Annotated in this window: 49 protein-coding genes and 1 riboswitch (1 of these 50 running past the window's edge); of the genes, 29 read left to right on the top strand and 20 right to left on the bottom strand. The window is 36.5% G+C overall.

Annotation, left to right across the window (positions count from 1 at the left end; all coding sequences use genetic code 11):
- The 4 genes from prfB to C1631_RS13480 all read right to left on the bottom strand — a co-directional run.
- Nucleotides 1-1,109: the 5' portion of a peptide chain release factor 2 gene (prfB, locus tag C1631_RS13495; RefSeq protein ID WP_109712709.1), read on the bottom strand. It extends 4 nt beyond the left edge of the window; only the first 1,109 of its 1,113 coding nucleotides appear in the window; the start codon lies at nucleotides 1,107-1,109; the stop codon falls past the left edge of the window.
- 128 nt (nucleotides 1,110-1,237) lie between these two features.
- The gene (locus C1631_RS13490; protein ID WP_109712707.1) at nucleotides 1,238-2,353 is read right to left on the bottom strand and encodes an NAD(P)/FAD-dependent oxidoreductase; all 1,116 of its coding nucleotides are present in this window, start codon (nucleotides 2,351-2,353) and stop codon (nucleotides 1,238-1,240) included.
- Nucleotides 2,354-2,393: 40 nt separating this feature from the next.
- The gene (locus tag C1631_RS13485) at nucleotides 2,394-3,752 is read right to left on the bottom strand and encodes an AAA family ATPase (protein ID WP_109712705.1); all 1,359 of its coding nucleotides are present in this window, start codon (nucleotides 3,750-3,752) and stop codon (nucleotides 2,394-2,396) included.
- 124 nt (nucleotides 3,753-3,876) lie between these two features.
- A complete protein-coding gene (locus C1631_RS13480) occupies nucleotides 3,877-4,875 on the bottom strand; it encodes an alpha/beta fold hydrolase (protein ID WP_109712703.1) in 999 nt (332 codons plus the stop codon).
- 110 nt (nucleotides 4,876-4,985) lie between these two features.
- On the opposite strand from C1631_RS13480, the gene C1631_RS13475 reads away from it, so the two are divergent.
- Complete coding sequence (locus C1631_RS13475) at nucleotides 4,986-5,630, top strand: hypothetical protein (protein WP_109712701.1); 645 nt, start codon at nucleotides 4,986-4,988, stop codon at nucleotides 5,628-5,630.
- The gene (locus tag C1631_RS13470; protein ID WP_109712699.1) at nucleotides 5,627-6,295 is read left to right on the top strand and encodes a hypothetical protein; all 669 of its coding nucleotides are present in this window, start codon (nucleotides 5,627-5,629) and stop codon (nucleotides 6,293-6,295) included. Before C1631_RS13475 ends, C1631_RS13470 begins: the two co-directional genes overlap by 4 nt.
- A gap of 38 nt (nucleotides 6,296-6,333) precedes the next feature.
- Here the strand turns inward: C1631_RS13470 and msrB are convergent, their stop codons facing one another.
- The 4 genes from msrB to C1631_RS13450 all read right to left on the bottom strand — a co-directional run bounded on the left by msrB (nucleotide 6,334) and on the right by C1631_RS13450 (nucleotide 8,807).
- Nucleotides 6,334-7,428: a peptide-methionine (R)-S-oxide reductase MsrB gene (gene msrB, locus C1631_RS13465; protein WP_109713313.1), complete on the bottom strand. Its 1,095-nt coding sequence runs from the start codon at nucleotides 7,426-7,428 to the stop codon at nucleotides 6,334-6,336.
- A gap of 10 nt (nucleotides 7,429-7,438) precedes the next feature.
- On the bottom strand, nucleotides 7,439-7,891 hold the full coding sequence (locus tag C1631_RS13460; RefSeq protein ID WP_109712697.1) for a DUF417 family protein: 453 nt from the start codon (nucleotides 7,889-7,891) through the stop codon (nucleotides 7,439-7,441).
- Between the two features lie 82 nt (nucleotides 7,892-7,973).
- Nucleotides 7,974-8,243 carry a hypothetical protein gene (locus C1631_RS13455; RefSeq protein WP_109712695.1) on the bottom strand — a complete coding sequence of 90 codons (270 nt, stop codon included), beginning with the start codon at nucleotides 8,241-8,243 and terminating at the stop codon, nucleotides 7,974-7,976.
- A 9-nt stretch (nucleotides 8,244-8,252) separates the two neighbouring features.
- The gene (locus C1631_RS13450) at nucleotides 8,253-8,807 is read right to left on the bottom strand and encodes a sigma-70 family RNA polymerase sigma factor (protein WP_109712693.1); all 555 of its coding nucleotides are present in this window, start codon (nucleotides 8,805-8,807) and stop codon (nucleotides 8,253-8,255) included.
- Between the two features lie 220 nt (nucleotides 8,808-9,027).
- On the opposite strand from C1631_RS13450, the gene alaS reads away from it, so the two are divergent.
- The 6 genes from alaS to C1631_RS13420 all read left to right on the top strand — a co-directional run bounded on the left by alaS (nucleotide 9,028) and on the right by C1631_RS13420 (nucleotide 19,766).
- The gene (gene alaS, locus C1631_RS13445; protein WP_109712690.1) at nucleotides 9,028-11,631 is read left to right on the top strand and encodes an alanine--tRNA ligase; all 2,604 of its coding nucleotides are present in this window, start codon (nucleotides 9,028-9,030) and stop codon (nucleotides 11,629-11,631) included.
- A gap of 417 nt (nucleotides 11,632-12,048) precedes the next feature.
- Nucleotides 12,049-13,527: a hypothetical protein gene (locus C1631_RS13440; protein ID WP_109712688.1), complete on the top strand. Its 1,479-nt coding sequence runs from the start codon at nucleotides 12,049-12,051 to the stop codon at nucleotides 13,525-13,527.
- 64 nt (nucleotides 13,528-13,591) lie between these two features.
- The gene (locus C1631_RS13435; RefSeq protein ID WP_109712686.1) at nucleotides 13,592-15,406 is read left to right on the top strand and encodes a cytochrome-c peroxidase; all 1,815 of its coding nucleotides are present in this window, start codon (nucleotides 13,592-13,594) and stop codon (nucleotides 15,404-15,406) included.
- Nucleotides 15,407-15,609: 203 nt separating this feature from the next.
- Nucleotides 15,610-18,009, top strand: a complete 2,400-nt coding sequence (locus C1631_RS13430; protein ID WP_109712684.1) for a hypothetical protein — start codon at nucleotides 15,610-15,612, stop codon at nucleotides 18,007-18,009.
- A 43-nt stretch (nucleotides 18,010-18,052) separates the two neighbouring features.
- Nucleotides 18,053-18,289: a hypothetical protein gene (locus tag C1631_RS13425; RefSeq protein WP_103247549.1), complete on the top strand. Its 237-nt coding sequence runs from the start codon at nucleotides 18,053-18,055 to the stop codon at nucleotides 18,287-18,289.
- A gap of 7 nt (nucleotides 18,290-18,296) precedes the next feature.
- Entirely contained in the window at nucleotides 18,297-19,766 is a 1,470-nt protein-coding gene (locus C1631_RS13420; RefSeq protein ID WP_109712682.1) for a M20/M25/M40 family metallo-hydrolase, read from the top strand.
- A 439-nt stretch (nucleotides 19,767-20,205) separates the two neighbouring features.
- Here C1631_RS13420 and ilvA read toward each other — a convergent pair whose 3' ends face one another.
- The 7 genes from ilvA to folP form a co-directional block, all read right to left on the bottom strand.
- Nucleotides 20,206-21,468: a threonine ammonia-lyase gene (gene ilvA / locus C1631_RS13415; RefSeq protein WP_109712680.1), complete on the bottom strand. Its 1,263-nt coding sequence runs from the start codon at nucleotides 21,466-21,468 to the stop codon at nucleotides 20,206-20,208.
- Between the two features lie 12 nt (nucleotides 21,469-21,480).
- Nucleotides 21,481-22,527 carry a ketol-acid reductoisomerase gene (ilvC, locus tag C1631_RS13410; RefSeq protein ID WP_103247552.1) on the bottom strand — a complete coding sequence of 349 codons (1,047 nt, stop codon included), beginning with the start codon at nucleotides 22,525-22,527 and terminating at the stop codon, nucleotides 21,481-21,483.
- 42 nt (nucleotides 22,528-22,569) lie between these two features.
- Nucleotides 22,570-22,851 carry an ACT domain-containing protein gene (locus C1631_RS13405; protein ID WP_103247553.1) on the bottom strand — a complete coding sequence of 94 codons (282 nt, stop codon included), beginning with the start codon at nucleotides 22,849-22,851 and terminating at the stop codon, nucleotides 22,570-22,572.
- 10 nt (nucleotides 22,852-22,861) lie between these two features.
- On the bottom strand, nucleotides 22,862-24,586 hold the full coding sequence (gene ilvB, locus C1631_RS13400) for a biosynthetic-type acetolactate synthase large subunit (RefSeq protein WP_109712678.1): 1,725 nt from the start codon (nucleotides 24,584-24,586) through the stop codon (nucleotides 22,862-22,864).
- Nucleotides 24,587-24,593: 7 nt separating this feature from the next.
- Nucleotides 24,594-26,276 carry a dihydroxy-acid dehydratase gene (ilvD, locus tag C1631_RS13395; RefSeq protein WP_109713311.1) on the bottom strand — a complete coding sequence of 561 codons (1,683 nt, stop codon included), beginning with the start codon at nucleotides 26,274-26,276 and terminating at the stop codon, nucleotides 24,594-24,596.
- Nucleotides 26,277-26,611: 335 nt separating this feature from the next.
- Nucleotides 26,612-27,475 carry a branched-chain-amino-acid transaminase gene (ilvE, locus tag C1631_RS13390; RefSeq protein WP_109712677.1) on the bottom strand — a complete coding sequence of 288 codons (864 nt, stop codon included), beginning with the start codon at nucleotides 27,473-27,475 and terminating at the stop codon, nucleotides 26,612-26,614.
- Between the two features lie 366 nt (nucleotides 27,476-27,841).
- Nucleotides 27,842-28,708, bottom strand: coding sequence for a dihydropteroate synthase (gene folP / locus C1631_RS13385; RefSeq protein ID WP_103247556.1), 867 nt, complete (start codon nucleotides 28,706-28,708; stop codon nucleotides 27,842-27,844).
- Between the two features lie 230 nt (nucleotides 28,709-28,938).
- On the opposite strand from folP, the gene C1631_RS13380 reads away from it, so the two are divergent.
- From C1631_RS13380 to C1631_RS13360, 5 genes are all read left to right on the top strand, one after another.
- On the top strand, nucleotides 28,939-29,505 hold the full coding sequence (locus tag C1631_RS13380) for a DUF1599 domain-containing protein (RefSeq protein WP_109712675.1): 567 nt from the start codon (nucleotides 28,939-28,941) through the stop codon (nucleotides 29,503-29,505).
- A gap of 1 nt (nucleotide 29,506) precedes the next feature.
- A complete protein-coding gene (locus C1631_RS13375; RefSeq protein WP_109712674.1) occupies nucleotides 29,507-30,616 on the top strand; it encodes a BT_3928 family protein in 1,110 nt (369 codons plus the stop codon).
- Between the two features lie 47 nt (nucleotides 30,617-30,663).
- Nucleotides 30,664-31,014 (top strand): TerB family tellurite resistance protein, encoded by a 351-nt coding sequence (locus C1631_RS13370; RefSeq protein ID WP_103247559.1) that lies wholly within the window; start codon nucleotides 30,664-30,666, stop codon nucleotides 31,012-31,014.
- 80 nt (nucleotides 31,015-31,094) lie between these two features.
- A complete protein-coding gene (tpiA, locus tag C1631_RS13365; RefSeq protein ID WP_103247560.1) occupies nucleotides 31,095-31,853 on the top strand; it encodes a triose-phosphate isomerase in 759 nt (252 codons plus the stop codon).
- 758 nt (nucleotides 31,854-32,611) lie between these two features.
- Entirely contained in the window at nucleotides 32,612-33,994 is a 1,383-nt protein-coding gene (locus C1631_RS13360; RefSeq protein ID WP_103247561.1) for an RCC1 domain-containing protein, read from the top strand.
- A gap of 88 nt (nucleotides 33,995-34,082) precedes the next feature.
- On the opposite strand, the gene C1631_RS13355 is transcribed toward C1631_RS13360, so the two are convergent.
- Entirely contained in the window at nucleotides 34,083-35,348 is a 1,266-nt protein-coding gene (locus tag C1631_RS13355; protein ID WP_109712672.1) for an esterase-like activity of phytase family protein, read from the bottom strand.
- Between the two features lie 251 nt (nucleotides 35,349-35,599).
- A riboswitch (cobalamin riboswitch) is annotated at nucleotides 35,600-35,789 on the top strand.
- Nucleotides 35,790-35,855: 66 nt separating this feature from the next.
- On the opposite strand from C1631_RS13355, the gene C1631_RS13350 reads away from it, so the two are divergent.
- Nucleotides 35,856-36,968, top strand: a complete 1,113-nt coding sequence (locus tag C1631_RS13350) for a T9SS type A sorting domain-containing protein (protein ID WP_109712670.1) — start codon at nucleotides 35,856-35,858, stop codon at nucleotides 36,966-36,968.
- Between the two features lie 138 nt (nucleotides 36,969-37,106).
- Here C1631_RS13350 and clpP read toward each other — a convergent pair whose 3' ends face one another.
- Nucleotides 37,107-37,793: an ATP-dependent Clp endopeptidase proteolytic subunit ClpP gene (gene clpP, locus C1631_RS13345; protein ID WP_034726592.1), complete on the bottom strand. Its 687-nt coding sequence runs from the start codon at nucleotides 37,791-37,793 to the stop codon at nucleotides 37,107-37,109.
- 109 nt (nucleotides 37,794-37,902) lie between these two features.
- Entirely contained in the window at nucleotides 37,903-39,888 is a 1,986-nt protein-coding gene (gene dnaG, locus C1631_RS13340) for a DNA primase (RefSeq protein WP_109712668.1), read from the bottom strand.
- A 96-nt stretch (nucleotides 39,889-39,984) separates the two neighbouring features.
- Here dnaG and tsaE point away from each other — a divergent pair, with 96 nt between their 5' ends.
- The 12 genes from tsaE to C1631_RS13280 all read left to right on the top strand — a co-directional run bounded on the left by tsaE (nucleotide 39,985) and on the right by C1631_RS13280 (nucleotide 52,441).
- The gene (gene tsaE, locus C1631_RS13335; protein WP_103249124.1) at nucleotides 39,985-40,392 is read left to right on the top strand and encodes a tRNA (adenosine(37)-N6)-threonylcarbamoyltransferase complex ATPase subunit type 1 TsaE; all 408 of its coding nucleotides are present in this window, start codon (nucleotides 39,985-39,987) and stop codon (nucleotides 40,390-40,392) included.
- A 63-nt stretch (nucleotides 40,393-40,455) separates the two neighbouring features.
- A complete protein-coding gene (locus tag C1631_RS13330; protein WP_109712666.1) occupies nucleotides 40,456-41,646 on the top strand; it encodes an alanine dehydrogenase in 1,191 nt (396 codons plus the stop codon).
- Nucleotides 41,646-42,017 (top strand): hypothetical protein, encoded by a 372-nt coding sequence (locus tag C1631_RS13325; RefSeq protein ID WP_103249122.1) that lies wholly within the window; start codon nucleotides 41,646-41,648, stop codon nucleotides 42,015-42,017. Before C1631_RS13330 ends, C1631_RS13325 begins: the two co-directional genes overlap by 1 nt.
- Nucleotides 42,018-42,035: 18 nt before the next feature.
- Nucleotides 42,036-42,809, top strand: coding sequence for a histidine kinase (locus C1631_RS13320; protein ID WP_109712664.1), 774 nt, complete (start codon nucleotides 42,036-42,038; stop codon nucleotides 42,807-42,809).
- Nucleotides 42,784-43,494, top strand: a complete 711-nt coding sequence (locus C1631_RS13315; protein WP_109712662.1) for a LytR/AlgR family response regulator transcription factor — start codon at nucleotides 42,784-42,786, stop codon at nucleotides 43,492-43,494. The genes C1631_RS13320 and C1631_RS13315 overlap by 26 nt, the downstream gene beginning before the upstream one ends.
- Before the next feature lie 118 nt (nucleotides 43,495-43,612).
- Entirely contained in the window at nucleotides 43,613-44,002 is a 390-nt protein-coding gene (locus tag C1631_RS13310) for a hypothetical protein (protein WP_103250103.1), read from the top strand.
- A gap of 98 nt (nucleotides 44,003-44,100) precedes the next feature.
- The gene (locus tag C1631_RS13305; protein ID WP_228441224.1) at nucleotides 44,101-46,389 is read left to right on the top strand and encodes a cation:proton antiporter; all 2,289 of its coding nucleotides are present in this window, start codon (nucleotides 44,101-44,103) and stop codon (nucleotides 46,387-46,389) included.
- Nucleotides 46,390-46,724: 335 nt separating this feature from the next.
- Nucleotides 46,725-47,378: a hypothetical protein gene (locus C1631_RS13300; protein WP_123966683.1), complete on the top strand. Its 654-nt coding sequence runs from the start codon at nucleotides 46,725-46,727 to the stop codon at nucleotides 47,376-47,378.
- A 7-nt stretch (nucleotides 47,379-47,385) separates the two neighbouring features.
- On the top strand, nucleotides 47,386-47,607 hold the full coding sequence (locus tag C1631_RS13295; RefSeq protein ID WP_109712660.1) for a class I lanthipeptide: 222 nt from the start codon (nucleotides 47,386-47,388) through the stop codon (nucleotides 47,605-47,607).
- A 41-nt stretch (nucleotides 47,608-47,648) separates the two neighbouring features.
- Nucleotides 47,649-50,687 carry a lantibiotic dehydratase gene (locus tag C1631_RS13290; RefSeq protein WP_109712658.1) on the top strand — a complete coding sequence of 1,013 codons (3,039 nt, stop codon included), beginning with the start codon at nucleotides 47,649-47,651 and terminating at the stop codon, nucleotides 50,685-50,687.
- Nucleotides 50,662-51,789 carry a lanthionine synthetase LanC family protein gene (locus tag C1631_RS13285; protein ID WP_109712656.1) on the top strand — a complete coding sequence of 376 codons (1,128 nt, stop codon included), beginning with the start codon at nucleotides 50,662-50,664 and terminating at the stop codon, nucleotides 51,787-51,789. The genes C1631_RS13290 and C1631_RS13285 overlap by 26 nt, the downstream gene beginning before the upstream one ends.
- Before the next feature lie 133 nt (nucleotides 51,790-51,922).
- Nucleotides 51,923-52,441, top strand: a complete 519-nt coding sequence (locus C1631_RS13280; protein WP_228441220.1) for a hypothetical protein — start codon at nucleotides 51,923-51,925, stop codon at nucleotides 52,439-52,441.
- Nucleotides 52,442-52,538: 97 nt separating this feature from the next.
- On the opposite strand, the gene C1631_RS13275 is transcribed toward C1631_RS13280, so the two are convergent.
- Nucleotides 52,539-53,186: a hypothetical protein gene (locus C1631_RS13275; protein WP_109712654.1), complete on the bottom strand. Its 648-nt coding sequence runs from the start codon at nucleotides 53,184-53,186 to the stop codon at nucleotides 52,539-52,541.
- A 320-nt stretch (nucleotides 53,187-53,506) separates the two neighbouring features.
- Here C1631_RS13275 and C1631_RS13270 point away from each other — a divergent pair, with 320 nt between their 5' ends.
- Entirely contained in the window at nucleotides 53,507-54,352 is an 846-nt protein-coding gene (locus tag C1631_RS13270; RefSeq protein ID WP_103248911.1) for a prephenate dehydrogenase, read from the top strand.
- Nucleotides 54,353-54,389: 37 nt separating this feature from the next.
- Here C1631_RS13270 and C1631_RS13265 read toward each other — a convergent pair whose 3' ends face one another.
- On the bottom strand, nucleotides 54,390-55,379 hold the full coding sequence (locus C1631_RS13265; protein ID WP_109712652.1) for a helix-turn-helix domain-containing protein: 990 nt from the start codon (nucleotides 55,377-55,379) through the stop codon (nucleotides 54,390-54,392).
- 375 nt (nucleotides 55,380-55,754) lie between these two features.
- Between C1631_RS13265 and C1631_RS13260 the strand changes: the two genes are divergently transcribed.
- Complete coding sequence (locus tag C1631_RS13260) at nucleotides 55,755-57,008, top strand: phage tail-like protein (RefSeq protein ID WP_109712650.1); 1,254 nt, start codon at nucleotides 55,755-55,757, stop codon at nucleotides 57,006-57,008.
- Between the two features lie 283 nt (nucleotides 57,009-57,291).
- Nucleotides 57,292-57,671, top strand: a 380-nt coding sequence (locus C1631_RS24090) for a phage tail-like protein (protein WP_497707250.1), incomplete at its 3' end; no start/stop codon positions are given.

Below are 57,671 nucleotides of genomic sequence, written 5' to 3'. Positions count from 1 at the left end.
AGGTTAAGATCATCATCTGAAACCGCTGTACCATCGGCCATCAGGAAGGCTTTCAGGAAAGGGGTAATATTTCCGTTCATCACTGCATCCACATCCGAAGTCTCATGACCTGAGCGTACATCTTTTACCAGTTTGTAAGGATGCATGACGTAGTTTCTGATCTGACTTCCCCACTCAATTTTCATTTTGTTGGCTTCAATCTCATTTCTGGCTCTCATACGTTCTTCAAGCTCCATTTCATAAAGTCTTGAACGAAGGAGCTGCATTGCTTTTTCTTTATTCTGAAGCTGAGAGCGGGATTCGGAATTTTCAATGATAATTCCGGTTGGAGCGTGACGAAGACGTACCGCTGTTTCTACTTTGTTTACGTTCTGCCCACCTGCTCCGGAAGACCTCATGGTTTCAAAGCTGATATCAGCAGGATTAATATTGATTTCTATGGTATCATCCACCAAGGGATATACATACACAGAAACGAAACTGGTATGGCGTTTTGCATTACTGTCGAAAGGCGAAATTCTCACCAATCTGTGTACCCCGTTTTCTCCTTTCAGATATCCAAAGGCATATTCGCCTTCAATTTCTAACGTAACGGTTTTTACCCCAGCAACCTCCCCTTCCTGGAAGTTGAGTTCACGGATTTTATATCCTTGCTTATCAGCCCACATCGTATACATTCTCATCAGCATGGATGCCCAGTCACAGCTTTCCGTCCCTCCGGCTCCCGCAGTAATCTGAAGAACTGCAGAAAGCTCATCTCCTTCATTGGAAAGCATGTTTTTAAATTCCAGGTCTTCAATTTTTTCAATTAATTGCGGAAAGATTTCATCGAGCTCTTTTTCAGAATCCGGATCTTCTTTGGCAAAATCTGCCAATACCTGAAGGTCTTCAAACTGGGTATTGATTTCTTCATACTCTTCCACCCACTTTTTCTTGGAACGAAGCTGCTTCAGAAATGTTTCTGCTGTTTTAGGGTTATCCCAAAACTCTGGTGCCGCCGTTTTTTCATCATCATTGGCAATTTCTATCTTCTTTTTGTCAATCTGAAGGTATCTGTGTAAATCTTCAATTCTGGATTGAACATCTTTTATCTGGTCGTTGTTGATCACGAATATTTCTTTTATGCAAAAATAAGGATTTCTTTTTGAGTGGAAAGCGGTCGAGTGACAGAGTTGGAGGGTTGGAGCGTGTTAGAGTTTTCGGATCTGTTATTTATCTGTCTATTATCTACTCTTCATCATATACTGTTTATCATCTCAGCAACCATTTCCCCAATCTTAGGTGCCAAAGCTACTCCCATTCCTGAAAGTCGCACAGCGCAGAATTGTCTTTCTGAAACTTGTTTTACAACAGGTGTTTTCTCTGTTCCCATTGCCATTATTCCGGACCAACGCAAAGCAATCGTAAAGTCTGTTTCAGGTATGATCACTTCTTTTAAGAAATTCTCTAAATGATTTTGTAGAAACTCAGTCGTTTCGAATACTGTTGTTTCTTCTGTTTTAAAATCGCGGTTTCTTCCACCTCCTAACAACACCCTGTTTCCAAGATTGCGGAAGTAATAGAAACCTTCGTCGTAATGAAACGTCCCCTTTAATTTTAAATCTTCAATAGGCTCTGTTAAAAGGATCTGCCCACGGGCCGGAATTATCTCTCCTATTTCTAAGAATCTTTCACTAAAGGCATTCGTACAATAGATTACCTGATCAGATTGTACGGAAAGATCTCCTGAAAGATGAACCTCTACTTTATCCGGATTTTCATCAACCTTTTTAACTTCTGTTCCGAATAAAAATTCAACTTTGAGTTCATTACATTTTTCCAGAAGTTTCTGCAATAACTTTCCGGAATGCAGGCTGCCTTCACATTTATTTTCAATCAGAAATTGAGATTTCCCCAATCCAAATTCACTTATTTTATCTTGTTTAAGAGTATAGGTTTGATCAGATCCTGTTATGGCTTTTAATTTTTCATTAACCGAATCGAGATCGTGCAGAGGTTGATCATCATTTAAAATTTCATACCCTCCATTGAGTTCAAAGTCTATTTCATCACTTTTAAAATAGTGTCTGATCTTCTGAAGCCCGTCAAACCTCATCTTCACCAACTCTAATGTTTTATCCCAACCCATTTTCTGAGAATCTGCAATCACTTCCGTCAGACTGCCAAAGCAGGCAAAACCGGCATTTCTTGTTGAGGCGCCAAGTGGAATACAATTTCGTTCAACCACCAGTACTGATTTTCCGGGATATCTTTCTTTAATAGATATCGCCGTCCAGAGCCCGGAAAATCCGGCCCCTATAATGATAATATCTCTCTTTCGGTAAAAAGTTTCAAGTTCCCAGATGCTGTTCATGAGTAATGAGTAATTAGTGATGGAGCAACATGAACATTCTCTATTTCTTTTTCTTTTCCTCTTCTTCGTTGTGTGAAAAACCAATTGCTCTTCTCGGTTCCTCTACAACTTTATAGGTTTCAAGCTCAACTTTAAGTGCTTTGATTCTAAACTGAAATTCATCAAAATTATTGATAATGACATCGGCTAAAAATCGGGCTACCTGATCAAGATATTCTCCGGTAAGCTTTCCTGCAGCATCCCTCAAAGCAGCATTAAGGAGATTCTGATCAATTTTAAGTTTTTCATTTCTGTTTTTTTGATACAGATTTTTAATTCTTTTTTTAAGGCTTTGAGTAAAATCAATCAACATCGTATTGCTAAAAGCCTTCATTTTTGATGCAATTTCCTGCCAGAAAGGGACTTTATCTGCTTTATTATTTTTAAGAATTTTATATAACAATGAATCTTCTTCAAGACCGCGAGTCATCGCATATAAGATAATTTCTGAGCGCTCTGAAGCATTGGGTGGAAAGATAGGAATCATCACATCAAATCTTCCGGGAGCAAGAATCTCTTCATCAATTTCTGACACAGAATTGGCAGATCCCACCATCAACACATTTTCTTTTTCAAATTTTGCGATATAATGAAGAACAAGTTCCTGTGCTTCAAGATTACAGGAAGCAATATCTGTTTCTGCTTTTCTTTCCATCATAATTTCATCAAAATCATCAAGAAAAAGCAGTATTTTATTTTCTTTGAGCATAGACAGGAGAAAGTCGCTGAAGTTAACTTCATTTCCATCAACAAAGGAAGTTCCTAAATAATGTTTTTTAACTTCTTTGAATTGGTAGCCTATAATTTCAGCAATCTTATTGGCCCAGAAAATTTTTCCACTTCCGGGAGGACCGTACAATACAATTCCTGCAGGTTTATTGATCCCCCAATCTTTGATCTGCTGTGGATTTAAAAACGGCTCCAGTACCGCAGAGGTATAGAAAAAAAGGTCTCTGTACCCTATAAAATCTCTTTTTTGCAAGCTTGTTTTATGCCCGAAATAATCGTAGACAAACTGATAATTTCCTCCAAGCTTATTATCAATTCCATAGCTTGAGATGGAGGATTTGAAAAAACCATTATCAAAAATATTGGGACTGTTCTCTTTAATGGCTTTTTCTATTTTCTCTTTAGGTTGATTGATGACTTCAGCGATCTGCTCTACCGTTTTATTTTTATCAAGATCTTTTTCATATAATCTTAAGAAATCCAGGTTCTCACGGGCAAATTTTTCAAAATCTTCTTTCACTTCGAAATTTGTACTGATACAGTCTACCAATTCAAGGTCAAAATCCTGTATAAATTGTTTTATAGCTTCTGCAGAAACATTCAGTTCTTCTGCCAGTTCAATTAACTTCATAAATCCTTATTAGTTCTATCAAATGTAATATTTTAATCTTAAAAATATAACGAAAACCCTATTCTTTTTCGTGACTGTTAATTAAAACTGAGCTTACGCTAAAGCTCCATAATTACCTTTGAAATTATTGTGTAGTCACCTTTTTGTACATTTCGGCAATTGCTTCTTCGATAATTTCAGGCTGATCCTGATTGATATAGTGACCACTTGAACGGGCGATAATCTGTTGACTATCTGTAGACAGTTTCAATAAATCTTTCTGCATCTTATCCCATGCATCAATCATTTCATTTTTTAATTTCGGATCTTTAATAAAAGTATCAAATCTTGTTGTATCACCAGCAGTCATCACATAGAGAGGAATTGAATGGAAAGAATTTATCTGTGCTGCTTCTTTCCGGATTGAGCTCATCTGTTCCTGCTCTTCAAGAACAGCATAAGCGCTTTTATGTATTAATGCAGGCATTATAGAGTTCTGATATTGATATTGTGGTTGTTTTGGAAACATATTCTTAAATATCAATCTGGCCACTCCGAAAGTATTGGCAAATTTCAGCAATCCTCCCGGCAGCCCCTGGTTAACGAGGGTATATAGTTCAGGTGAAAGGTATTTTTTATCATCAGGATATTGACTCTCTACTAACATGACACCAGCTACATCATGTGGATATTTATTAACAAAAAACCTTACCAATGTACCACCAAAAGAATGCCCCACAAGAATGTAAGGTTTGGGAACATTTGCCTGTTCCAATAACAGATGAAGCTCTTCAGCCATCTTTTCACCGGTTTTAGGATGTGTTCCTCTTTCACTCCATATGATTCCTGACCTGTCATAAGAAAAAGTAGTAAAGTTTTGAGGCAGATCCTTTTGAATATGATACCACTGCAGATGTCCTGCGGGGTCAAAAGCAGTTTCAAAAACAATTGCAGGCCCACTTCCTGTTCCTTTTTTCAGATAATGCATTTTGTGGCCTTCAATTTCTGCAAATTGGCCATCTGGTTGAATTTTATCGGCCTTCGAACGTGATATTCTTTCAAAAATAAAACCTGTCAACAGTGCAAGAATCAAAATGGCCAGCACTATTGGGATTATTCTTTTTACCCATTTCAATATTTTCATGATGTATTTGTTTTTTGATGTGTTCGTAAGATGATAAAAATAAATATAATTTGGTTTTCTTCATCTCCTGTTTTTTAGGGATTTTTTTAGTATTTTTATCAAAAAACTAAGTGAGAAGAATATATTATGTACCAGGGCTGATCAGTGCGATTCTGATTCCATTATTATTTTGGTATTATGGAAGCCAAAGAGTTCATCCAGTCTACTCAATCATAGACCTTGGACTTCCCGCAAAAATTATCCCTCGAACCAGCTTAGACAACACTTTTGAACCATATAGAAATTGGAATTACAAAAAAATTATAGTTCAACCAAACACTGCTCTTCAAAACCAAGAATTTTATGTTTCCGAGCTTAAAGAGCTACAAGCCAAAAATGAAAAGGAAACAGGACTTGAATTTGTTATAGAAAATCAAAATACTTATAGAGATTTTATAGCTTTAATTGATGCTATGATTCTGTCTAAGCAACAAGCTTACTGTGTGGATCTTGAAAAAACGGGACATTTTTTTGCAGTACACTTCTATAAAGATCCAAATAAAATAGAAAAAGTACATTCCTCTTCTTGTGGAACTGAAGCCGACACCATCCATTACAAAGAGAAAATTCAATCTAAAGGTTTTGACAAATTGAATTATTTGCGGGAGCTTCCGGAACAGTCTTTTTATATGTTTTTTGGATTTCTATTATTTTTAAATATATCCATGTTGAGTATAAAAGAAAATTTCCAAATTCATAGAAAAAGATCAGTATGAAAAGGGTATATTATTTTCCGGGCTTGATCAGTGCTCTTACTCTACCTGTCTTATTTTGGTACTATGGGCACAGAAAAATTGATGAGATAACAACTTCTGTTATCGACATGGGAATTCCTGCCAAATTAAATAAGGATAAAAGCAACTACGATAACACTCTTGAACCTATAAGAAGTTTAGAGTATAAAAAAATAGAAGTTCCTGCTGGAAAAGCAAAGGAAAACTCAAGCGTGTATGTTTCTGAGGTAAGGGCTATGCAGCAAAGAAATGAACAAAACACTGGCATTGAATTTATTTTGGGGGATAAGAATACTTACGGTGACCTTGTTTCTCTTTTAAACGACATGCATATTTCAAAACATGAAGAATACGGTTTGGATTTGGAAAAGACGGGACACTTTTTAGTTCCTGTCACCTATATTAGACCAACGTCAGAAACTTGCGGTCTTTGTGATGATGTCATAGTTGAAGTTATAGACGGAGGCTTATTGGTTTCCGGAGTTATTCCCGAATCTACTATTTTTACTGATATCAATAATTTCTTCACCCCTCTGACGAAAGAAGCATATTACCTGATGACAGGTTTTCTGATATTATTATACCTTTCAGTATTGAGTCTGAAAGAAACATTCCTATTCTCCAAAAGAAAATATACTTTTCAGTAAAAAATAAAAGGCTGCCATTTGGCAGCCTTCCTTTCAAATTACTTTTTATCTAACAACGGAAGATATTTTCCGTATCCTTTTGATTCCATTTCCGCTTTTGGAATAAATTTCAGCGAGGCGCTGTTGATACAGTAACGCAATCCTCCTTTATCCTGAGGACCATCTGTAAAAACGTGTCCCAAATGGGCATCTCCTGTTTTACTTCTCACTTCTACCCTGTCCATTCCATGGGTGCGATCCAGTTTTTCGTTAATCAAAGTTTTGGTGATTGGCTTTGAAAAACTCGGCCATCCACAACCTGATTCAAATTTATCTGTTGATACAAACAAAGGCTCTCCAGTTGTAATATCCACATAAATTCCTTCACGGGTTTCATTCCAGTATTCATTCTGGAAAGGTCTTTCTGTACCGTTTTCCTGAGTGACATTATATTGTTCAGCAGATAATTTTTCTTTTAAAACTTTTTTATCCTGCTTCTGATAGGTTGTTGCTTTGGGAAGTGGATTGGCTTTTTTCGCCATTTCAAAAAGTCCCGGTTCTATGTGGCAATACCCCCCCGGATTCTTATCCAGATAATCCTGATGATAATCTTCTGCTTTGTAGAAGTTTTTCAACGGAATGGTTTCTACCAGTATAGGTCTGCTATAATTCTTAGATAATTTCTGAACTTCATTTTTTACGACGGCTTCATCTGTTTTATCTGTAAAGTAAATTCCCGTTCTGTATTGATTTCCTCTGTCATTCCCCTGTTGATCCTTGCTTGTGGGATCAATGGTTTTAAAATAAAGATCAATCAGCAGTTTTAAATCCACCTGTTCAGGATCATATTTTACTTTTACCGTTTCAGCAAAGCCGGTGGTATGGCTTACCACTTCTTCATAGGTTGGGTTCTGGGTATTTCCGTTGGCATATCCTACTTCGGTTCCTACTACGCCACGAATTTGTTGAAAGAAATGTTCTGTTCCCCAAAAACATCCACCTGCAAAATAAATTTCTCTAGCATTTTTATTATCCATAATTTCCTGTTTTTCTTCTTTTACCAGTGTAGGCTTATTTTTTTTAAAAAGCCCCGATCCTGCAGCAAAAACTGCTATACCCAGAACAACTCCGAGCACAATTAATATATTTTTCATTTTATCCTTTTTATTCATGACTTTTATTTTGAAATAGCATCAGTCCAAATCCTAAGAGCATTAGGTCTTTTAAAATAAAAAAATCCGTCACCGGAACTCCATCTACCATTTTCCACATACCCGGAGTAGTAAACAGATAGCTCAATGTCACCGTAAATGTCACTACCATTCCTATTCCCGCGTACCTTTTTAATACAGCAAATTTCACACTAAACAGGAGAAGTAAGGCAATGATAATTTCTATCGCTCCGATAAGATTTGACACTGTCTGAACGCTCATAATCTTATATACGAAAAAAGTTAAAAAATGGTTTTCAACCAAAGGTTTTATTCCTGCTGCCTCAGTAGGAGTAAATTTGAAAATACCTATCCATAGTAAGATAAGAGCTGCCCCGAAAAGCGAAATATAGTATCCTAACTGATACGTTGCGTTGTTGTTTGATGTGTTTTGAGTTCCGACCATATTCTTAAGATTTTGAATGAATACTTTTATTGTTTTTCAAAAGTATAGTCGGAGCTGTTTCAAAATCCTGACAAAATTTTTCTTAAAAATCTAATTTCTCAATCATTTTATCCTTAAAATCCTGAATTTCAGACTCATTAATTTCAGTTGTTTTTTGTGAAAAAGTTTTTTTAAATACCTCATCCAACAAGGCTAATTTCCTATTGTACATTTTACACCATTTACAAATCATCAAATGCAGGCTAAGCTTTCTGTTTTCTTTTGCAGAAATTGAATGTGCATTACGTTTTTCCATCAGTAAAGTCGCTTCACTGCATGGTAAGAATAAGATATGTAGAATTCTTCTTATCATTTTAAATCACTATCTTTTTGAGAACCAATTAAATTCAAGACATTCTCTCAGCTGCATCCTGCTTCTCTGCAAGATCTTCCACAGGTTAGTCGTAGAAACATCCAATTCCTGACTCACTTCGGGTGCTTTTTTCTCTTCGATATAATACATTTTGAGCAAAATCTTCCATCTGGACGGCAATTCTTCAATACATTCCTCCAGTGTTTTATTGAAATCCTGATCATCCAGCAGTTCATCTTCTTTTCCTGAAACGTTCCAATCGTTTAAAACATCGTTGTTTTTCCAGGAACCTGTTTCATCAAAAAAATGATCAAGCCTAATATTTGGTTCTGATTTATATTTTTTCCGGTAAAAGTCTGCAATCTTTCTATTTAAAATAGCCGTCAGCCAGGTCAGTGGCTGACTGTTCCTTTCAAAAGAATCATATCCGGAAAATGCGGCCAGAAACACTTCCTGAACTACATCCTGGGCATCTTCTTTGTTTGAAAGCATATACAAGGCTTTTTTCAGTAATGGCCCGGAATATTGTTCGATCCAACTTTTAAGAATCTCATTTTTCATCATCATGAGGAAATTATAAACGAAGATAAGACTTTTAAAATTGTAGAATTTATTGTCATCAACAGATTCAAAACCTAACAGGTTTTGAAAACCTGTTAGGTTTCAATAGAACAAATTAACAGACCCATTTTTGAAAATATCAAATAGTAGAAATTAAATCACCTAAAAATCTTAAATTTGCATCTTATCAAAATCTGATATTTAAAAAAGCAAAAGCAATACTATGACATCACAAGAGATACGTCAAAAATTTTTAGATTATTTTAAAAGTAAGGATCACCTTATTGTTCCTTCGGCTCCTATCGTGCTGAAAGACGATCCTACCCTTATGTTTTCCAACTCAGGAATGACGCAGTTCAAGGATTTTTTCCTGGGCTACAAAACGCCTACCGCCCCTAGAATTGCCGACACACAAAAGTGTCTGAGGGTTTCTGGAAAACACAACGATTTGGATGATGTAGGAAGAGATACCTACCACCACACCATGTTTGAAATGCTGGGTAACTGGTCTTTCGGGGATTACTTCAAAAAAGAGGCTATTGCTTTTGCCTGGGAATTACTGACTGAAGTATACGGAATTCCAAAAGAAAATTTATATGTTACTATTTTTGAAGGTGACGCTTCTGAAAACCTTGACAGAGACCAGGATGCTTTTGATTTCTGGAAATCTCATATTTCAGAAGACAGAATCATCAACGGAAATAAAAAAGATAACTTCTGGGAAATGGGTGCAAGTGGGCCTTGTGGACCTTGTTCGGAAATCCACATCGATTTAAGAACTCCGGAAGAAAAAGCTAAAGTTTCTGGTTTGGAATTGGTGAACAACGATCATCCTCAAGTGGTGGAAGTTTGGAATCTCGTTTTCATGGAATTTAACAGAAAAGCAGATGGTTCTCTGGAAAAATTACCTGCTCAGCATGTAGATACAGGAATGGGCTTCGAGCGTCTTTGTATGGCACTTCAAGGAAAATCTTCCAACTATGACACTGATGTTTTTACTCCGTTAATTGCTAAAGTGGAAGAACTTTCAGGAAAGAAATATACCGGAGTTTTAGAAGATGAAAAAGATATTGCAATTCGTGTCGTTGTCGATCACATCAGAGCGGTTTCTTTTGCCATTGCAGACGGACAATTGCCTTCAAACGGAGGAGCTGGTTACGTTATCAGAAGAATTTTGAGAAGAGGGATTTCTTATTCTTATCGATTTTTAGATATGAAAGAACCTTTCCTTTACAAATTGGTTGCTGTTCTTCAGGAACAAATGGGTACCTTCTTCCCTGAACTTGGAAAACAAGGAAAATTGGTAACAGAAGTAATCAAAAGTGAGGAAGAATCATTCTTAAAAACAATTGAAAACGGACTCATCAGAGTTGAAAAATTAATTCAACAAACAATTGCTGACAATCAGAAAGTATTGCCTAGTGAAGAAGTTTTTGAACTATATGATACCTACGGTTTCCCTGATGACTTAACAAGAATTATTGCTGAGGAAAAAGGATTAACTATCGATGAGGCAGGATTTAAAGCTGAAATGGAAAAACAGAAGCAGCGTTCAAAATCTGATTCTGCTCAAAAAGTATACGACTGGGTTGTGTTGGAAGAAAAGCCTGAAACTTTTGTTGGATACGATCAGATTGAATCTGAAACCTATATTACAAGATACAGAAAAGTAGAAAATAAAGACGGAGAATTCTATCAGGTTGTTCTGAGCAGCTCTCCTTTCTACCCTGAAGGAGGAGGACAGGTTGGTGATAAAGGAGTATTGGAGAATGCTACCGATAGCTTTGAAGTATTGGAAACCAAAAAAGAAAACGGATTAATTGTTTCATTAATCAATGGTCTTCCGAAAGATGCAGGAGCTCTTTTCTATGCTCGCGTCAATGCTACTGAAAGAAAAAATTCGCAGGGAAATCACTCTGTGACTCACCTTTTGCATGAGGTATTAAGAGAAGTTTTAGGAACTCACGTAGAACAGAAAGGATCTTATGTAGGACCTGATTACTTACGTTTTGACTTTTCTCATTTCAATAAAATCACGGAAGAAGATCTTGCTTTAATTGAAGATAAAGTCAATAAAAAAATCAAGGCCAGCATTGCTTTACAGGAATTCAGAAGCATTCCTATTCAGGAAGCTTTAGAGAAGGGAGCAATGGCCTTATTTGGTGAAAAATATGGTGATAGCGTAAGAATGATCCAGTTTGGAAGTTCAAAAGAACTTTGCGGAGGAACTCACGTAAAAAACACCAGCGAAATTGGTCATTTTAAAATCACTTCTGAAGGTTCTGCGGCTGCGGGAATCAGAAGGATTGAGGCAATTTCAGGAGATAAATCTGAAGAGTATTTCAGCAATCTTGAAAAACAGATCATTGAACTTTCTCAATTATTAAAGTCTAAAGATGTTGTAAGATCTATCGAGAAACTGATCGAAGAAAATACGTCATTGAAGGCTGAAGTAGATGCCCTTAAAAAGGAAAAAGCAAAAGAAGAAATTGGAGAATGGAAGAATGCTTATGAGCAGAAAGGCAACAAGCAGCTTCTTGTGAAGAAAACTTCCTTGGATGCAGGTTCTGTAAAAGACATCGTATTCCAGCTGAAGAGAGAAATCCCTGCTTCTGTAACGATCATTCTTTCTGATGCGGACGGAAAACCAATGATTACTGTTGGAGTTTCTGATGATCTGGCTGCTGATTATCAGGCTGGCGCTATCGTAAAGGATCTGGCAAAAGAAATCCAAGGCGGAGGTGGTGGAAACCCTGGTTTTGCAACTGCAGGTGGTAAAAACCTTGAAGGATTAGAAAACGCTTATCAAAAAGCGTTGAACATCTAAAATAGAATACCTATTATAAATATTAGAACAGGCTGTTTCATTTTGGGACAGCCTGTTTTAGTTTTAACTATTGTCTTTTATTTAAGGCTAAGGACGCAAGAAACCCTCATATCATCATAGATATTTTCGTTCGCAAAGGCGTTACACTCAGCCATGAAATGATTGCGCTTTTTGCTAAATAGAATGCCTTGGCGAACGAAAAAACAGATATCTAAAAGCCTTGGCGTCTCTGCGTTATAATATAGCATTCCTTATTATTCAGATATTCATCAAAGTCTCTCTATTTATATCCATTCTAATTATTGACCTTCGCTTAACAAATCATCAGCTAATCTTAAACTAATTGTTTTGTCTTCTTAAAATCCAGTTAACACTAGAATTCTAGTTTTGTCTCAATCGAAATTCAAAAAAACAATTATGAAAATTAACAAAACTATCGGTGCTTTGTTATTCGCAGCTTTTGTATTCCACGGCTGTAATGACGATAACAACGGAGACGGAAACACCCCGGTTAATAACCAGATTAAACTTGAAAATTTTTCTAAAGAATCCGCTTTCGTTTATGCAATGCAGGGTTTTGAAAATTTAAATATCACCACTCTTATTTCAAGCTCTGACATCTTAGGGGGATCTCCAGACTTTGTTTTTGGTGGCCAGCCGGATGGAATGGGAATCATGAAAGACCCTAATTCTGATGGTTACCTGATGATCACCAACCATGAGATCAAACAATCTGTATCGAGAGTATATTTGGATAAAACATTCAAACCTGTAAAAGGAGAATATATCCTTAACGGAACAGGAGGAATGACGAGACTATGCTCTGCTACACTGGCTACTCCTGAGATCCATGGTTTCAGTGCATTCCTTACTGCCGGTGAATCCGGTGAAGAAAGTATGGTTCATGCTTTAAATCCATTAGCTCCAGCTTCTCAGGCGTCAGATAAAACGAGGGTAAAACCGGCTTTAGGGAAGGCTTCTATGGAAAATGCTGTTCCGCTTCCTAAGGATGTTTCCAACGGAAAATCATATATTATTATCGGGGAAGATCAGTCTTATTCTTCTTCTCACCAGTCTGCCGGGCAATTGATCATGTACGTTGCAGATACACAAGGAGATTTGGATAATGGTAAATTATACTCTTTAAAAAGAACGAACAACAACTATACTGAAACGGATATGACGAAAGGAAATAGCTATGATGTAGAGTTTGTTGAAATCCCGAACGCCAAAAATCTTACAGGAGCTCAGATCAATCAGAAAAATATTGATAATAATGCTATTCGTTTTTCAAGAGTCGAAGATGTAGATTATAGAAAAGGGGCCGGAAAAGGAAGAGAAATCTATTTTACCGCTACAGGAGAATCTTCTGACGGTATCAATCCAAAAGCTGGATTAACGATGTGGGGAAGGGTATACAAGCTCGTCTTGAACGCTAATAATATGTTGACCGGAAAACTGGAAGTAGTCGCTGAAGGTGATTCTAACCCTGGTCAAAACCTGATCAACCCTGACAATCTTTGTGTAACTGAAAACTTCGTTTACATCCAGGAAGACGGAGATTCTTACTATAAGTCAGCAGCTCACGATTCATACATCTGGCAGCTTAACATAGCTACCAAACAGTATAAACCATGGTTGAATATGAAACACAACAGAAATGATTCAGCCTGGCAAACTGCTTACAACCAATCCGGAGATCTTCAGAAATTCGGTTCATGGGAATTTGGAGCCATGACAGATATTTCTGATATCATAGGAGTTCCGAATACATTCACCGTAAACATTCACTCTCATACATGGCAGTTGGATAAGTTTAAAAACCCTGACGGATCGGGAGTCAACACGAACAAAGAAGGAGGACAGGTTGTCATCATCAGAAACGTAGAAAAATAGCTTTAATTACTCATAAAACTCCAAAGTATCAATAGAAATTCTTCTGTTGATACTTTTTCATACAATGAAGAAACTTTCAAAATACCCGGTATTCCTGTTTTTATATTGTGCAGCAGCTCTTTTTATTCTTTATTACTGTAAGAATGAAAAGCCTCAGCCTGTATATGAAGATTTAGGTTCTGTAAAACAAGAGATCATTAAAACCAATTCTGCATTTGAAAAACAGATCAATGAACTGATAAATTTAGTTTCTGAAGATGCTGACGAAAAAATCCTTCAGGAAAAATTTCAGGAAATCAGAAAAACCTACAAAAAAATGGAATGGGCTGTTGAATATTTTCTTCCTCATTCTGCAAGATTCATCAATGGTGCTGCTCTTCCGGAAATTGAAATGGATGAACATACCGAAATAGAACCCGAAGGTTTACAGGTTTTGGAAGAAATGTTCTATCCCTATGAAAAGGAGAATAAAGACGAGGTCATACGCTTTCTCAAAAAACTAATCAATAAAAGCAATACCATTGCCACGAATTTTCAGGTTATTACCGTGAGCAAAAATCAGGTTTTTGATGCTGTAAGACAGGAAGTTTTCAGAATTTCCAGTTTAGGTATTTCAGGTTTTGACACTCCTGTTTCCGGCACTTTTTTACAGGAGATCCCTTATTCTCTTGGTGGAGTGCAACAAACATTGCAACAAATTTCTACTGAGCAATCAAAAAATAAAGCATTAAAAGCCATTGTTGCTGAAATCAGTTCTGCTATTGCTGTTTTAAAGAAAAACACAGATAAAAATACTTTCGACTATGCAGGTTTCATTCCTGATCACCTCAACAAAATTGCAGCTCTGCTTCCGGAATTTAAAAATCAGGAGCAGATTCCTGATGTAGAAGTGACAACTGCTCTGAACAAGGATGCGGCCACCTTTTTTGCCAAAAATGCTTTTAATCCTAATGCCTTTACTCCCGGGAAGGAATTTGCCTATTCGGATGAAAAGGTAGGTTTGGGACGCCAGCTTTTTAATGATAAAATTCTCTCCAACAATAACAACAGAAATTGTGCAAGCTGCCACATTCCAGAAAAAGCTTTTACTGACGGGTTGGCCAAATCCATGTCTCTTGAAAATGCCGAACTGGCGAGAAATGCACCTTCTCTTAATTATGCAGGATTTCAACACGGACAGTTTTGGGATATGCGAAAAGATGATCTGGAAGGCCAGAGTGCTGATGTGATTTCCAATAAAGAGGAAATGCATGGCGACCTTAATGTGATTCTTGCTAAAATCAATCAGGATAAAAAATATCAGCAAGCCTTTCAAAAGATTTATCATTCACAGAAAACAGAAGTTTGGCAGCTTCAAAATGTATTGGCCAGCTATATCCGCTCATTGGCTGCATTTAATTCAGATTTTGATGAATATATGAGAGGAAACAAATCTGCAATGACAGCCAATCAAAAACGTGGTTTTAATCTTTTTGTAGGAAAAGCCCAGTGCGCTATATGTCATTTTGTTCCCTTATTCAACGGAACTGTACCTCCTACTTTCAAAAAAACTGAACAGGAAGTCCTTGGAGTAGCAGTCAATGGAGACAATAAAGTTTTTGACAGGGATCTTGGTCGCGGTAAATTTCACGAAACCGTTGCCACGCTACAACATTCATTTAAAACTCCTACCCTCAGAAACATCAATAAAACGGCTCCTTATATGCATAACGGAGGGTACAAAACGTTGAAAGAAGTCATGAATTTCTATAACAAGGGCGGTGGTAAAGGCTTTGGCTTTACAATAGAAAACCAGACACTTTCCGACGCTCCCTTACACCTTACAGATAAGGAAATTGATGATATTATTGATTTTATGAAAGCATTGGATGACAGATAAAGAAACCGGAAGTTATGATGAGTCGGATCATTATCATCTCTGTAAAACAAAAGCCAAACCTAATACATTCACCTGAGAATCTCGTCAGGCAATTTTTCCTGGTTCAATTTTTCCATTGATAAATTAGATTAAATCAATGTTATACTATGTTAAAAACTTTTCCAGCAGAATAAATATGATTATTTTTGACCTAGTTTTTCCCCATGAAAAGAGGTTTATTATTATTTTTTTTCCTGATTTGCTTTTTGGGTTATTCACAATCGAAAATTAAAGTTGTTGATGACACCAATCATAAGCCCGTCTCTAACGTTAAAATATCTTGTGACGGTACTATTCTGGGCTACACCAATGCACAGGGAGTTCTTGAATTTAAGACGACCTGTAAAAACATTGATATTGAAGCAGACGCCTATCAAAAGGAAACAGCTTCAGTGGACAGCAGTATTGAGGTTTCACTGCTTAAAAAATCTGTGAAGAATACCACCGCTATTGAGACGGTAGTTATTGAAGATAAAAGCGATCCAAGGGCTTTAGAGATTCTCAAAAAAGTAAACAGGTTATTCAATCAGAATTCTCCTAAAAGTTTGGGTTCTTATTCTTACAAATCCTACGAGAAAGTATCTTTGGATATTGATCAGGATAGTCTTACCCAATTCAACCAGTATTTTAATGACATGAACCTTTTCAAGAAAAAAAGGGAGAAAGATTCATTAAACAACAGCAATGCCAGAAAGATATTTTCAAAAAGCAAACTCTTCCTTTGGGAAAGGGCTCAGGAGTTTTTATATTCAAAAAAATACGGTGAAAAAATTAATATTCTGGACAACAGAATTTCAGGGCTGAAGCAACCGGTTTATGAAATGATTGCTCTACAGCAAAGCAACAGGGATGTGGTTCCTGAACAGCTTAAGCAAGAAAACAGAGGATTGTACAGATTCTTTCTTTCAGATACGATAGAACTTGACGGAAGGAAAAACTTTGTCATACGCTTCCGCGAAGTGAACTACAAAAAAATGGACAAAAAAAGGAAATACAATGGTGCCATTTACGTAGATACTGAAACGTACGGAGTTAAAAAGATTGAAAATTTCAGTAAAAACAAGAATGACGGTATTATTACCAGTACATGGGTGTTTTACAATAATAAATGGTTCCTGGCCCATGAAACAGCTAAGCTTAAAATGGGTAAAATGGCTATGGGGGATAAGGACCACAACGAAAAGAAAGACAAAAAGAGCTTTGGTACCTATGCTTTTCTGACCTCAAAATATTTTGATTTTCAATCTCCTATCGAAGAAGATCCTAAGGAATTTAAAGGATATACTTTTGATATAAAAAGTATAGACGGGCATTCTCTTGAACATTACAGAACAGATCCTTTGACGGAAAGAGAAAGAAATACCTATAAAACAATTGACAGTTTAGGTAAAAAATATAAAATTGACAGCAAAGCCCAGATTATTTCAGGGCTTCTTAACGGGCAGATCAGAGTGAATTCAGTGGATTTTGCCGTTGATGAGATTGTTAATTACAACTCGTATGAAGGATTCAGATTAGGGTTAAAGGCTAAAATGAATGAAAACTTCAATCCCTATTTCTCTCCTGATTATTATTTTGCCTATGGAGTAAAAGACAGAAGATGGAAATATGGGATGGGACTTGACATAAAGACCACTCTGAAGAAAAATTCATTCTTCAGATTTGAATTTTATGATGATGTAACAGCTTCGGGAGAGTTCTACAGAAGACTCTGGACCTTCAAAATGAGGATGATGAATTTCGGGAATAACCTAAACAATGATAAATATTTTCATTTTAAAGGCGCTTCCCTATCCTACCTTAATGATGTGACCAATGGGCTTACTCTTGCTTTTGCAGCGAGAAGAAATATTGAGGAAGCTGAGTTTGATTACCAGTTTAGAAATGCAGGGTCTTCATTTAAGAACTTTAATACATTATTCACCTTAAAATATTCTCCGAATTCTACCAATATCATGACACCACAGGGTAAATCTCTGATTGATCAGAAATATCCTGAGTTGTATTTTAATTACGAACAAAGTTACAAAGCATTGGGTGGAAATTTCAATTATTCCCGTTTTGATGCCCTTTTTCTTTATAATTTTAAAACACCTATCGGAACAACCGGTTTCAGATTATATGGAGGAATGGTGTTGGGAGAAGCTCCTATCTGGAAGAACTTTACCATGAACGGCCTTGCATCACCGGGTAAAGATTTTAATTTCAACCTTACTTCTTTCCTGGGTTTTGCTACACTGGAAGGCGGAAAGTATTATAACGACAGATTTGTAGCCTATTATTTCACCCACAGACTTCCATTTTACTTCAAAAGTTTCGGACATAACGTTTCCAGCTTTGATTTTGTACTCCGTGGAACCATCGGTGATATGAAACATCCTGAATACCACCAGTTCAAATTCAGAAAACTGGACCATCTGTATCAGGAAGTCGGATTGGAATGGAACAATTTCCTTTCCAGCTATTTCAATCTGGGATTCTTTTACAGAGTGGGATATTACGCAACTCCGAATTTCAAACAGAATTTTGCTATTCAATTTAAGCTTAAATTCTTAGAATTCTAATTGCCCCCTTTTACCCCCATTATTCATTATACAATAACATCTCATGCAAAAAATAGAAATAAAAGCAGAACAGTTTTTTGAATTATTAAAATTAAAAGACACTTCCATGTGGGCAATATTTTCCCAAATGATGGATGGAAACGAGAAGGAAATCATTTTTCTGGATAACGAAGATAAAATCCTTTTTAATTATATTTTGCCTTCTACTCCTGAAAAACTGGAAGAAGACAGAAAAGAATTCTCAAAGCAATTCTCAGATAAACTGACTAATCCGAATTAAAAAGCAAATGAACAAAAACTATATTTTTTCTGTACTGAGCTTATTTTTATTCAGTATCGGAAATGCTCAGAACTACAAAAAGCCGCTGGTTTCTGCTATCAAAGAATCCGATCTCAGAAAGGATATGTATGAATTGGCAGCAGATCAGTTCTGGGGCCGTGAAGCAGGAACTTTAGATGAGCTGAAAGTATCGATGTGGCTGGCAGATAAAGCTAAGGAAGCAGGAATGAAACCAGCCGGTGATCACGGAACCTTTTTCCAGGTTTTTGAAATGTACAGGCATCAGGTTACTCCTCAAAGCAGTCTTAAGATTGGTGATAACAACCTGAAATTATGGAAAGATTTCCTGGTTGCAGAACCGGTCAACATGTCTGTAGAGGCTGAAATTGTGTATGCCGGAAATACTGAACCTGAAAATCTTTCTACATTAAATATTAAAGGGAAAGTGCTTGCCATCAATGCTTCTGATAAAAACATTGATAAGGATATGACTCTTTTTGTAAGAAGGTATCCCGGATTTGTACGAACTAAGTATTATAATAAAGCCTATGAACTGGGAGCAAAAGCCATCATCTTTATTACAGACGATATTTCCGAAAAAAGCTGGGTAGAAGTTCTTCCTCAAATGACAAGAGGTACCTATGGAGTGGAAGGTTTAAGAGAGAAAATAACCAATAATATTCCTGTTCTATGGATCAAAAGGGAAAATGCAAACTGGGTAAAAAATAATCCTAAGATTTCATTGAACCTTATGACGGAGACTTACAAATACCCTTCAGTAAATATCATTGGAAAGATAGAAGGTACGGATCCGGCTCTTAAAGATGAATACGTTTTATTAAGCGGACATCAGGATCATGACGGAATCAGACATCCAGTAAAAAATGATACCATCTACAACGGAGCTGATGACAATGCAAGTACCTGTGTGGCGATGCTTGCTATGGCCAGAGCTTATAAAAAGCAACCTGGAAAAAGAAGTGTTTTGTTTGTTTTCCATGGAGCTGAAGAAAGGGGCTTACTTGGATCAAGATGGCATGCAGCTCATCCTGTTGTTCCGAAAGAAAAAATCGTAGCTGTTCTAAACGGTGATATGATTGGAAGAAATGATAATAATGAAGCGGCTTTACTGGGTGGAAATTCGCCCCATAAAAACTCTGAAGAATTGGTGAAAATGGCTGAAGACGCCAATAATGAAAGTACAAAATTCAAATATTTAAAAGATTGGGATTCTCCAAATCATGCTGAGTATTTTTATTTCAGAAGTGATCATCTTCCGTATGCTAAAATCGGAATTCCTGCCCTATTCTTTACCAGCGTGTTGCATGATCAGTATCATACCCCACAGGATGAATCTGAAAACATCAACTATAAAAAGCTTTATAAAATGACTGAATGGATGTACAGAACATCCTGGAAAGTGGCCAATGAGACCGAACGTCCGAAGGTTATCTCTAACTTTTCGCTTGAACGATAAATAAAAAGCTTCACAAAAATTTGTGAAGCTTTTTTCATCTTTGTGTTTTTAGAATCATGAATTTACCGAATAAACTCCTGAAGAGTAAGTAAATTCAGCAAATGAATGAATTAAAGAGATCTCGTTGATCATACTTATTATTTAAATTGAACAAGTTTCAGAAATAGGAATAAACCTCTCGCTGATTAGCTGATCCGGCAGATGATTGGGTTAAAAAATCTTCTTTCTAACGTCACGATCTCTAAATGGTTTTGTCCGGCACTCAAACATAAGAGCCTTTTTTTAACGTTCACAGAGTTCATTTTCTTTACGCTACAATTTCCGGAGTCATTGAAAGTATTCTTAATTGAGTTCAGACACCTATTTGGTAATTGCGCACATCCAAAGGTCTTACAGCTAACAGTAACTTCCAACTTCTCTCTCCCAGCTTCAAACCTTCTCAAATAAGAAGATTCATCAAAGATGGGTCATTGTTCAAATAATTGACAAAGAAGTCGTACTTTTTCATTTTACGGATCAATGGAGTAAAATCTCCGTTTTGTTTCAAAGCAATTCCTACAACAGCAATTCCTTTTTCTTTTGAATTTTTCTGGGTATATTCAAAATAAGTGATATCATCATCAGGTCCCAGTACATCCATTACAAAAGTTTTCAGTGCTCCGGGACGTTGTGGAAATCTAACCAGAAAATAATGTTTCAATCCTGCATACAAAAGAGCTTTTTCTTTAATCTCTTCCATACGGGTAATGTCATTATTGCTTCCGCTGATCACGCACACTACGTTTTTACCTTTTATTTCATTTTTGTACTTTCCCAGTGCCGCAACAGAAAGTGCTCCTGCCGGCTCAACAACGATAGCATCTTTATTGTATAGGGATAAGATCGTTTCGCAAACCAATCCTTCCTCTACTGTGGCCATTTGGTACAATGCATCCTTGCATCGCTCAAAGGTAAGATTGCCCACCTGCTGTACTGCAGCTCCATCAACAAAACGACTGATCTTCTCCAGCAATACAGGTTTGCCTTTTTCCATTGCCTTTTTCATACTGGCAGCGGCAGCAGGTTCTACTCCAACGATTTTTGTTTTGGGAGACAATTCCTGAAAGACAGAGCAAATTCCTGCCGCCAGTCCTCCCCCGCCAACTGGCACAAACAAATAATCTATCGGTTGCTCCGACTGCTCAAGAATTTCCATCGCTACAGTCGCCTGACCTTCAATAATGGCAGGGTCATCGAAGGGATGAATAAATACACCTTCATGATCTTTACAAAACCTCAGCGCAGCATCTTTAGCCTCATCGAAAGTATCTCCGTAAAGAACAACGTCAATATAATTACCTCCAAACATTCTTACCTGTTCCAGTTTTTGCCCCGGTGTCGGTAAAGGCATGAAAATAGTTCCCTTCACTTTCATCGCATGACAGGCAAATGCTACCCCCTGAGCATGATTCCCTGCACTTGCACAAACAACTCCTTTGACCAGACTTTCAGGAGATATGGTAGCCATTTTATTATAGGCTCCCCTGATTTTATAAGATCTTACCCTTTGCAGGTCCTCCCTTTTAAACATGATATTGGCCTGATACAGAAATGACAGATTATTATTAACTGCCAGCGGTGTTTTTACGATAACATTTTTAAGACGCTCCTCCGCTTTGCAGACCTTCTCCAAAACGGAGGAACTTATTTCTTCCTTCATCATTTTTTTAATAGATTAGTTGTTCTCCGGTCGCAGGCTGCGTACGGTTTTTCCAGCCTGCCACATTTCACTGTCTCTAAGCTCAGTCAACTCGACTTCCAGTTTTTCTCTGTAGTCCGGTTTGCTATTGCTATCAATGGAACGTTGTGCTTCATTTCCCTGCGCTACATTATCATACAATTCTTCAAATAAAGGAGATGTAGCATCTCTGAAGCGTTTCCACCAGTCTAATGCTCCTCTCTGAGCTGTTGTACTGCAGTTCGCATACATCCAATCCATTCCGTTTTCTGCTACCAATGGCATTAAAGACTGGGTAAGCTCCTCCACTGTTTCGTTAAATGCTTCCGAAGGACTGTGCCCATTTTTTCTTAAAACATCATATTGAGCGGCAAATATCCCCTGTACAGCTCCCATCAACGTTCCTCTTTCTCCTGCAAGATCACTGTATACTTCTTTTTTAAAATCAGTTTCAAACAGATATCCGCTTCCGATGGCAATTCCCAGAGCCGTTACCCGTTCTCTTGCTTTTCCTGTAGCATCCTGATATACAGCAAAACTGCTGTTTAAACCTCTGTCCTGAAGAAACATCCTTCTCAATGAAGTTCCTGAACCTTTAGGAGCTACCAGAAAAACATCAACATCAGCAGGAGGAATAATTCCTGTTCGTTCATTAAACGTAATTCCGAAACCGTGGGAGAAATACAGGGCTTTCCCCGGTGTAAGGTGCTGTTTTACTTTTGGCCAATATTCAATTTGTGCTGCATCACTTAAAAGATAGCAGATAATGGTTCCTTTTTGTAAAGCTTCTTCAATTTCGAACAGGGTTTCTCCCGGTACAAATCCGTCTGCTACTGCTTTATCCCATGATTTTGAATTTTTACGTTGTCCTACGATGACATTAATGCCGTTATCTTTTTGATTTAATGCCTGGCCGGGCCCTTGTACTCCATATCCGATTACCGCTACAACTTCGTCTTTTAATGTTTCCTGGGCTTTTTTTAATGGAAATTCTTCTCTTGTTACTACGTTTTCCTCAACTCCTCCAAAATTCAATTTTGCCATTTTTTTTGATTTTAATTATTATATATTATTTTGATTTAGTATTTAGCTGGCATATTCCATTGCCGTGAAATGTGGATTTTTATGATAATGAACCTCAAGCACATCTACTTGTTTTTCCATCTGACGGGTAATCTTCTGAACTGATTCCTCAGTTTCCCTGATTACAATGATGAATTTCTTAACTCTTTCTGTTTCCGAAGGTCCTACATGAAAAGTCTGCATCGAAATTCTCCTTCTCGAAAAAATGGCATTGATGCGACCGATCAACCCTAAATAATCCTCTGTATATGCCGTAATGGTATATTCTTTATGTTCTGTTTTCATCTTTTATTTTTTAAAATTTATTATTCAATACAATTTCTGAAACACTCTTCCCCTGGGGAATCATAGGAAATACATTGTGTTCTTTCCCTGTCATGACTTCAAGGAGAAAAGTTCCATTGTGACGGAGCATTTCACGAAGCCCATTTTCTAAATCTTCTCTCTGAGAAATTCGTCTTCCCTGAATATGGTATCCTTTTGCTACCTGTACAAAATCAGGACTCTGGATGTCCACAGACGAGTACCTTTCTTCATGGAACAATTCCTGCCACTGTCTTACCATACCGAGGTAACAATTATTCAGAATTAATATTTTAACATTCGGATGATATTGCATGATCGTACCCAATTCCTGGATATTCATCTGGGCTCCACCGTCTCCCATGATGGCTATAACCGGATGATTTTTTTCAGCATAAGTGGCTCCAATTGCTGCAGGAAGACAGAACCCCATCGTTCCCAATCCTCCACTTGTGATATTCGTGCGCGAATGCTTAAATCGGGAATAACGACAGGCAGCCATCTGATGTTGTCCTACATCGGTTACAATCACAGCTTCTCCTTCGGTCATTTCATTAAGACAGCGGATCACTTCTCCCATGGTAATCTCTCCTTCTTCAGGATATAATTCATGATGAATCAGATTGATGCTTTCAACTTCATAGCAATCTTTAAACTTTGTGTGCCAATCCTGATGGGCTTTGTTTTGAATCAGCTCAGTAAGAAGAGGTAATGTATGTTTACAGTTTCCAAGAACCGGGACATCAGCTTTTACATTTTTATTAATTTCTGCCTTATCAATATCAAAATGGATAATTTTTGCCTGTTTTGCATACTGATCCAATCTTCCTGTAACCCGATCATCAAAACGCATTCCTACAGCAATCAAAACATCGCATTCATTAGAAAGGACATTAGGACCATAATTTCCATGCATTCCTACCATACCTACTGCCTGAGGATGATCGGTAGGGATAGCACTCATTCCCAAAACTGTCCATGCAACAGGTATTCCTGATTTTTCGACGAACTGAAGGAATTCCTCCTCTGCTTTACCCAACAGGATACCTTGCCCTGCAATCACAAAGGGTTTCTTTGCTGTATTAATCAAGGTTGCCGCTTTTTCAATCCAATCTCTATCAGGATCAGGATCAGGTTTATAACTTCTCAAAGAATCACAGGGAGTATATCCTTGATACGAAACTTTTTGCAGCTGGGCATTTTTAGTGACATCAATCAAAACCGGACCGGGACGTCCTGATTTTGCAATGTAAAATGCTTTGGCCAGGACTTCCGGAAGCTCACGGGCATCAGTAACCTGATAATTCCATTTAGTTACAGGGCTTGTAATATTCATCACGTCTATTTCCTGAAAAGCATCTGTTCCTAAGAGATGTTCGAAAACCTGCCCTGTGATGCATACAAGGGGAGTATTATCGAGTAAAGCATCTGCAAGCCCAGTTACAAGATTCGTTGCACCGGGACCACTGGTTGCCATGACCACCCCCACTTCTCCGGAAACTCTTGCCAATCCCTGTGCAGCATGTACTGCGGCCTGTTCGTGTCGTACAAGAATATGCTTCAGATTATCCTGATAGTCATACAGAGCATCATAAATAGGAATGATAGCTCCTCCAGGATATCCGAAAATGGTTTTCACTCCTTCCTGAAGAAAAGCTTCAAGAATGATCCGACTGCCACTAAGTTCTTTTTCTCGTGATAAGTTCCAATTCGTCATTATTCTTTTATTTAAGTGGTTCGTCTGTTACACAACCTTCAGCAGCAGATGATACCGTCAGTGCATATTTGTACAACAATCCTTTTTTTACTTTAAGTTCAGGCTTTTGCCATCCCTCTTTTCTTTTTGCGATTTCTTCTTCTGAAACTTTCAGCTGTATGGTATTGCTCACCGCATCAATTTCAATAATATCATTATCCTTCACAAAGGCAATAAGTCCTCCTTCCTGGGCTTCAGGAGTAATATGTCCCACTACAAAACCATGAGTTCCACCACTGAATCTGCCATCTGTAATTAAGGCAACACTGTTTCCTAATCCTACTCCGATCAACGCGCTGGTAGGCTTTAGCATTTCCGGCATTCCCGGAGCCCCTTTAGGTCCTTCATGACGAATCACAATAACATCCCCATGCTGTACCGTACCATCTTCAATACCACGGATCAGATTCTTTTCTCCATCAAAAACCCGTGCTTTTCCTGTAAATCGTTCTCCTTCCTTTCCTGTTATTTTGGCTACACTTCCTTGTTCTGCCAGATTTCCATATAAAATTCTAAGATGACCTGTTTCTTTGACAGGTTCAGACAGGGGTTTGATAATTTTTTGTTGCTTAAAATCAAGATCAGGGACATTTTCCAGGTTTTCTGCTATTGTTTTTCCGGTTACCGTAAGACAGTCACCATGTAGTAATCCTTCCTTCAAGAGATATTTCATGACAGCGGGTGTACCTCCATGCTCATGCAAATCCTGCATCAGGTATTTTCCGCTTGGTTTGAGATCTGCCAAAACAGGTGTACAATCGCTCATCTTTTGAAAATCGTCCTGAGTAACAGATACCCCAACACTTTTAGCCATTGCTATAAAATGCAAAACAGCATTGGTACTTCCACCGAGAATAACGATTAAGCGAAGCGCATTTTCAAAGGCTTTCCGGGTCATGATATCAGAAGGTTTGATATCTTTTTCCAATAATATTTTCAGATATCTTCCTGCTTCCAGGCACTCCTCTTTTTTCTCCTTACTTAAGGCCGGATTGGAAGAAGAATATGGAAGACTCATTCCCAATGCTTCTATTGCAGAAGCCATGGTATTCGCAGTATACATTCCTCCGCATGCTCCTGCTCCCGGACAAGAGTTTTTGACCACACCTTCAAAATCTTCATCACTGATTTCTCCGGCAATTTTTTTTCCTAAAGCTTCAAAAGCTGAAACAATATTCAACGCTTCTCCTTTGTAACATCCCGGAGCTATTGTTCCTCCATACACCATTATTGAAGGCCTGTCTAATCTGCCCATGGCGATAATGGTACCAGGCATATTCTTATCACATCCTGGTAGTGTGATAAGACCATCATAGTACTGGGCTCCACAAATTGCTTCAATACTGTCTGCAATTACATCTCTGCTTACCAGCGAATAGCGCATCCCATCTGTTCCATTGCTCATTCCATCACTCACCCCTATGGTATTAAAAATCAATCCGGCAAGTCCGTGGCTCCAGGTCCCTTTTTTTACCACTTTAGCCAGATCATTCAGATGCATATTGCACGTATTCCCATCATACCCCATACTGGCAATACCCACCTGAGCCTTTTGCATGTCTTCTTCTTTAAAGCCTATTCCGTACAACATTGCTTTTGCAGCGGGTTGCTCTCGATTTTGTGTGAATGTTTTTGAATACTTATTTAACATTTTATCCTGCATTTTTCGTTTTTCTTATCTTTTTAAAAAGATTGTCTTTTTATTTGTCAAATCCCTAGCTAACCGTGTATTTATACTATAATCAAATACTTTTATTCTTCTTTCGGGGTTTCTGAAATTTGTTTCTTGTTTTCTCAGTGAAATATTGAAAGTTTTAGTTTTTCGAAACTCATTCCTGAGTCTTTTTTCTAAATTTTGATTCAAAACTACAGTTTGTCATATTTTCCTTACTTCTTATTTTTCTGAAAACTACAATATTCAACTGTTTAAAAAACAGACACATATGCCTAATAACCAAATGATTACACTTTAAAAATTTACAATGACTAAAATCTTACTAATTTTGAATAAGCCTCTTGTACTTTATGACTTGCTGTATCTTCCCAGTTTTTCGTAAAAGGAACATCATCCAGCGAGTCAAGAGCAACAATTTCTGCTGCTGTACCACAAAAAAAACCAGCATCAGCACCACGCATTTCTTCTGGTGTGAAAAATGTTTCTTTTACGGGAATGTTAAGTTCATTACAGATCTCCATCACCGTTTGTCTGGTAATTCCCGGAAGAATGCTTCCTTTGGCAGGAGTGAATAATGTGCCGTCTTTTTCATAGAAAACATTGGCTCCGGAGCTCTCAGCAACATTTCCATTTTCGTCCAGAACCAGAGCTTCATCATAGCCTTTATCTTTGGCATCCTGACAAGCCAGGATAGAGTTTACGTAATGCCCTCCTACTTTGGCTTCAACCTTAAAAGCCTTAGGATTAGGACGCTGAAATTCTGATGTCATGATCTTCATTTTATCTGCCAGATAACCGTTACTCCATTCCCAGGCTAGCAAAGACAAATAAGATTCTTTTCCTTTTGAAAGGGACATATTGGGAGAGCAGGTAACAAGAGGACGAATGTAAGCATCTGAAAATCCATTTTTTTCTAAAAGTTCATAGGTAAGATCTGTAAGTTGTTCCACTGAATAATCAAACGGAATATGCATCAGCTCTGCCGATCTTTTTAATCTTTCGTAATGCTCTTTCGCTTTAAAAATTTTCGTCCCCTGATCGGTACTGTAGGATTTAATACCTTCAAAAACGGAGTACCCGTAATGAAGAGATTGACCGTAAAGATCGGTTCCGGCCTCTTTTGCTTTCCTGAAATTTCCGTTAAAATAGATGACAGTGTTGTCGTTGTAATACATGTTATAAAGGTTTAAAATTAACAAATGGGAATAAAAAAAGCCCTCTCACACTGTGAGAGGGCTTAATATATGTACAGTCATACACTTTCCTTCTCACAGACGCAAGGGAATAATAATGACGATAATAATTACAGTTAGTAAGTGATACATACTTTATACAATAAAAAATTAAAACAAAAAAGCCGTTTCAAATTGAAACGGCTTGTATATATTATAAATTTAAAATCTATTTTTAAAATGCCGTTTCCCTACTGTTGTTAATGACAACAGCAATAATAGAAATGACAATGATATTTTCCTGATTCGTAAAATTCATGTTGCAAATGTATAAACTTTTTAATTACTCACAAGTTTTTTTAACACTTTTTATTTTTTTTGTAAAAACTGATCCAACGTTTCCTTTGCCTGAGCCACATCATGAACTCTTAAAATTTTGGCTCCCTGTTCCAATACGGTCATGTGAAGCTTCTGGGTTTCTTCATTGATATCCAATGATGATTTCCCCAACGGTTTATAAATAAAAGATTTTCTTGAAATCCCTATCAGTAAAGGAAACTTTGCAAATCCAAGATATTCAACTTCATGGATCATTTTCATCTGACCCTCCACTGTTTTTCCGAAACCAAAACCCGGATCAAGAATAATATCTTTCACTCCTTTTTGTAAAAGTTCTGTTGTTTTTTGAGAAAAATACCTGTTGACCTCTAAGGTGATATCATCAAATTTAATTTTCTCATGCATCGACTCATAAGAAGGATTCACATGCATTAAAATATAGGGAAGACCGGTCTCTGCCGCCGCATTAAACATCTGTGTATCATACTGACCACCAGAAATATCATTAATAATATCTACCCCTTCATTAAAGCCAAACCGTACTGTTTCAGCATAAAATGTATCCAGAGAGATCAACACTTCAGGAAATTCTTTTTTTATCAGGGAAATGATATTTCCAATTCTTTGTATTTCTTCCTGGCTGCTCAAAAACTCTGCATTCGGGCGGGTGGACTGTGGTCCAATATCCAGAATTTCGGCACCTTCACTCAGAAGTTTTTCGGCATGTTTCAATGCCAATTTCTCAGTATTGAATTTCCCTCCATCAGAAAAAGAATCCGGGGTAAGATTGAGGATTCCCATGATTTTGGGAATGTCAAGTTGTACCAAACGACCGTTACAATTGATTGAGTAGGTTTGGGCATTGACGGGCTTAAGATTTGAAGGTTTTGAAAGCATAGGATAACTGATAAATGATGAATAATAGAAGATTTATCCACTACAAAATTAATGATTTGTGTATGGAATAGGAAGATAACTATTAAAAATTATGCACATTTTACTCTGGCTGCATTATCCTCCAACATTCCACCCTCCCCCTCTCAGACCCAAAAACTCTCCCACCTTATCCCCTTACTACCAATTCAAAATCTAAAACAATTCGTATATTTGGAAGATTAAGAAAATTTATGCTAAAAACATCAGTACAGTTCGAGAAAATTATCAGTCAGTGTCGTGATCTTTTCAGTAAAAAGCTACAGGATTACGGTGCAGCGTGGAGGGTCTTACGACCGAGTTCCATTACGGATCAGATTTATATCAAAGTCAATAGAATCCGTACGTTACAGATGACTGATAAAAAGATGGTGGATGAAAGTGAGGAAGATGAATTTATTGCAATCGTCAATTACTCTATCATTGGTCTTATCCAGCTTGAAAAAGGATTTTCCAATGATTTCAACGAAAATAAAGAAGAAATAATAAGTCTGTATGACAAATATGCCCGTGAAGCTCAGGCTTTAATGGAGAGAAAAAATCATGATTATGGTGAGGCATGGAGGGATATGAGAATTTCTTCCATTACAGATCTTATTTACCAGAAAGTATTGAGAACAAAGCAGATTGAAGACAATCAGGGACAAACGATCGTTTCTGAAGGTCTTGATGCCAATTATTTTGACATGCTGAACTATGCAGTTTTCTGCCTGATTAAGTTTTCAGAAAAAGAAAATCAATTCGAACCCAAAACTATTTAATATGATCAAAGGTTTATTACGCTTTATTATTGCTGTCATTTTTATCCTTTCCGGCTTTGTGAAAGCTGTGGATCTGGTGGGATTCTCTTTCAAAATGGAGGAATATTTTTCACCTGCTGTGTTCAACATGCCGTTTTTTGAAAAATTTGCGTTGCTGTTTTCAATTATTGTTGTTGTTCTGGAGCTTTTCCTCGGATTTATGTTGTTGCTTAAATTGAAGCTTAAATTTACCTTGTCAGCATTAATAGCACTTTGCGTTTTCTTTGGATTCCTTACGTTCTATTCTGCTTACTTCAATGTAGTAACGGATTGTGGATGTTTTGGAGATGCTATTAAGTTTACACCGTGGCAAAGTTTCTTTAAGGATGTTGCTCTTCTGGCAGGCCTTATTCTTGTGTTTATCCTGTACAGAAAAGATTTCCGTAAGAAAGATGAATATGGAGTAAACAGAAAAGAGTCTTCTGGTAAGTTTAAATATTACTTATTGGGAGTATTTGCCTTGGTGATGATTTACATTATGGCCCAAGGAATTATGCATGAACCGCTTATCGATTTCCGTGATTATAAAATCGGGACGGATATCAAAGGAGAAAAAGAGAAAATCAACAAAAACCCTTCTGAATACAAGACTTTTTATTCTTTGAAAAATCAGAAAACCAATGAAGTGGTGAAGGTTAATCAGGATGATTACATCAAAGAAACGAAATACTGGTCAGAAGGTTCACCATGGAAAATTGAGGAAGGGAAAAATGAATCTGTTCTGATCAAAGAAGGTTACAAGTCTGAGATCGTAAAATTTAAAATTGAAGATCCTGCAGGCATGGAACTTACCGAAGAAATCATTAAAGCTCCTAAAGCAATTTTGGTTTTCTCTTATCATCCGAAAGAAGTTTCAGCTGATCTACTTCGAAAAGTGGAAGCTAAGGTAAACGCGCAGAAAGGAGCTCTTATCTATGGCGTTTCTACCGATCACAATACTTTTAAAACCATCAAAAATGTCATGATGGATGGGACTGCTATTAAAACGATCGCCAGAAGCAACCCGTTTGTGCTGATCCTGGAAAATGGGAAAATTGTAGACAAACAGCCGGCAAAAGATTATGTCAACTAAGGCATAACCGGCAAACTTAAACACTCAACTATAAATTCAAAAAAACAATGCAAAAATCAAATAAATCAATTGCGGGATACCACTTATTAATGATCTTATCTTCTGTAGACGGAGAGTTTGCTCCTGAAGAAGGAATGCTGGTGCAGCAATATTTGGCAGATGAATTTCCCTTCAGAATGAATCTTGACAATGAGCTTGAAACCCTTGCTCTTTTACAACCTGAAGAATGGAAAGATCATTTTGAATTTCATGCGAGATGTTTCCATGAGGATTCTACGGAGGATGAGCGTGTAAAATTTGCTCAATTTGCAAAATCATTGATCAAAGCGGATCATAAAGTAACTGAAGAGGAGCACACCTTTTATATTCTGTTGAAGAATCTTTGGGGGATCGGGTAATATTTTGCTCGCAGATTTTGCAGATGACGCAGATTCATCGGTGAAAAAATAAAAGTAAATAAATCAATATAATAAATCGTATGAGAAGAAAAATAGTTGCAGGCAACTGGAAAATGAACAAAAATGTAATTGATGCTCAACAATTGATGATTCAGTTACTAAGCTATAAAAATAATAATGCAACAAACTGCGAGGTTTGGATTGCCCCCCCTTCATTATACCTGATGATGGCAAAAGACATCTTTGAGAAGGATGAGATTGGAGTATTCTCTCAGGATATGAGTGAGCATGAAAGTGGCGCTTATACAGGAGAAATTTCTGCTGACATGCTAGAGTCTATTGATGCTACCGGTTCATTAATCGGACACTCTGAAAGAAGACAGTATCACGGTGAAACAGATTCTCACTGTAACAGAAAAGTAAAATTGGCTTTAGATAAAGGTCTTACTCCTATCTATTGTAACGGAGAAACTCTTGAGCAAAGAAAGGCAGGGCAACATCTTGAAGTGGTAAAAAAACAGACTGAAGTCGCTCTTTTCACTCTTTCTGCTGATGAGATCAAAAAGGTAGTGATCGCTTACGAACCTGTATGGGCTATCGGAACAGGAGAAACAGCAACACCAGAGCAGGCTCAGGAAATTCATGCTCATATCAGAAGTATCATTGCTGCGAAATACGGACAGGAAGTTGCAGACGAGGTTTCTATCCTTTACGGAGGTTCTGTGAAACCGGATAATGCTAAAGAAATTTTCTCTCAGCCTGATATTGACGGTGGTCTGATTGGAGGAGCAGCTTTAAAACTTGAAGACTTCTCTAAAATTATTGAGGGTTTCAATTAATATTGAAAAGAACAATACGCATAGGTTTGTCATTCTGACGAAGGAAGAATCTCAGCATGGCTATTCAAAAAACATACGGTTTGATTCCTATGGCAATCAAAGATTGACAAAACTATGAAAATATAGTCCTGGAAGTAATCTTTCAGGACTTTTTTATAGGTTTTGGCTCCTATGGAAAAATCGTGATTATCTTTTAAATGGGTAGTATCCAAAGATATTATAATGGAAAGAATCGGTTGCCTTCCTTATTCGTAGTATAGAATTCATATTATTTTTTCATTAACCATTTGATGATCCAAAAGAAAGGTATATTTTTGCAGTTGAAAACATAAATCATAGTTAATGATGCCATTGTTTTTACCATAAAAACTAATTTTGAAAACCAACTAACCATGAAAATCAAGAAACTACACCCTATTTCATTTTATTACTTCATCAATATCAATTGTTTCAAACAATTTAAATAAGTCTTCATTTTTTCAAGTCTTAGACAATATTTCAATAATACAACTTGTACGATTGTTTCTTAAAATCCCCAACAATAACCTTCATGGTACTAAGAAAGTTTGAGATTTTATGATTGATCAGCAATACTTGATTGTCAAAAATACATATCATTAACTTCATATATTAAACACTGATTTTTTGTATGAATTAATTTGATTTTGAAACATTTTCATTGTATGGAGTTCAGCAACCATTCAAACGAAGCGAAACCGAAAAGCTAAACGAGTAGGAAAATATTATAAAACTTATATATGAAAAAACAATTATACTTTCTATTTATCTTCATGATAATAAATAGTTTCTCTTATGGACAATGTTTTAAGGAAATCAGTGCTGGGAATGACTATTCATTGGCAATAAAAAGTGATGGAACATTATGGGCATGGGGATTCAATAGTCTTGGGACATTGGGGGATGGAACTACAACAAGCAGATCGATTCCAGTTCAAGTAGGAACGGCCAGTGATTGGAAAACCATCTGTGCAGGCTCCAGCTATTCAGCAGCAATCAAAACAGATGGAAGCCTTTGGATGTGGGGATTTAATTCTTCCGGGCAATTGGGGGATGGAACCACCATTTCCAAGCTAGCTCCAACACAGATAGGGACATCAACGAACTGGAAAAGCATAAGCACCGGAAATAGTACTTCATTTGCAATCAAAACAGATGGAACACTGTGGGCGTGGGGAAGTAATTATGATGGGACACTGGGAGATGGTACAACAATCCAGAGAAATACACCAACACAAATTGGCACTGCAACGAATTGGAAGAGCATCAGTGTTGGATATAGTCATACACTGGCAATCAAAACAGATGGAACACTATGGGCATGGGGAAGCAATGGGTCTGGGCAAGTAGGCAATGGGTCAACAACAACCAAAACCATCCCGATACAGATAGGAACAGCTACTAATTGGAAAAGCATTGATGCCGGCAATTATTATTCTGTAGCCATAAAAGAAAATGGAACCCTATGGACATGGGGAACCAACTCCTATGGACAACTCGGAGATGGAACACTTGCCGACCAGCATGCTCCAATACAAATTGGAACAGGAAACAATTGGCAAGCCATATCAGCTGGTGGCCGTTCTGTTTTTGCCATAAAAACTGATAAAACATTATGGGCATGGGGTGAAAATGGTTTCGGTCAATTAGGTAATGGTACAATGTATACGAGCGTTCTTGTACCAACACAAAATGGAACGGAAACTAATTGGCTAGATATATCATCCGGTTCGAAACATACTTTCGTTATAAAAACAGATGGAACATCTTGGCTATGTGGAAGCAATGGTAGTGGACAAGTAGGAGATGGTACTACGACCAATAGAAGTACTCTTATTTCTCTGGCTTGCCCTACAGTCAACTTAGCTGTTGATGAGATTCCAACAGTATTCGGTAATTTAAAAATTCATCCAAATCCAGTACATGATGACCTTCATATTTCATTTGACCAAAAAGTCTTAACGGTTACGGTTTACAATATGGCGGGACAGCGAGTACTTACTAAAGTAATCAACGATAATAAAGGAACAGTTGACGTTTCTTCATTACCACCTGGAACATATCTGGTTAAAATAAATTCCGTTAACGATATTGTAAAAACGGTAAAAGTAATCAAAAGATAGGCATCGAGAAAAACTTCTAAGGCAAAAGATGCATTCAATAAAAAACGGCGGAATCTTCGATTCCGCCGTTTTCTTTAAAAAAATCTAATTACTGAATATCGACTACGTACATAGTTCCTTTATCTACTTTACCTGTTTTAGGTAAAATTTTCGCTTTTGGGTTTCCATTTCCGTCATCTACCACTCCAAAGTCATCATCATTGAAAACAGCCAGTTTATTATTCCCTAAATAAACAATTCCCTCAAACTTATCATGTTCATAACCCAGTTTCGCGACAAGATCTACGGCTAAAGTTTTAGAAACTGCCTTTATTCCTGCTGTGCCTAATTCATCCCAGGTACACTCTTCCAGAGCCTTACCATTGACTTTCATTCCATCGACTGCATTCATGTCAGATCCGGTAACCTCTGTCGCCCCGCTTATGTTGATTCTGTATACTTTTTTGATTCCTCCTTGTGATCCGAAGTTTCCGTCTCTCTCAATCACTAAGAATTCAGTATTACTTAATGCAGTGATATCACAAACAGAATCAGAAGCACCTCCATCCTGTTTATATAAAAACTGTTTGGTTTGGCCTGTCATAATATCAAAAGTTACAATTCGTGTTAAAGTTGTATTTTTTGCAGCTGCCTTAGTCGGAACATACATCATAGACTGGATTGTCCCTACTAATGTTCTTCCATCCGGAGTAAGACAAAGTCCTTCCATTCCTCTATTTGCTCTTCTTTTAGCCAATACTGCAGGAAGTTTTCTTGTACCTGTATTAACACCAACCGGACTTATTCTTTCCATTTCTACTCCTTCTGCACTATAATGTACGATGTGGGGACCATATTCATCGGAAACCCAGAACGTACCATCCGGAGCAGCAACGATACTTTCACTGTCCAAACCGTATTTATCGGTTCCTAAAACATTTCCTGATGCGTCATAAGGTACTTCACCCGTACTTCCCATTCCTGCAGGGTTTGGAAGTCCTGTGATCGGTTGTCCGGATGGGTTTTTAAGCTTGATATACTTGATCACTTCAACCTTTCCTTCCGCATTAATCTTAAAATGCATGATGGTTGGGGTAAAATTGGGGGTCAGAAATTTTTTTCCGTTTAAATAATCTGTATTGGGTCCTCTATCAGTAATCACATAGAACTCTCCTTTTCTGGAAGGATGAGCCGCTGCTCCTGAGCCAAATCCACCGTTGATCACGTCTACTCCATTGATTGTAGCCATCGTGGAAAATGCAAATTCCTGAGGAAGTTTTGAATAATTAATATCCTGGTTATTTGAGTTATCATCATCTTTACTACACGATATCGCTACCGTTACTATCAATGCTGATACAAATAGTTTTTTCATATTACTTTTTATGGCGCGAAAATATAAATTGATTATAAACTGATCTTGAATACAATGATAATTATATTTTAACAATATAATATCCAAAAATGAATTCTAGATAAACAATAAAAAGTCAAAGTTACCATCATTAATCAATCTATATTTCGCAATATAAGACTAATCAATCAACTCTGCATCTATTCCTAAAGTGGTATAAAAAGAGGAAAACATAAAATAATTCACAAAACAGTTCCGGGATTTATATGATATATTTGCAGCGTTTTTAGGTTGAACCATCGTTCATTAATAGGGAATCAAGTGAAGATATTATTCAATTCTTGAGCTGTACCCGCAACTGTAAGCTATTTCTTCTATAGTTTTTTATGCCACTGGAATGACAATCCGGGAAGGCAGCTATAGAAAGTGAGCCAGGAGACCTGCCTTCAACACACATTTAATTTCAGGATATAGCATAATGCTTTTCTGGTATAAGTTTCGGGAATAAAACTTTAATTTAATAATATTATGAGAAAAATCTATCTTTTTTTCTTACTGCTTTGTATGCAGTTTTTATGGGCTCAATTTACTGAAAATGACATCAGGTTTTGGATAGGAACAGGTTCGAAAAAAGCTTATTTCATTGCAGATTTCAATGACAACAATACTCCAAAATCTTATGCATGGGGCTATCGTTTTGATTCGAATGATTTGACGGTAGAAGATATGATGAATGACATTGTTGCGGCAGAACCTAAAATGAGCATCGACATTGCCACCGGATTTCTTTACAGCTTTACCTATAACCATCATACTCCAGGCACCGATGACTACTGGATAAGCTGGTCCGGGTCCAATGCCGGAAATATGACATGGAATAATGGTGTAGGATATACTTCTCTGGAGGACGGAAAATGGTATGGTCTTACCTATGGTACCGATGACATCAGTATCAATACTCCGCCATCAACTCCTGTTGCTGCCTATAGCTCACAATGGTACCAACCATCACAGATTACTAACTGGATTGGAACCGGAAACAATAAAAGTCTTGTGGTCATTGATTTTGGGACCGATCAGACTAATACTACAGACTCCTTCGTTTTTGGAATTCAATACGACGGTACTATATCGGCTGAACAGGCGCTACAATTGATCCAAAATCAGGCATCTTATTTTAATGTTGCTTCAGGAAATAATCAGATTTCTTCAATCACGCTGAATAATCTTACGGGATATACTTCCGGATCCAACAGCTGGAAATTGTATAAAGGAAAAGATCTCTCCAGCTGGCAAAAAAAAGCTGATCTTTCACAGATTCAATTAGAAAATAATGAATGGCTCGGTGTAAGCTTTGGAGAAAGAAGACCATCTATTCCTACGGAAGCTACCAATTTGACACTTGGAACAACTACTTCAACTCAAAAAGTATTCAGTATTCATCCCAATCCGGTAAGTGATTTTATTCATATTGAAACTACTGAGAATATCAAAGAAATAAATATTTATTCTGTTACCGGACAAAAGACAATAACTTCTCATGTCACAAGGATTAATCTCCAGTCTTTAAATTCAGGGGTTTATTTTGTTGAGATCAAGGCGAAGAGTGGCTCGACGACACATAAAATTGTGAAGAAATAAATAACTACCCCGTCAATCATCACATCTCCAATTTGATGAATGTAATAATAGGATAAGAATAATTAATAAGGGTAGGAAATATTATTCAACAAAAAAACGCACCGGGTTGGTGCGTTTTTTTGTTGATGTGACCATCAATTATTTTTTCTCTGTAGATCTTTGTAAAACCTCGTCTACCATTCCGTAGCCTTTAGCTTCTTCAGAGGTCATCCAGTAATCTCTGTCAGAAGATTTTTCAACCCACTCATATGTTTGTCCTGAATGGTGACCAATAATTTCATACAGCTCCTGCTTTAATTTCAACATCTCTCTTAAGTTGATTTCCATATCAGAAGCAACACCTTGTGCACCTCCTGAAGGTTGGTGAATCATTACTCTGGAGTGTTTAAGCGCTGAACGTTTTCCTTTTTCACCTGCAACCAATAGAACAGCTCCCATGGAAGCAGCCATACCTGTACAGATTGTCGCAACATCCGGCTTAATGATCTGCATTGTGTCATAAATTCCAAGACCTGCATATACACTACCACCCGGAGAATTGATATAAATCTGGATATCTTTAGAAGGATCTGCACTTTCTAAGAATAAAAGCTGTGCCGTAACGATATTAGCTACCTGATCATCAATACCTGTGCCCAGGAAGATAATCCTGTCCATCATCAAACGGGAGAATACGTCCATCTGAGCAACGTTTAATCTTCTCTCTTCCATAATGTACGGGGTAAGATTCGTTGGGCCATACATTCCCATATACTGATCGGTAACCAAACCGTTGTTTCCTAAATGTTTTACAGAGAAATCTCTGAAGTCCTTTTTAATGTCCATATTTCTATTATGTATTATTTTAACAATATTTTCAAGGTTTAAATTACAATATTTATTCCTAAAATTTTATAGGACTTTTTGTCACAGTATTCTCAAAATTGTATTGATACTATCTTTTCCTGTCCACATAAATTCCTTTAATAGGAGAATATTCGATGATATTACTTAATCGGATGGAAGCCTGTTTTAATAAAGTAATCTTTTTAATCAGCTCATAATACTTTCCTTCGTCAGTATTGCTATGTTGATCAAGTTCTTTTGCTGTTTCTTTGATCAGATAATCAATATACCTGTATTTATGAAGTAAAACATCTCCTTTAATCTGGTCCGCTACTTTATCTCCGTAATTGGGAGGATAAATATTTCTGGAAGCCCAGTTTTCAAGTTCATCCAACGGAATCAGTGCATCCACAACCTTTGTAGTAATTTCTTCATCCATAAAAGATACAAAAAAGTTTCCACTCCTCAGCTCTTCCTTCTGAATACCTTCCCTTACCTGATTGATAATGATCTCATTCCCTTTCACTAAAAATGTATACTGTTCTTCTTCAAAATGATGAAGAATTTCTTCAATAACCGTAATCTGATATTCTTCATTATTTTCTGTACTTCGCTTCAGAACAATATCTCCAAACGCCAGCATATGCTCAACAAGTTTATTCTCCATAAACAGCACTTCAAATAAGAACGGATCTTCTTTTTCCTGATCCAGAGGAACCATCTCCATTTTCGGAGCTTCCTTTTCTTTTTGCTGCTGCTGGACATGATGCGTCTGATTCTGAGTAATCTGCTTTTGAACATCCAGTTCATTGAAAAGACTCTGTTCGGAAAGTCCGAATTTATTGGAAACTTCCTTCAGATAAACTTCCCTTTTCAGGGCGTTCTGTACAAAGGAAACAGATTTTACGATATCACGAATGGCTTCCGCCTTTTTAATAGGATCATTTCCGATATCTCTCAGCAGGATTTCGGCCTTAAAATCAATGAAATCCATCGCTTCATTTTCGATGTATTTCTCAACATACTCCTGAGGATGTTTTCTGGCAAAGGAATCCGGGTCATCCCCATCAGGGAAAAGCAGAACACGAATATTCATTCCCTCTGTAAGCAACATGTCAATACTTCGGAAGCTTGCTTTGATCCCTGCGTTATCCCCATCGAAAAGAATCGTTACGTTTTCCGTAAGCCTTTTGATAAGCTTTATCTGCTCTGTGGTCAGAGAGGTTCCTGAACTTGCTACGACATTCTCAATACCGGACATATGAAGCGAAATCACATCCATGTATCCTTCCACCAAAAGGCATGCATTTTTCCTTGAAATAGACTGCTTACTCTGGTTTAACCCATAAAGGACATTTGATTTATGGTAAATCTCAGTTTCCGGTGAGTTGAGATATTTGGCCGTTTTGACGTTACTCTTAAGAATTCTGGCACCAAAACCTAAAACCCTTCCGGAAAAACTATGGATTGGAAAAATAACTCTTTCACGAAAACGGTCAACGCCTGCGGGAGTATTTTCCGGGAAAATGGAAAGTCCGGATTTTTCAAGAATCTCTTTACTATATCCTTTTTCCATCGCATACGCCGTAAAAGCATTTTTCTTCTCCGGAGAATATCCCAACTGGAATTTTTTGATGATATCATCTTTAAGCTCTCTTTCTTTAAAATAAGACAGCCCTATACTTCTTCCATCTTCTGCATCCCAAAGAATTTCCTGAAAGTAGTCATTGGCAATTTCGTGAATTTTATACAACAGATCTTTCTCCGTCTGTGCATTTTTTGCTTCTTCAGAAATCTCACGCTGATCTTCTTCAATTTCAATTCCATATTTTTTGGCAGCATGACGAAGGGCCTCAGGATAGGTAAAATTCTCAATTTCCATCAGGAAGGAAATGGCAGTACCTCCTTTCCCGGTAGAGAAATCTTTCCAAATCTGCTTGCTTGGAGAAACAACAAAACTTGGAGACTTTTCTTCATGAAAAGGGCTGAGTCCTTTAAAGTTAGACCCTGCTCTCTTCAACTGCACATATTCACCCACAATCTCTTCTACCCTGATTGTTGAGAATATCTTATCTATGGTCTGCTTAGAAATCATGTTGCAAAAATACACATTAAAAAAAACACATCAAATATATAAGTCCAGTTATATGTTTGATATGTTTTATGAGTATTTTTGCAAACAAATTAGCCTATGCAATTTACAATACATACCATAGAAGACTGGCAGAAAGTTGTTGACATTATCATTCCTGAATTACAACATAACATCCTTTTATTAAAAGGTAATCTGGGAGCCGGAAAAACTACTTTCACTCAGTTTTTACTCAAAAATCTGGGGAGTGAAGATGAAGTGAACTCCCCTACTTATTCCATTGTTAATGAATACAACACCTCAAAAGGAAAAGTATATCATTTCGATTTGTATCGCTTAAAAAACATTGAAGAAGTCTATGATATTGGTATTGAAGAATATCTCGACAATTCGTTTCTTTGTATCATTGAGTGGCCTGAAGTGTATGAAGAAGAACTTTACGGCCTCAACTACCACACAATGAGTATTGTGAACACCGGCGAAAGCAGAGACATCACATTCGATTAAATATTATGTATCTTTGCTTATTATTTCAACGTAAAATAACAATCTGTAAGACATAATTTAAGGATGAGTACAAACATTTTTACTCCTTTCACAGAAGAAGAATTGATGCCGAAAGAAGAAAAATTGGAGGTGATAAAGAAAGGGAAACAATTCAGTATTGGAATACCTAAAGAAACCTGTCTTAACGAAAGGAGAACCTGCATTACTCCTGACGCAGTACAGGTGCTGGTAGAGCACGGCCATGAAATTATCATAGAATCAGGTGCCGGTCAGGGTTCTTTTTTTACAGATTTACAATATTCTGAATCTGGAGCAAAGATCACCAAAGATCCCAAAGAAGCCTTCGGACAGGATCTTATTCTGAAAGTCAACCCTCCTACAGAAGAGGAAATTGACTATATGAAGCCCAACACGTATCTGGTTTCTGCTCTTCAGATCAACCTTAGAGATAAGGAATATTTCTTAAAACTTGCAGAGAAAAAAATAAATGCCATCGCTTTTGAATTTATCGTTGATGAATACAAACAATTGGCTTTGGTACGACTTATTGGAGAAATTGCAGGAACCGTTTCTATTTTATATGCTTCAGAGCTTTTAGCCTTATCCAATGGATTAATGCTGGGAGGTATTACCGGGGTAAGACCTGCAGAGGTAGTTATTCTGGGAGCAGGAATTGTAGGTGAATTTGCTACAAAAGCCGCCATAGGACTGGGGGCCAGTATAAAAGTTTTTGACAATTCATTGTCAAAATTGAGAAGACTTCATACAATGGTTGACAGCCGTGTACCAACTTCAATTATTGATCCTAAAGAGCTCAGCAAAAGTTTAAGACGTGCTGACGTTGTGATAGGAGCTCTTCCCAGATTAAATATGACCCCTATCGTCACTGAAGATATGGTGATGAAAATGAAAAAAGGAAGCGTTATTATCGATATTACCATAGACAACGGTAAAGTTATTGAAACGTCTGAACTGACCACAATGGAAGATCCTTATGTTATTAAACACGGCGTAATCCACTGTGGACTTCCCAACCTTACCTCAAGAATGCCAAGGACAACGACCAAGGCTATTTCGAATTTCTTCCTTTCCTATATTTTAAATTATGATGAAGAAGGCGGTTTTGAAAACATGCTGATCCGCAAAAACGAAATGAAGCAGAGTTTATATATGTATAAAGGAAGACATACTAAAAAGATCATCTGTGACCGTTTCGGACTTACTTATCACGATATCAATCTTTTAATTTTCTAATGAAAAAGCTTAAATTTTATGCAATAGGCTTCGTTCCGGGGCTTTTACTTGTATTTTTTATATTAAACAAAAAGGGCGCAAGCTGCAGCGGATATTTACCCAATAGCCGTGTGATTGCCGAAACCCTTTCCAAAGAGTTCAAATATTCCGAAGAAGCTAAAGCCGCAATGATCACTTACAAGATTGATGAAAAATTTGTAAAAGATAGCATCATTACCGGCGGAAAAGTAGATTTTGACCGTAGTCACGCCCAAAAAAAGCCTTGTCCGGATTATACAATCACTTATCCTGAAAAAAATCCTGGCTACGAGATCTCCTTTGAAAAATGCGAAGAAACGGTCACTGTAAACGGATTGAAAAAACTTAAATAGTCTTATCTCTAGTATCACATGGAAGGCAATTACTACATGATTCATGATTACCTGATATTCATCGGAGTTTTTGCCATTTTCTTTTTTCTGACTACCAGTATTTATCTTTTCAGTGAACACCAGAAGCTGAAAAAGAAGAATGCCAAGTTATCAGAAAGCAATAAAATTATTGAACAGCGTCTGAATGAAGTACGCCTGGAGCATATTGGCACCAAGCTGAATCCTCATTTATTTAAAAATATACTCAATTCCGTACAGTCTCATGCCTACCAGACCTATATGTCATTGGATAAACTGGCAAACGTTCTGGATTATATTTTATATGAAAGCAATAATAAGTATGTAAGTCCAAAAGAGGAACTTAATTTTGCTTTAAACCTTATTGAAATCAACAAAATCAAAATCAACCCTCTTTTTGATTTCAGAATTAAATCGAGGATTAACAAATCAGATTCATTGTATGAAGAAAAGGTTTTTGCCCCGTTAATCTCTGTTGATCTTATTGAAAATGCTTTCAAACACACCGATTTTCTGGCAGAAGATTCTTTTATTTCTATTTATCTAGAGCTTGAAAATGGGATTTTCACCATGAAAGTAAGCAATAAAGCTTCATTAAAGAATGTTCTTGAGAAGGAAAAGAGTGGCTTTGGCAGTCAGTCTTTAGATCAAAGGCTTAAAATGATCTACAGTACTTATTACCATCTGGAAAGAAGTACAAAAAACGGTATTTTCACCGCAGAATTAAAAATTAATTTAGGCGAATTCTATGATAAAATGCGTTATTCTGGATGATGAATTGCTAGCCATCAGCTACTTAAAACTTTTATGCGAACAGATTGATGATGTAGAAGTAGTTAAAGCATTCAATGATCCTAAAATATTTCTGAACGAAATTCATAAACTTGATTGTAATCTCTGTATTCTGGATATTGAAATGCCCGGCATGACAGGTCTTCAGGTTGCTGAGCTTATTTCCGGTTCAAAAAAGATTATTTTTACCACGGCCTACAAAGAATATGCAGCAGAGGCTTTCGACCTTAATGTGGTGGATTATGTGAGAAAACCTATCAAAAAAGAACGTTTGATTCAGGCATTTGATAAGGCAAAAGAACAAGTTGAAGTTCATCAGAAAAAAGCTTTTATCGAGTGGAATACCAATATTGGAAAGACAATTATTCTAACCGAACAAATAGTATACATCAAAACATCAGAAATTGACAGCCGGGATAAGGACATCACCCTAAACGACGGAACAACAATTGTTTTGAAAAACCTCAACTTCAAAAATCTTCTGGAAATGCTTCCGGCTAAAGATTTTGCTCAGGTCAATAAAAAAGAAATTATCGCCCTGTCTTCTATCAAAGTCTTTACCACAAATGAAATTATTACAACTATCAATACTGAAGGAGAGCATTTCCTTAAGCTACAAATTGGTGATACCTACAAGAACTCTCTGATGGAATTGTTTGGAAAATAAAGAAAATAAACTTTTCAAACATTTCCCGTTTCATTACAGAAAATTTCTGCTTTATTACATACCATCTATTTAAAACATCCTATCGATGTACTTTTGCTGCGAATTAATTGATTTCATAATGAAAAACCTTATGTATGCAGCTGGAATTCTCGTATCCGGTCTCTGCTTTTCGCAGGAAACTTCTTCTAAAGTTAAAGCTTCTTTTTTTGATGGAATTGCAGTAGCCGGATATGTAGATGATGGTGCCTTCATCAACTTCACAGGACCGAATGTAAGTCTTGTCCACAAAAAGGTTAAATTCATTATGGGAATGCTTCCCTCATTAAGAATAAAAGAAGATCACTCATCAGGAACCAGGAATAGCTTTATAACCCCTACTTTGGGAGCCGGTCTTACAACAGTTTACAAAAGGATTGCCTTGCAGGTTCCGGTCTACTACAATCCCAAAACCGCAGATCAGGATGGTAAATGGAAAATAGGAATTGGTTTGGGATATTCTTTCAGGTAGATTTTATTACATTTTTTAGAACATTCATTACATTTTAAAAACAAAGGTATTTTAATATAAGTTTATTCTTATCAACTTTGCATCAAAATATAGGAGTTATGAATTTGGGGAAATACAAAAATATTATTTTTTACATCTGTACCATCGCATTTTTTTCATGTCTGATGTACTGGTTTTTTGTTGAAGGAAAAACACTGGAAGTTGGGGAAAATATTCCACTACCCAAAACTACAGGTTCTAATATGTGGGAAAATTTTACAGACTCCTTTCTTACCAACCTTCATCATCCGCTGGCACTTCTTCTGGCGCAAATTGTCACCATTATTCTTGTGGCTAAATTATTCGGATGGATTTGCATCAAACTAAAACAACCTTCTGTAATCGGTGAAATGATTGCCGGTATTGTACTTGGGCCATCTCTGTTCGGATTATATTTCCCGGAACTTTCTGCTTTCATCTTCCCAAAAGAATCGTTAGGAAACCTGCAGTTTCTGAGCCAAATAGGTCTGATTCTCTTCATGTATATCGTAGGAATGGAACTTGATCTGAGTGTACTGAGAAAAAAAGCTCACGACGCTGTAGTCATCAGCCATGCAAGTATCATTTTTCCTTTCGCATTGGGTGTTGGTCTATCTTATTTTATTTATCAGGAGTTTGCACCCGAAGGAATTCAGTTTAGCTCATTTGCTTTATTTATTGCCATTGCCATGAGTATTACTGCATTTCCCGTTCTGGCAAGAATTGTTCAGGAGCGAAACCTGCACAAAACAAAAATAGGAACGGTAGTTATCACCTGTGCCGCTGCCGACGATATTACAGCATGGTGTATTCTAGCGGCTGTTATTGCTGTTGTAAAAGCAGGATCTTTTTCAGGATCGGTATTCGTTATTCTCATGGCGATCTTATATGTTTTCATTATGATCAAAGCGGTAAGGCCATTTCTGAATAGAATTGCCGAATCACAAAAAGGAAAAGGTTTCATCAGCAAAGCACTGGTGGCCATATTTTTCCTTGTGCTGATCATTTCTTCATATGCAACGGAAGTTATTGGTATCCATGCGCTTTTTGGAGCATTTATGGCTGGAGCCATCATGCCTGAAAATGTAAAATTCAGAAATCTTTTTATTGAAAAAGTAGAAGATGTCGCTTTAGTTTTATTACTTCCCCTTTTCTTCGTATTCACAGGTTTAAGAACTCAGATCGGGTTATTGAATGATATTCACCTTTGGAAAATAGGCGGTTTGATTATCCTTACAGCCGTAACAGGAAAATTTGTAGGAAGTGCTCTTACGGCAAGGTTTCTGAAGATAAGCTGGAAAGACAGTCTCACGATTGGAGCTTTAATGAATACAAGGGGACTTACAGAACTTATCGTACTGAATATCGGTTATGACCTGGGAGTTTTAGGCCCTGAATTGTTTGCAATGCTAGTGATCATGGCTTTATTCACTACTTTTATGACTGGTCCTTGTCTTGACCTGATCAATTATCTTTTCAAAGGAAAGAAGTCGATGATTGAAGAAGAGCAGGAAGATGATAATGATGCTAAATACAGAGTTTTATTATCTTTTGAAACAGCAAAAGCAGGCAGCAAGCTTTTAAGACTCGCCGATAATTTTACCCACAAAATGAATGGGAATAAAAGCGTAACAGCCATGAACATTGCTCCGGTTGACGAACTTCACGCCTTTGATATCGAAAATTTTGAAAAAGAACAGTTCAAACATGTTATTGAAACATCTCATGAACTTAAATTGGAAGTCACTACGCTGTTCAAAGCCTCTACGGATGTAGAAAGTGACCTGACCAATATTACCAACAAAGGAAACTATGACCTTCTTCTCATCATGCTTGGAAAATCAATGTATGAAGGAAGTTTATTAGGAAGGCTTTTAGGATTCACCACAAAAATCATCAACCCTGAAAAATTATTAAATACCGTCAAAGGAAAAGGGAATATTTTCAACAACTCCCCTTTCGATGATCTTACGCTTCAGGTATTGGATAAAGCAACCATTCCTGTCGGAATTCTGGTTGATAAAGAATTTAATGGGGCTGATAAAATATTTGTTCCGATCTTCAACCTTAGTGATTTTTATTTGCTTGAATATGCTAAAAGATTAATCAACAACAATAATTCGCAGGTTATTATCCTCGATGCAGCAGGTCAGATTCGTAACAATATCGAAGTAAAGGAACTGATCAGAAGTATTGAACAGGTAGCACCCAATCATATCACCTTATATAACGAAAAGAAAATAGAGAAGGAGTTCCTGAACTCACAGGACCTGATGCTGATCAGTAGCAAAAGCTGGAAAAACCTGATTGATACCAAAAGCCTTTGGTTATCTGACATCCCTTCTACATTGATTATTTCAAACCCATAAACAGTTCCGATGAGTCTTTTACTTTGAATAGTTTTTTGATAATCCCAATTATAAATTAACTGATAAGTAATAAAGCCCCTATCAAGTCGACAGTATTTCATTAATGAATGCTGTCGATTTTTATTGTAAAGCCAGGTGTTTTACTTTCAATTATCAATAAAAACATATAATCGGAAACCAACAACAAAAAACGCATTAACCACTAATAAACAACACATTACAATCTATTTGCGTGAAAAAAAATTATAAAACAGATAAAAAAACATTTTTTTTATTGTATTTGTTATATAAGTTTAAAAATTTTATTATATATTTAAAAAAACTTAATAACCATAATGATTACTATATCCAAAAAGAATTTTGAGGGTAAGCATTGGGACTATTTTATTCTTATATGTCGGGTTTTGCTTGCATGGCAATTCTTGTCATTTGGATATGCTAAATTCTTCGATAACGGACAATTTGGTATTTCTCCTGAAGAATTAAATAAGCCCATCAAAGAACTCAGCCTTTTCAAGGTGATGTGGTATTTGTTTGACCACAATCCGTTCAAAATGATCATCGGAATTTGTCAGGTATTATGCGGAGCACTTCTCCTCTATAAAAGGACTGTTATTATAGGAGCTCTTTTTTTCCTGCCAATTGCCTTCAATATTCTGATCATGGACATTACTTTTATGGATTCTTCTATGGTTAATGGTTTTGCATCAAGACTTGGCTATTACATCATTCTCGATCTGCTTATCCTTTTTTATTATAAAGACAGAATGCTTATTGTTTTTAAAGCCACAACGGGCAATATGAATAACAAGTTCAGACATTCTCTCGGCATGTATCTGGTATCTCCGGTACTGGCAGTTCTTTTAAGTTTAATGCCATTAATTCCTGTCGTTCTGTTTTATCTTGTAGCAGAACCGGATGAGATGATGCACGCTCTCGGCAATGCCTGGCAAGGGCTCACTAAAGCAACTCAACATTTTTTAAAATAAAATTACTATGAAAAATTCAAACAAAAAACTGACCATCTCAAAAAAGAATGTACAAAACTTAAGTAAAAACAACCTTTTAGAAATAAAAGGAGGTAAAGCTATCGACATTGATGACAATGTAGGATTGTTTACTGCAGGATGTTCAGACGGTTGTATGTCCAGATTTATGCACACTCACCTGCTAAACTGTTCAAAAGCAAACTGTACTGCAGATTGTGGTAACTGCTAATTAAACAATTGATCTCTTTTGTCATCTCCAACTTAAAAAATATGATGTCTTCAAAGCAATACACTCCATTTCATTACACAATATTGAGAACTCCGGTTCTGTCACCCGATGACTTAAACAGCTTTTATGCAACATCGGATGTTATTGAAAATATTTCCTGTAATCAAACAGTAATGGATGCTATTAAGCTGTCGTCATTAAATTTTTACCATGAGGTGACAAAAGAGTTTTCAAAAAAAAATGCTGAGCAAAAAGAAAAACTTGAAATTTCATTATACAAATATCTTTCACGATATACGACAAGACCCACACCTTTTGGCTTATTTTCAGGTTTAGGTACCATCAGAAATTCATCTGAAAATTCTGAAAAAAAAATAGCGTGGACTCATTCATACCCTGTACTGAGGTTTGATTCGGAATACCTATATAAAACAGTGAATTCACTGGAAAAACATGATACTTATCTTACCAATAATACGGTGTATGAAATTTTTGATGAATACAAATTTCTTCAGTGCTATACTGGAATTATCGGCAGAGATTACCGTTTAATAACCATCGAAAAAGATGAATCTATAGGTTCTATCATTACTTACTGTCAACAGGAAAGAACTGCTAAAGAAATCATCCATTATATTCAAACTGAAAATGATGTTACAGAGGAGGAGGCTGAGGAATTTTTCCATGAACTTAAGAACGAGCAAATTCTCAATCCATCTCTTTCTTATTCGGGGAGTGAAACACAACATATCGTCAATATCCTTGATAAAAAGATTGAGAGTCCAGAGTTTCATCAGCTGAAAAAGTATATAAACCTTTGTAATAGCGAAAAAAAAAATCCGGAAATTCTTTCACTTCCAGATCAAAAAAAGGTTCCTGTACACATAGATTTGTTTTTTGAAACGTCAGACACTATGTCTAAAAGGTTTCTGGACGACATTCAGAAAAGCGACTCTATTTTTGAAAGGTTCAGTACACTGGAAAATCAAACGCCATACAGAATCGTCAGTTTTAAGAAGAGTTTCACTAAAAAGTATGACCAGCAGGAAATAAATCTGCTACAGGCTTTAGATATTGAGTTCGGTGTAGGATATGGAAAATTTGCCAACTCAGAAAATGTGGATGCAGGCAATCTGATTCTCGCCTGGCCTAAAGAAAATATCCGTGAAGATAATATTACCCTTACTCAAAAAGAGGTTCAGTACTCTTCCCCGATTATAAACTGTCTTAAAAGTAAAAAAACAAGCATTGATCTCAATGAACTGGGAAAGAATCAGGAAAGCTTTCTCCCGGAAAAGATTAATGAGTTTTTTCCTTTCAAATCTTATAAAGCATCTATATTTTTAGACAAAAAAACGGGTAATCCTGTTTATTTTATTGATTATATTTCATTCAATTCTCCAAGAAAAATTCTGGGTCGCTTTTCTGATCATAAAGACATTGCCTATACACTAAATGAAATTCATGACCAGGAAAAAAAATACTATGACGAAGAGACCATCATTGCCGAAATCGTACATCTTCCGTCTGAGAAAATAGGGAATGTCATTGAACGAAAAATTAATACGGAATACTACATCGGATATATTGACGAAATCAGTGGTAAAAAGAAAATAGCTCTTACAGACCTGTATGTTTCTATTGTCAATGACCAGATTATTCTGCGTTCAAAATCATTAGGAAAAAAAATACTTCCAGTATTTTCTAATGCATATAACATTATGCACCCTACCAATAGTCCCGTATTTGAATTTCTTCTTGATTTTCAGGCTCAATACAACAGCAGCCTGTTAATTAATGAAGACTCATTATTAAACCTTTTTAAATTCTTCCCCAGACTGGAAAAAGGAAACTTTATTGTCAAGAAAGCAACATGGCTTATTGAATATGATGATTTCTTTAAGAATAAAAAAACGAGCATCTCAGAAGCACTCACAAATTTTGATAAAAACCTTGATGCACTTAATATCAAGGGCAATTTTTTCATTTCAGAAGGAGACAATGAATTGTACATCCTTTTAAATCAGGAAATAGCCAGAAAAACCTTTTTAACACAGCTTAAAAAGAAGCAGAAATTAAAAATAACAGAATCGCTGTCGGATGAATTTGCGCCTGTAACATTTGGTGCAGAGGGAAAAATGATCAATAACGAATTTTTATTGTTTTTTAAAAACGAAAAATTTGAACAGAAATATGAAAACTTACATTCACCGGCAAAACATTCCACGATTTCAAGATCTCTGTTTCCCGGGATTGATGAATGTATTTATTTAAAAATTTATACCGGGAAGGTCTTTGCTGATTTGTTGATCTGCGAAATGGTAGGAATTCTTGGCTTTTTGCAGTCGAACAAGCTGATAAAAAGTTTCTTCTACATAAAGTACTACGATCCTGATTTTCATATCAGAATACGGATTTTTGCTTCCGGTAATCATCATATAGAAATCAAATCTCATCTGAATGCTTTGCTGAAAAAATATCTCGGAGAAAAAATACACAAAATTTCATATGATACTTATGAAAGAGAGATCGAACGGTATGAGGGTGATACAATTCCGGTTTTTGAAAAAATATTCTTTTACGACTCTCTTGTTTCGGCAGCTATTATTGAAAAAAATATAGAAGAAGCTAATACAGATATCTTATGGATGTATCCTATACAGCATATCTTTTTTTATTTCGATCTTTTTAGTCTTACAACCGAACTTCAGTTAAAATTTGTGAGTGGAGTAAAAAACAATCTGGCAAAAGAGTTTAGTACTTCACCTTTAAAAACCTCATTTATCAATGCAAAATACAAAGGCTTTACTCATGAAATCGAACAGATTGTCAATGAAACAGAAGGGATACTTTCCCCTATCCATAAACAATTTCGTAATGATATCCGAAAAGATCTTCCATCAATACTCAACGAGAATGCATTCGGAAATCTCGCCAATATCATCCACATGCATATCATACGCGTTGTACGCAGCGACAATAGACTTCACGAATATTTAATCTATTGCTTCATTGAAAAAATAGTAAAAAAACAATTCTTCAGCTTAAAAAACAATGTCAATACTTCATCACCTATATAAAAACATTTTAAACCACGAACACCAACATATTGGGCTTATGAACGGAGCCTGTTCAGAGTTGATATTTCTTCATCATTATTTCAGCACTTATCCTGAACTTTACGATCAGGTTGCTGAAAAAAAAATAGCAAAATATCGGGATCTTATATTCGATGATATTGAAAATGAAAGAATTGATCTCTCCTATGCCTCCGGATTGGCTGGAGTGCTGTCTTCATCTTATTACCTGGAAAACTCTCAATGGTGTGCCCTTGATTTTCTTGATTTTGAAGATATCGGCAATGTCATGCTCGAACAGGCTATCGAAGAATTCGAAAACGACAACTTTGACTTTTTTTATGGCGGAAACGGTCTTCTGATGCCCTTTCTAAATAACCAGGCGGATATCCGGAAACTTGATAAAGATCTTTTGCATACTCTTAAGGAAACCATCGTTCGTAAAAAGACAGATCTATTCTGGCAAAGCTCTAAAAACAGGGAAGACAACATTTCAAATTTTGGTATTTCCCATGGCTTTCTGCCCAACCTTTTTCTTTTGGCCTGCATGGCAGATTCCGATAAGGATATTTCTTTTATTAAAAAAACGGTATCTGAATTCTTAACCTATGCATCAGAGGAAGGCACTGAATCTGTTTTCCCTTCCGTCATTGAAGGTAGTAAGGAAAATTCAAAGTACGCGTCACGCCTAGCCTGGTGCTACGGAGATCTTGGCATAGCCTGTATTCTTTATAAAATAGGCGTACTGATTAAGGATATAAATCTGCAAAATAAAGCACTGCAAATACTTTCAAAAACTACCCTGAGAAAACATGACGATTCCAGTAAGGTAACCGATGCTTCAGTTTGCCATGGAAGTGCGGGAATTTCTTCAATATATCATTCATTTTATGATAAAACCGGGAATATTATGTTCAAAGAAGCCGGTGACTACTGGCAGGGAATTACACAATCTTATTATTCTCCCGATGATCAGGAATGCTGTTTTCTGTATAAATCGGCAGACGAATATGTCTATAATATGGGCCTTCTGGAGGGTTTGGCTGGAATAGGATTATCGCTTCTGCCCAAAAAAGATTGGTCATGTTTATTCTTAATTCAGTAAAATAGCCGCAAAAGAATAAAACACAGTAATTATTTTACTAACAATTCATAAAAATTCATAATTTTACACCAAATAAACACCCATACAAACAATACACTAACGATTAAATAAAAACACAATGTGTCGATATGCCATGACGATTTATAAACGTCATTATGCCTGTTTCAACTGCCAGAAAACATTCAAACGCCGCGTCTTGAAAGATGTGGACAGAGATCAACAAACCTCTGTAGAGGCTAAATGTCCTGAATGTGGAAGCCTGATGGCTAATATGGGGCTGGACTTTAAATCACCAGCCAAAAGTGATGATAAGCAATGGGCGCATATCAAAGATCTATACACTGTCGGAATCACATTTCATTCTTGTGGATGTTCAGGCCCGGGATATATTCCGCAAGATCATAGAGCTATTATTTCTTATCTGGAAAAAATTCGTTCTGAATATATGCATGCTCTGGTATTCTGGAGATATCGTATTGAGCCCGAGAATAAAAAAGAACGAGAGCTGGAATTTCAAAAAAACGGTTCCAAATTAAGGGCAGTCAGCAACAATGCATTTAAACAAACCGTAACCAATCAGGAAGGGATCAACTATTGGCTCACTAAAATTAAGGAGGTGGAAGAAAGACTTGCCCTGATTAAAAGCACATAATGATAAAGTTGTTTTTATGCCGGGTAATAAAATTAATATTTTTTACATGCATTGCTTTAGAGTAGGAACAAAAATTGGAAAAAATGTTGAAACTGGCTCATTCCTTTTCCTGTGATAACTTCAAAAGTCTTTCAAAACCTTCAGTGATGCTTTTCTCTTCTTCCCGTGTATACTCTTCACTAAAAGGAGCTCCGCAATCCTGACTGTTGACAATATGGATCAGATTTCCTTTTTCAAAATAATTCCGGGTTTCCGTTATTTCTGATTTTTTAAAATCAAATGCTTCAATATCGCCGCTCTCTTTCATTGCTTTAACATCGTAAAACATTGGACGGTTATATTGGTAGTCTTTTTCAAAAACAAAAGATAATCGTCCTTTTAAAAGATAATATTCGATTAATACCTGACCCATTTCCCCGTAATGCCTTGCCATTACTTTTTCCAGATGGTTGTCTTTATAATAAAATGTAGCTTCTCCTCCTTCCGCAGACTCGCCTTCAATATTTTTCTTTTTAACAGAGCTCCATTTTCTTATCGAGTTAATTCTTTTAAAATTGGTCTGGATGGGTTTCAATCTTTTTTTTAAATACTCATTGGCCAAAATATCCTCTTCATTAAAGGTGGCTCTTAATTTCATGGTATCCTGCTTAGTAACAGCTTCCATCAATGGAGCTTTCTCTCTTGCAGGGCTTAATCCAGCTGTGACCAGCAGTATAAAAACCAGATATAACAACTTAACTCTCATCACATTACTTTTTTATTTAACACCGTTAAATGTTGGTTTAAATTTATCAAAAAAAGAAATTAACTCATGCAAATTTTAAAACAATATGCGGATGGAAAAAACTCCGATCTTTTCATCAGTTAATAAAAGTATTTGTCTCACAAATTTGTATTAAAATTTCTCTGGTTTCAAAAATATTTTATACCTTCGCTTTGTGAATTTTAATAACGGAACATATTATTATAGAATTTTTACCTCAGATCTGGGATAGGGATTCTTATGAACATAATTTAAAACCTCGTCCTTGACGAGGTTTTTTTTATTTTAAACAAATTTTAAAGATGAAAATAAGTATTATAGGTGTTGGATTAATCGGAGGCTCAATGGCATTAAAATTAAGAGAAAAAGGGATTGCCAGCTTCATCTACGGAATCGATTACAACAAACAACATATCAACGATGCACTCGATCTGAAAATAATTGATGCAGAAGCCAGCCTGGAGGAAGGAATTAAAAATTCAGATCTGATCATCATTGCCATTCCGGTGGATGCTGCCAGAAAATTATTGCCAACGGTCCTTAATCTTGTATCCGGACATCAGACTGTTATGGATGCCGGTTCTACTAAAGCAGGAATTGTTGGTGCTGTCACGAATCATCCGAAACGCTCAAGATTTGTAGCATTTCACCCGATGTGGGGAACTGAAAACAGTGGTCCGAAATCTGCTATTGCCGAGAGTTTTTCAGGAAAAGCCGGTGTTATCTGCAATAAAGAAGAATCAGCAGATGATGCTTTGAACATCGTTGAGAAAGTAGTGAATGCCCTTGACATGCATATGATCTACATGAATGCTGAGGATCACGATATTCATACCGCTTACATTTCACATATTTCTCACATTACTTCATACGCACTGGCCAATACTGTACTGGAAAAAGAACGTGAAGAGGAGACAATCTTTCAGCTTGCCAGTTCCGGTTTTTCCAGTACTGTACGTCTTGCTAAATCCCATCCCGAAATGTGGGTCCCTATTTTCAAGCAAAATAAAGAAAATGTTTTGGATGTACTGAATGAACATATCACTCAGCTTAGAAAGTTCAAATCTGCTCTGGAAAAAGAAAACTTTGAATATCTGGAAGAACTTATTTCCAATGCCAATAAAATAAGAGGAATCCTGGATAAATAACCGGGATTCATTCTTCTTATAAATAAAAATACCTACTTCAATTCAGCTTTTCTGTTTTTATTAAACTGATATACTCACTAGGGGTAACACCTTCTATTTGCTTGAAAACCCTGTTAAAAGTTGCTTGATTAGAAAATCCCGCTTCTGTGTAAATAAACATTAGAGTCACCTTATGCAGGTCACTCTCATTCATGAGCATTTTTACATGATTAATTCGATACCTGTTCAGATAATGATTAAAATTATTATAACCCAGGTGGCGAATGATCTTTGATATATAGGTATAATTTACATCAAAATAAGTACTTAATGTCGAAATACTCAGGTTTGGATTTTTAAAAAGCATCTCATTTTCCATAAGATTTTGTAACCTCTCAACTATTTCTTCATCAATATCTTCTTTTTCATACCCTTCCTGCACAACAACTGATTTCTTATCTTCTGATTTCACAGAAGTAAACTCTGACAAAATATATAGTTTATTAATTCTATCATGATAGAAAAGTATCAGAATAATAATAACCAGATTAAAACAAAAAAGAAGAATATCAGTAATCACTAATTTATGATAAGGAAACTTTTCAAATTCAATATTAAAATTTTCACGAATAAAAAAACAAATAAAAGAAATGGCTATTATATATAATAAATATCCAATACACTCTTTCTTCGACAAAAATAGGTACGCTGCTACCGGCACAGGAAATAACGTTACAAAACTGGCGACTGAAGTTTCCCAGAATACAAGCATAATATAGGAATTATATAATGGTGCAACGATCATGTAAACCTGCATCATGTCATTGGCAGTATACTTTTTTCCTATTATCAGGTAGATATAAGACAATGTAATCAATCCTACAGTGAAGTACATTGTCATGAATGGACCCTGCATGAAATAGTAAAAAGTTAAAATATATACAATTAATGTGGTACAGGTAATAATTACATAATAATGTATAAATCGCAGCTTCAGCTTTTCTACTTTACTATTTAAAGTAGTTTCATCTAGTCTCTCGGTAATCATTTTTCAAATGTGTTTTATATAAAAAATTAATATTCAGCAGATTAAATCAATACCAATTTATATTGAAAATTAATTTATAGTCTATTAATTTGATTTATAAAGATAGATAATTTTGTGAAATAAACTTTAAAGTACAATTTTATCAATCTCATTAAAGGAATAATGTAAAAACTGGCAATGATAAAAATTCCTATTATTTTTAAACTATAAAAATTATTTAATAGATAAAATAATCTGGTTCTGTTCATAACAATTATAATTCTACCAGCTTTTTAAAGTAAAATTTTGTTTCCTATATACACATGAATATGCTTATATAATGCAACAATAAACACAAATAAAAGATAAAAGTTAAATAATCTAACATTAAAACAAATGAGAAAAAAAATTTATTACAGAATAGTTTTGGGAATCTTAATTATTTCATTTTCCCAAAACTTATTCTCTCAGGTAGGGATTAATACATCAAATCCTCAAGGTATTTTTCATATTGATGGAGCTAAAGATAATCCTGCAACCGGAATCCCAACAACAGCCCAACAGATTAATGATTTTGTAGTAATCTCTGATGGAAGTGTAGGTGTCGGTACAATATCACCGGACAAAAGCGCAAAATTTGAGGTGAAAGCTACAGATAAGGGGGTCTTGCTACCAAGAGTACCTCTTACAAGTTCTAAAGATCAAACGACAATACCCTCACCTGCGGCTGGTCTTTTGGTATACAACACCGGAACTGCGGGGCTTACCTACAAAGGGTATGTTTTCTGGAACGGAACTGAATGGAGAACTTTTAATAACTCGTCAAGTGATACCGGAGTTGTGAATTCTATACTCTGCGGTAATGCAAACCTTTCTCCTTCGAATTATACTGCAGGGACTTTTTATAATGGAACAATGACTGTGCCTTATGCCGGAGGTAATGGCGGAGCCTATCCTTCACAGGTGGTAGGACCTGTAAATGGACTTACAGCAACTCTTACTGCAGGAAATCTAAACAACGGTTCCGGAACCTTAGTGTACAGCGTATCTGGAACTCCAACAGTTACAAGCCCTGTCACAACGACTTTCCCATTAAATATCGGAGGACAGAGTTGTGATGCTACTATAGGACGGGGAAACCAACTTGATGTGGGTGGAATTTCGGGGAACACCTATTTTGCTGATGCTACCATAATGAATACTTCCGGAAAATATTTTTCAACCAATGTCAAATATGGAGCTTCCATGCCTGTTTTTGACGGACTCATGTTTGATGTTGTTTCAGCAGGAGGAACCTTTTTTAAACCTATTTTAAAGAATGTAACCGGTAGTCCCATAGTGGTGCATATTAATACTGCTGCTCACTCCGTTAATCAAGGAAGACAATTGATCGGACTAACCATACCTTCAAACACAGAGCAACCGATAGATTATGATGACCTTATTTATTGGACAGGTCCACCAGTAGGTACAACTCCAACAGCTCCTTTAGGGGGCACCAATTACTATGCAGAAGTATCAGAGCTATTCCTTGCAGTAAGAGTTGCTACGGGAGCTCCTGATACCTACAAGTTTTACAGATTCTTGTATCAGATTGTTGAATTTAATGGAGAAAAGGTAATGTTTACCACTCTTCAACGCGTTATGTAATACATAAAAAATATCTTACTGCAAGCAGTATTTTCCTGATCACAGTATACAGAGCACCGGAAATAGCATTATAAAACTGGCAATGACAAAAAATCCCCATTCAGATTGACTATTATTATACCATAAAAAATTATTTAATAGATAAAATAATCTGGTTCTGTTCATAACAATTATAATTCTACCAGCTTTTTAAAGTAAAGTTTTGTTTCCTATAACAAATGAATATGCTTATCTAACGCAATAATAAACACAAATAAAAGACAAATAATATAATATTAAACAGATGAGAAAAAAAAATTATTACGGAATAGTTTTGGGAATCTCAATTATTTCATTTTCCCAAAACCTGCATTCTCAGGTAGGGATTCATACATCAAATCCTCAAGGTATTTTTCATATTGATGGAGCTAAAGATAATCCTGCAACCGGAATCCCAACAACAGCCCAACAGATTAATGATTTTGTAGTAATCTCTGATGGAAGTGTAGGTGTCGGTACAATATCACCGGACAAAAGCGCAAAATTTGAGGTGAAAGCTACAGATAAGGGGGTCTTGCTACCAAGAGTACCTCTTACAAGTTCTAAAGATCAAACGACAATACCCTCACCTGCGGCTGGTCTTTTGGTATACAACACCGGAACTGCGGGGCTTACCTACAAAGG

The organism is Chryseobacterium phosphatilyticum, from assembly GCF_002899825.2.
Classification (GTDB): Bacteria; Bacteroidota; Bacteroidia; order Flavobacteriales; family Weeksellaceae; genus Chryseobacterium; species Chryseobacterium phosphatilyticum.
This window is presented reverse-complemented; position numbering and strand designations above follow the sequence as displayed.

What these genes read in the sequence shown, in the direction of transcription:
- ilvD (WP_109713311.1), bottom strand. Translation starts at nt 26,276, where the DNA reads ATGTTAAATAAGTATTCAAAAACATTCACACAAAATCGAGAGCAACCC.
- C1631_RS13315 (WP_109712662.1), top strand. Translation starts at nt 42,784, where the DNA reads ATGATAAAATGCGTTATTCTGGATGATGAATTGCTAGCCATCAGCTAC.
- C1631_RS13450 (WP_109712693.1), bottom strand. Translation starts at nt 8,807, where the DNA reads ATGATGAAAAATGAGATTCTTAAAAGTTGGATCGAACAATATTCCGGG.
- C1631_RS13485 (WP_109712705.1), bottom strand. Translation starts at nt 3,752, where the DNA reads ATGAAGTTAATTGAACTGGCAGAAGAACTGAATGTTTCTGCAGAAGCT.
- C1631_RS13480 (WP_109712703.1), bottom strand. Translation starts at nt 4,875, where the DNA reads ATGAAAATATTGAAATGGGTAAAAAGAATAATCCCAATAGTGCTGGCC.
- ilvB (WP_109712678.1), bottom strand. Translation starts at nt 24,586, where the DNA reads ATGACGAATTGGAACTTATCACGAGAAAAAGAACTTAGTGGCAGTCGG.
- C1631_RS13420 (WP_109712682.1), top strand. Translation starts at nt 18,297, where the DNA reads ATGAACAAAAACTATATTTTTTCTGTACTGAGCTTATTTTTATTCAGT.
- C1631_RS13280 (WP_228441220.1), top strand. Translation starts at nt 51,923, where the DNA reads ATGACGATTTATAAACGTCATTATGCCTGTTTCAACTGCCAGAAAACA.
- C1631_RS13435 (WP_109712686.1), top strand. Translation starts at nt 13,592, where the DNA reads ATGAAGAAACTTTCAAAATACCCGGTATTCCTGTTTTTATATTGTGCA.
- alaS (WP_109712690.1), top strand. Translation starts at nt 9,028, where the DNA reads ATGACATCACAAGAGATACGTCAAAAATTTTTAGATTATTTTAAAAGT.
- C1631_RS13295 (WP_109712660.1), top strand. Translation starts at nt 47,386, where the DNA reads ATGAAAAATTCAAACAAAAAACTGACCATCTCAAAAAAGAATGTACAA.
- tpiA (WP_103247560.1), top strand. Translation starts at nt 31,095, where the DNA reads ATGAGAAGAAAAATAGTTGCAGGCAACTGGAAAATGAACAAAAATGTA.
- C1631_RS13330 (WP_109712666.1), top strand. Translation starts at nt 40,456, where the DNA reads ATGAGTACAAACATTTTTACTCCTTTCACAGAAGAAGAATTGATGCCG.
- C1631_RS13320 (WP_109712664.1), top strand. Translation starts at nt 42,036, where the DNA reads ATGGAAGGCAATTACTACATGATTCATGATTACCTGATATTCATCGGA.
- C1631_RS13425 (WP_103247549.1), top strand. Translation starts at nt 18,053, where the DNA reads ATGCAAAAAATAGAAATAAAAGCAGAACAGTTTTTTGAATTATTAAAA.
- folP (WP_103247556.1), bottom strand. Translation starts at nt 28,708, where the DNA reads ATGCTTTCAAAACCTTCAAATCTTAAGCCCGTCAATGCCCAAACCTAC.
- ilvC (WP_103247552.1), bottom strand. Translation starts at nt 22,527, where the DNA reads ATGGCAAAATTGAATTTTGGAGGAGTTGAGGAAAACGTAGTAACAAGA.
- C1631_RS13470 (WP_109712699.1), top strand. Translation starts at nt 5,627, where the DNA reads ATGAAAAGGGTATATTATTTTCCGGGCTTGATCAGTGCTCTTACTCTA.
- C1631_RS13305 (WP_228441224.1), top strand. Translation starts at nt 44,101, where the DNA reads ATGAATTTGGGGAAATACAAAAATATTATTTTTTACATCTGTACCATC.
- clpP (WP_034726592.1), bottom strand. Translation starts at nt 37,793, where the DNA reads ATGGACATTAAAAAGGACTTCAGAGATTTCTCTGTAAAACATTTAGGA.
- ilvA (WP_109712680.1), bottom strand. Translation starts at nt 21,468, where the DNA reads ATGATGAAGGAAGAAATAAGTTCCTCCGTTTTGGAGAAGGTCTGCAAA.
- ilvE (WP_109712677.1), bottom strand. Translation starts at nt 27,475, where the DNA reads ATGTATTACAACGACAACACTGTCATCTATTTTAACGGAAATTTCAGG.
- C1631_RS13285 (WP_109712656.1), top strand. Translation starts at nt 50,662, where the DNA reads ATGTCAATACTTCATCACCTATATAAAAACATTTTAAACCACGAACAC.
- C1631_RS13350 (WP_109712670.1), top strand. Translation starts at nt 35,856, where the DNA reads ATGAGAAAAATCTATCTTTTTTTCTTACTGCTTTGTATGCAGTTTTTA.
- C1631_RS13270 (WP_103248911.1), top strand. Translation starts at nt 53,507, where the DNA reads ATGAAAATAAGTATTATAGGTGTTGGATTAATCGGAGGCTCAATGGCA.
- C1631_RS13375 (WP_109712674.1), top strand. Translation starts at nt 29,507, where the DNA reads ATGATCAAAGGTTTATTACGCTTTATTATTGCTGTCATTTTTATCCTT.
- C1631_RS13300 (WP_123966683.1), top strand. Translation starts at nt 46,725, where the DNA reads ATGATTACTATATCCAAAAAGAATTTTGAGGGTAAGCATTGGGACTAT.
- C1631_RS13490 (WP_109712707.1), bottom strand. Translation starts at nt 2,353, where the DNA reads ATGAACAGCATCTGGGAACTTGAAACTTTTTACCGAAAGAGAGATATT.
- C1631_RS13310 (WP_103250103.1), top strand. Translation starts at nt 43,613, where the DNA reads ATGAAAAACCTTATGTATGCAGCTGGAATTCTCGTATCCGGTCTCTGC.
- dnaG (WP_109712668.1), bottom strand. Translation starts at nt 39,888, where the DNA reads ATGATTTCTAAGCAGACCATAGATAAGATATTCTCAACAATCAGGGTA.
- C1631_RS13290 (WP_109712658.1), top strand. Translation starts at nt 47,649, where the DNA reads ATGATGTCTTCAAAGCAATACACTCCATTTCATTACACAATATTGAGA.
- msrB (WP_109713313.1), bottom strand. Translation starts at nt 7,428, where the DNA reads ATGAAAAATATATTAATTGTGCTCGGAGTTGTTCTGGGTATAGCAGTT.
- C1631_RS13430 (WP_109712684.1), top strand. Translation starts at nt 15,610, where the DNA reads ATGAAAAGAGGTTTATTATTATTTTTTTTCCTGATTTGCTTTTTGGGT.
- C1631_RS13275 (WP_109712654.1), bottom strand. Translation starts at nt 53,186, where the DNA reads ATGAGAGTTAAGTTGTTATATCTGGTTTTTATACTGCTGGTCACAGCT.
- C1631_RS13455 (WP_109712695.1), bottom strand. Translation starts at nt 8,243, where the DNA reads ATGATAAGAAGAATTCTACATATCTTATTCTTACCATGCAGTGAAGCG.
- C1631_RS13405 (WP_103247553.1), bottom strand. Translation starts at nt 22,851, where the DNA reads ATGAAAACAGAACATAAAGAATATACCATTACGGCATATACAGAGGAT.
- C1631_RS13370 (WP_103247559.1), top strand. Translation starts at nt 30,664, where the DNA reads ATGCAAAAATCAAATAAATCAATTGCGGGATACCACTTATTAATGATC.
- C1631_RS13360 (WP_103247561.1), top strand. Translation starts at nt 32,612, where the DNA reads ATGAAAAAACAATTATACTTTCTATTTATCTTCATGATAATAAATAGT.
- C1631_RS13355 (WP_109712672.1), bottom strand. Translation starts at nt 35,348, where the DNA reads ATGAAAAAACTATTTGTATCAGCATTGATAGTAACGGTAGCGATATCG.
- tsaE (WP_103249124.1), top strand. Translation starts at nt 39,985, where the DNA reads ATGCAATTTACAATACATACCATAGAAGACTGGCAGAAAGTTGTTGAC.
- C1631_RS13440 (WP_109712688.1), top strand. Translation starts at nt 12,049, where the DNA reads ATGAAAATTAACAAAACTATCGGTGCTTTGTTATTCGCAGCTTTTGTA.
- C1631_RS13460 (WP_109712697.1), bottom strand. Translation starts at nt 7,891, where the DNA reads ATGGTCGGAACTCAAAACACATCAAACAACAACGCAACGTATCAGTTA.
- C1631_RS13260 (WP_109712650.1), top strand. Translation starts at nt 55,755, where the DNA reads ATGAGAAAAAAAATTTATTACAGAATAGTTTTGGGAATCTTAATTATT.
- C1631_RS13265 (WP_109712652.1), bottom strand. Translation starts at nt 55,379, where the DNA reads ATGATTACCGAGAGACTAGATGAAACTACTTTAAATAGTAAAGTAGAA.
- C1631_RS13380 (WP_109712675.1), top strand. Translation starts at nt 28,939, where the DNA reads ATGCTAAAAACATCAGTACAGTTCGAGAAAATTATCAGTCAGTGTCGT.
- C1631_RS13325 (WP_103249122.1), top strand. Translation starts at nt 41,646, where the DNA reads ATGAAAAAGCTTAAATTTTATGCAATAGGCTTCGTTCCGGGGCTTTTA.